The organism is Paenibacillus sp. FSL R7-0163 (genome assembly GCF_037969975.1).
Lineage (GTDB): Bacteria > Bacillota > Bacilli > Paenibacillales > Paenibacillaceae > Paenibacillus_AQ > Paenibacillus_AQ odorifer.
In genome coordinates, this window is record NZ_CP150224.1 from 3,979,328 (window position 1) to 4,036,998 (window position 57,671).

Genomic DNA, 57,671 nt, shown 5'->3' on the forward strand with positions numbered 1-57,671 from the left:
CATACCGACTTCACAATACCTGCATTGGTGTTCACGAGATCATCGCGACTCATTCCAGGTTTACGGGCAATCCCTGCAGTGATGATTACAATATCTGAATCCGCAGCATCTTCATAGCTTGAGGTTCCTGTAATTTGACTGTCAAATTTCTGTACAGGACCTGCTTCCAGCATATCTAGTGCCTTCCCCTTGGTAGTGTTCTCCATTTGTGGGATATCAAGCAGCACAACGTCACCAAGCTCCTTTTGAGCAAGCATAAGAGCTGTAGTAGAACCAGTAAAACCGGCACCTACAACTGTAATTTTATAACGTTTGATTGCCAAGGATTCTCCTCCTAGAACGGTGTCGGTATAGCTTGTATTAGCTAAACTTCAATATATTCAGTTGGTTGAGCCAGTCTCTTAGAGGTGATTAATAATCTCGTCGGCAAATGCAGAGCATTTCAGTTCAGTTGCGCCTTCCATCAGGCGGGCAAAGTCATAAGTCACGGTCTTGTTATTAATAGCTGTTTCCATACCTTTATAAATCAGATCTGCTGCTTCCTGCCAGCCCAGATGCTCCAGCAACATTACACCGGACAGAATCACGGAACCAGGGTTCACAACATCTTTGTCTGCATATTTAGGTGCGGTGCCATGAGTGGCTTCAAAAATCGCATGTCCAGAAATATAGTTAATGTTCGCTCCAGGAGCGATACCGATACCGCCGATTTGCGCAGCAAGCGCGTCAGACAGGTAGTCCCCGTTCAGGTTCAAGGTAGCAATAACATCAAAATCAGTCGGACGAGTCAGAACTTGTTGCAATGCGATATCCGCAATGGCATCCTTGATGATGATTTTGCCTGCAGCTTCAGCATCCTTCTGAGCAGCATTGGCAGCAGCTTCACCTTCACGTTCTTTAATCACATCATATTGATTCCAAGTGAAGACCTTATCTCCGAACTCTTGCTCAGCAACTTCATAACCCCAGTTTTTGAAGGCACCTTCAGTGAACTTCATGATGTTTCCTTTGTGCACAAGCGTTACGCTCTTGCGTCCGTGTTTGATCGCATATTCAATCGCAGCGCGCACCAAACGTTTCGAACCTTCGGAGGATACTGGTTTGATACCAATACCAGAAGTTTCAGGGAAACGGATTTTGTTAACTCCCATCTCTTTTTGCAGGAATTCGATGACTTTCTTCACTTCAGCAGAACCTTCTTGATATTCAATCCCTGCATAAATATCCTCCGTATTCTCACGGAAAATAACCATATCCACCAGCTCAGGACGTTTAACAGGAGAAGGAACCCCTTCGAAATAACGAACTGGACGCAGACATACGTACAAATCCAACTCTTGACGCAAAGCTACGTTCAATGAACGAATACCGCCTCCGATTGGAGTCGTAAGCGGACCTTTAATAGCTACAAAATATTCACGGATTGCCTCCAATGTATCATTTGGCAGCCATTCGCCATATGTATTGAAGGCTTTTTCGCCAGCAAAAACTTCGTACCAAGCGATTTGCTTTGTGCCGCCATAAGCTTTAGTTACTGCTGCATCAAGTACGCGTTTGGAAGCCTTCCAAATATCACGGCCTGTGCCGTCACCCTCGATAAAAGGAATGATTGGATGATTAGGAACCTGCAGTTTACCATCTTTAATTGTGATTTGTTCGCCTTCTGTTGGCAGATCGAATTTTTCTAGTTTCAACATTTGAGTGTATTCCTCCTAAAGTTTTGTGGGATTTAATTTCTCATGGACAAGCCTCGAACAAAACTCTCTACGTATGAATATGCATTATTGCATATATTCTAGGGTTCATTCTACTAAACTTTAGGAGCAGCCTGCAAGGCTGCCCTTCTATCTTTCGTCTACTGGAACGTATTTCTGTTCAATCATACCTGTGTATTCTGCACGTGGCCGGATAATACGGTTATCTGTATATTGCTCCAGAATATGCGCAGTCCAGCCTGAAGTCCGGCTAATTGCAAAGATAGGAGTGAACAGCTCACGTTCAATACCCAGCTGTGTATAAACTGATGCCGAATAGAAATCAACATTTGGTTTAAGTCCCTTTTGTCCGGTAATCAATTCCTCGATATTTACGGACATATCATACAGCGTAGTATCATTCTTCATTGTGCCAAGTTCAAGTGACATTTTCATCAGATGTTTAGCACGTGGATCACCATTCTTGTATACTCTATGGCCGAAGCCCATGATCTTCTCACGGTTATCCAGCTTCTTACGAATATAAGGTTCAACCGCTTCCAAACTTCCGATCTCTTCAAGCATCTTCATAACGGCTTCATTCGCCCCACCGTGAAGTGGACCCTTGAGTGCACCGATAGCAGAGGTTACGCCTGAATAAATATCGGACAAGGTTGCAACCGTAACCCGGCCTGCAAAGGTTGAAGCATTCAGCTCATGGTCCGCATGAAGCACAAGTGCGGTATCAAGCGCTTTAACAGATACACTGTCAGGCTCTTTTCCCCATAGCATATACAGGAAGTTCTCGGCAATCGAGACGCCTTCTTTAGGAGCCACAGGTTCCAGACCTTTGCGAATACGCGATAGGGCTGCCACAACCGTCGGGAGCTGTGCCTGTAGTTTTACTGCTTTAATCTCGTTAGCTTCTCTACTCATATCGTCAGCCGCTTCATCATAGAGAGCAAGGCTTGATACAGCAGTCCGCAATGCTGCCATGGTGTTGGTGTCTTTTGGATAGAGCTTCATTTGCTCGATGACTGGCTCAGGAATCCGTGCGAAAGCACTGAAATCCCGTTTGAGCGCTTCCAGCTCTGGTGTTGTTGGTAGACTGCCAAACCACAATAAATAAGCGGTTTCTTCGAAGGTAGCATTTTCTGCGAGATCATCAATATCATAACCACGGTAAGTGAGTACCCCATCCACAATAGAGCTAATGGATGAAGTTGTTGCAACGATACCTTCCAAGCCTTTGGTAGCTGTCATAGCATATCTCTCCTTTGCCAACAAGGTATAAAAAGCATTCTCGGTTTCATGAAAACATTTCCAATTTAAAGCATTGAAAAATCTAATGAGTGCAGTTCAAGGACATATCCGGCGAGGATGTTGTCTGACTTTCGTAATCGAATCTTTATTCATCATACTGGATTTTGTCGGTTATGTGAACAATGTGGAAGCTTTGCAGCGCATCAAATGATTTTATCACAGAGATAGAAAAAAACTTCTAAACCCTTGATTCACAGTTGAGATTTTAGTTTATAGCATCCGGTTCAGCCCAATATTTATCCCGTTTCCTAGTCTTTAAATACGTTCTATGAATATATATGAAGACGAGCTTTTATTCCCCTGCATCAGCAGGAATGAAGGAGGTGTAGATCTTCGTATGGACCGATTAGCATTAAAAAGACTGCTGCGCGGCCTGTGGGTCGTTCTGGCTACCTCTATCCTCCTGCTGGCAATCTATGTATTGCTTCCGCTGTTATACCCCCTCCTGCTCGCTTGGTTGCTCGCTTATATCATGCATCCACTAGTGTTGATTCTTAAAGGTCTTAAGCTCCCAGCGTGGCTCGCAGTGTCGCTCTCGCTGCTATTTTACATAGGCGGAACCGCACTAGTACTGACCGCGATGATTACAAGGCTAGTGAAAGAATTGATCGTATTGCTGCAGACCTTTAATCTTCATACGGACCAATGGAGAGAGCTTCTGCTGTCTTTGAGCCAGAATGCAAGCATACAGAATATCATTAACCAGATAAATCAGTTCTACCGCGACAATCCTGACTATCATGCCACCATTGACAGCAATATCAGCAGAACAACGGAAACAGTTGGTTACGCAGTTACGCAAGTGGTGACCGGATTTTTTAATGTGATCTTAAAGCTGATCTCTGCTCTACCCAGTATGGGTACAATTCTTATCGTGGTCGTTCTCGCTGCCTTTTTTATTAGTACTAGCTGGGAAAGACATAATGCCAAACTCACAAGCTGGTTGCCAGCACCGTTCTTAAAGCCTGTATCGGATATCTGGCGGGATCTGCGAAAAGCTCTCTTCGGCTATCTCCGGGCTCAGCTAATCCTCATCTCGATTACAGCGGTCATTGTCGTGATCGGGTTGCTGCTCTTGGGTGTAAAATCTGCTTTCGCTATTGGCTTAATGATTGGTTTTGTGGATCTGCTGCCTTATTTAGGGGTTGGAATCGTAATGATTCCCTGGGCTTTATACTCTTACATGACAGACAATCTGGCACTGGGGATCGGACTTACTATCCTATATGCCGTTATCCTTATAACCCGCCAAGTGCTTGAGCCGAAAGTGCTCGCCAGCAGCATTGGGCTTGATCCCCTTGCTATGCTGGTCGGTATGTTTGCAGGTTTGCAGCTGTTCGGCATGCTTGGGCTGATCATCGGTCCCGTTATTCTAGTTATCCTTGTAGCCTTTAACCGAGCAGGTGTATTTCACGCGTTACACAGCTATATTGTCAGCGGAAGACTAAGATAATAAACAATACCCTACAATTCCTAGAATAGCAAAACAGAGCGGATCCCTATCAATGACTGGGATCCGCTCTGTTTTTATTTTGATTATAACTAGCGGCGGTAAAAAGTGAAGGTGCCGTTTTTCATCTTTTTCTCAATCCACTTCAGCAAAAATATACGATACAAAGGCCGAGTCAACGGAAACACCAAGGAGAAACCTACAATATCCGTTACGAAACCAGGTAAGATCAGCAGTAAGCCCCCGAAAAAAATGCATAGGCCATCCAGCATCGTCCGGCCAGGAACGCGTCCCTCCTGCATATGTGTTCTGCTGTCTTGCAGCACCTTATTCCCTTCGAAACGCATCATCAATAAACCGATAACCGAGGTGGTCAACATAAGCAGCAGCGTTTTGAATGCTCCAAGCTGATCTGCTACAAAGATAAAGCCGAATAATTCCACGGCAGGAATGATAAATAATGCAGCCCACAACCATTTGCTTCTAATCATACAGAACCCCTTTCTTCCCGCAGCGCTCCTTTAATCGCGTGAAACAGCTCCGGAAGGGCTCTATCCAGCCTGGCAGGCTTCCATTCTCGATTCACCCAAACATGATTTGTCGAGCCGGTAACCAGCAGTTCCCCGGGGAGGTCCATCGACCGCAATTGTCCCAAAGTAGCCGCTGAACCCTCTAAATTCCTACCTTCTGCTTCCGAGAGCCTCCGCACCTGATACTCAAATGCGACTCTTAACGCCGAAAAGGTAGTCATTCGCGCATACACGGAGATAAGATCATCATATCGCGCCGGACTTTTAAATTGCAAATCGGCTGAGGTAACAGGAAGCAGCACTCCCTGATTCTCAAGCTCACGATAAGTAAAGCCAAGCTGACGTAACAACTCCGTACGGCCAGACTCAAACCAGTTCAAATAATTCGCATGATACACAACGCCCATCTGATCACTTTCCTGGTATCGAACACGCAGGGTCGATTCATACCACCGGCTTCGCAAACCGTCTTGCTGTAATTCCATTTATAAATACTCCTTTCGGCATAGGCAGCAGGGAGAGCTTTATGCCCTGGCCCCGTCTGAAGATAGCTTTGTCGTTGATAGTTTGCTTCGGGAGCTTCTGGCGACATAAAATAGCAGCATCGCTCCTGCGATTGAACTCAACATACAAGACAGGTTCATCACTTCTACACCGCCTTGATTGAGCAAGAATCCATTTAATAAATTGCCAACAACACCGGCAAAACCCGAGAACACCATATTAAAAACACTTTGCCCAGTCGCCTGCATCTCGTTAGAGGTGATCTGAGATACATATTCAACGGCAGCAATATAAAAGAACCCGAATGACAGACCATGCAGTACCTGCACTCCAATCATTACGGATGGATAAGGGAATGCCACCTGAATGCCCCACCGCAAGACATAAATAAGTGCACCAAGGAGCAGCGTCCGCTCGCGACCCAGCTTTTTGATTACCTTGGAAGCAAACAGCATGGAGGGCACGTTCGTTACAGATGCGAGAAAAAGCGCAATTCCTGCATAACGAGTTGAACCTCCAACCGACTGAAACGCGATAACGAAGTAGGTTCCAAAAGCAGTCATCGTCTGGTTCACAAGAAAACTGCCACCCAAAAACGCTAGGAACACCCGATTCCCCAGCAGCTTTTTAACCCCCTGAGAAAACGATTGCCGCATCATATGATTCTCTTCTGCCTGCTTCGGCAGCGTCAATGCAATAAGAACCGCTATTAGATTAAACATAAGAAAGGGCAGCCATATCGTGGATACAGAGAAGGACGATACATACAATCCGCCTAAATAGGCTCCCACAGCCGCTCCAATGCTCATCATAAGCCTTATACTACCATAAGTAGCCCCAGCCCTCTTCGCCGCTGAAATCGCGTAAGAATCGGCTATAGGCGCCTGTGTTGAGGAAAAGATTGTTGAGAGGGTATACACCAGCAGTAACACTATAAAATATTCCGAACGGTAAAAGACCGCTAATAAAGCCGGTATCGCCACACTTAGGATTAGTACCAAACGTGTCTGATTATACCGATCCGAGACAATTCCCCATATTGGCTGAATCGTGATCGCAATTAGCGTGCCTGTTGCCATTAGTATACCTATTTGCCCGCTATCAAGTCCATTGTGTACAAGCAGCAGCGTTAGATATGAGCCAAATGAACCACCGGCCAATCCTAAAAACAGATAAAAGCCACGCAGCTTCGATAATTTTTCCATTTTAAGCTACAAATCCTCTCCAGCTTCTTAATCAAGCATTGCACTCTCTTATATTTTAGCAGAACACCCGTACTTCCTATGTAATCACCGCATTTAATATAGCAGTACTATAAAGGCGGTGGACAAGTTGAATGATAAACAAAATTCTATTCGGGTCAATCATCCATGTCTAAAAGACAAATCTAATGCGAACAAATTTCAAAGCTCCGGCTTCGGCTGGTCTTCAACAAACTGGAGCGGGTATACAATCACTGGAAAAAAGGGGACCTTTAACCGCATTGCCGGCGAATGGATCGTTCCCTCCGTAAAACCAACCTCTAAACCTTCCTATTCCTCTGCTTGGATTGGAATCGACGGTTTCAAGAACAGCAGCCTGATCCAAACGGGAACAGGCCATGAATTCGTAAATGGTCGTGCCCGGTATTACGCTTGGTGGGAAATCCTACCTGATGTTGAAACGGTAATTCCCCTTCCAGTGAGCCCTGGAGACCATATAAAAGCTAACATCACGAAGGTAGGCCGCAACAAATGGACGATTACGCTCCGCAATTTGAGCCGAAATTGGATTTTTCGAACATTGCAGCGATACAACGGACCACAAACCTCTGGTGAATGGATTATGGAGGCTCCCGAGGTAGACGGCTCGATCGCAAAGCTGGCGCGCGTCTCCCCTACTTGCTTCTATTGCTGTCGAATTAATGGCAAAAGTCCGAGGCTTACCCTAAATATGGGAGGAATCATGGTGCAAAATAACGCTACTATCGCCGTTCCTTCTTGTCCAAACCATCGTGGGGATTCTTTTACTGTCAAACGAACATACCCCAAATAAAAATTCTCGAACCTGTCATTCAAGATTTGTTACTAACAGCATAAATGGATTTAACATAATCTTCAATCGAATATGTTGATAAACACGAAAAAAGGGCTGCCTCGCTTGTAGATTTACACTACAGTTGAGACAACCCTTTAATTAAGCTCTATGGAACCTGTTAAACAGGTGAAGCCAGTCGAAAACTACTCGATTGTGCTTACTTTTACCAAGTTAGTGGAACCAGAACGTCCAAGTGGAATTCCTGCAGTAATCACAACTAGGTCACCAGTTTGAACCAGACCGGAATCCTTACCACCTTTGATTGCTGTTTCCAGCAGCTCATCTGTGGAAGATGCAACTTGTCCGAACACTGGCGTTACGCCCCAAACGAGGGACAATTGACGCATAGTTCTTTCTTGTGTTGTAACGGCAATGATTGGTGCTTTAGGACGGTATTTGGAAACAACGCGTGCAGTATGACCTGTTACAGTCGAAGAAATGATAGCCTTAGCGTTCAGATCCAAAGCAGAAATTGCAACGGATTGGCTGATTGCTTCTGTAACTGTAGTTTCTTGTGCAGTTTGTTGTTTCATGAAGATTTCATGGTGGTTCAGAGCGGATTCCGCTTTCTCAGCAATGCGGGACATTGTAAGTACGGATTCTACTGGATATTTACCAGCAGCAGTTTCTCCGGAAAGCATGATTGCATCTGTTCCATCTAAAATAGCGTTTGCTACGTCACTTGCTTCAGCGCGAGTAGGACGTGGGTTGCGTTGCATGGAATCCAACATTTGTGTAGCTGTGATAACTGGTTTACCAGCAACGTTACATTTTTGAATCATCAATTTTTGAGCCAAAGGTACATCTTCAGCTGGGATTTCAACACCAAGGTCACCACGAGCAACCATCAGGCCGTCAGAAGCTTCTAAAATTTCATCAAGGTTGTCAACACCTTGTTGGTTTTCGATTTTGGAAATGATTTGGATGTGAGAAGCGTTGTTTTTCTCAAGCAGCTCACGAATTTCCTGAACGTCGCTAGCTTTGCGAACGAAGGAAGCGGCGATAAAATCGATGTCCTGTTCGATACCAAAAAGAATATCGTTGGTGTCTTTTTCCGTAATACCCGGCAAGGAGATGTTTACTCCTGGTACGTTAACGCCCTTCTTGCTCTTAATCGTACCACCGTTTACAATACGGGTCTTGATTTCTGTACCTTGAATGTCGACAACTGTCAAACCAATCAGACCGTCATCAATAAGGATTGTGGATCCTACTTGAACATCGTTAGGAAGTTCGCTGTACGTGATGGAAATACGATCTTGATTACCAAGGATCTCTTCCGTAGTCAGTGTCAGGTACTCGTCCTGAACAAGTTCAATCGGTTCTACTTCCAGCTTGCCTGTGCGAATCTCCGGTCCTTTAGTATCGAGCAGGATAGCAACTGTTTTGTTCAGTTCCTTAGATGCTTGACGGATCGTATTGATCCGAGCACCGTGCTCTTCGAAATCGCCGTGGGAGAAATTCAGACGGGCCACATTCATACCAGCCAAAATCAATTTTTTGATATTCTCCAACGATTCACTCGCAGGTCCGATCGTACATACAATTTTACTTTTCCGCATTAGGTTTTCCTCCGTTTTTTCGTTCTCTCTGTCTCACTTTTTCCAACTACAAAATCTACTACAAGGCTAACTAATAAAATAGGAACTTTGTCACATGTGCCTTTAAGTACGCCCTTATGAATATTACTGCAAACCAGACACAAAATCAATGTTGTAGGCACTTTTGGGTGTAACTTTAAGTCGAATTTTCTGTAAACATAAAAAAAATTAAAATAATCCCGTTAGTGGATCGAGATTATTTTAATTCCAATAAATTGTATATTTTACACTATATCCAAAAGACCCACTAAGTATAGCTATATGTCTTAAAGTGCAAATGATTTTGCACTTTTACACTTCTGACTTCACTTCTTCTTCAATGAAAATTTGTTCCTGCTGAGCCTCTGCAAACTCACCAATTTTACGGAATTTACGGTATCGATCATCCTTCAATTCCACTGAGTTCATCTGGGTTAGCTCCTGCAGATGCCGCCATAATGCATCCTTAATCGCCGCTGCCGTTGCTTCGTAATCCCGATGAGCGCCGCCTTTAGGCTCTGGTACGATCTCTTCTATAACTTCCATCTCAAGCAGATCAGCAGCCGTTATCTTCATGGCTTCTGCCGCTTGATCAGCCTTCGAAGCATCCTTCCACAGAATAGAGGCCGCTCCGTTTGGAGATATCGCCGAATAAATGGCATGTTCCAGCATGAGCACTCTATTTCCAACCGCCAATGCCAGGGCGCCACCGCTTCCGCCTTCACCGATGACCACACAGATTACAGGGACACCAAACTGAGACATCTCGCGTAAATTACGGGCAATCGCTTCGGATTGACCTCTTTCCTCGGCTGTGTTGCCTGGGTATGCACCTTTCGTATCCACGAAGGTAATAATGGGACGTTTGAACTTGTCCGCTTGCTGCATCAGACGCAGCGCTTTACGGAAGCCCTCAGGGTGTGCACTGCCGAAGAATCGTAAAATATTCTCTTTGGTGTCTTTACCGCGCTGCTGGCCAATAACTGTAACCGGCAACCCATTTAGTTTACCGATGCCGCCTACAATAGCAAGATCATCCCCAAACATCCGATCACCGTGGAGCTCAATAAAATCTGTGAAGATCTGCCCCATAAGATCAAGGGAAGTCGGACGTCCTTGATGTCTAGCCAAATGCATTTTTTGCGAAGGAGAGATATTAGAATATATTTCTTCCTCCAGCACACGGTATCGCTCTTCCAGCCTAGCTACCTCGTCCGTAAAATCAATACCCTTCTCTTCGCCAAACTGTTTCAGTTCAGCAATCTTCTTGCGCATTTCTACCAGAGGCATTTCAAAAGGCAACTCTCCTGCCAACCTAAAATCCCCCTTTCACGTCATGCAGCTCCAAAATTTTAGTCAATGTAGCGCGCATTTCTTTGCGATGCACGACCATATCAAGCAACCCATGCTGAAGATTAAATTCAGCGGTCTGGAAATCATCCGGAAGCTTCTGGCGAATGGTCTGCTCAATGACTATACGTCCTGCGAAACCAAATACCGCTCCAGGCTCTGCAATAATTATATCACCAAGGCTGGCAAAACTCGCAGATACTCCACCGGTAGTAGGATCCGTAATTATCGAGATGTAAAGACCTCCAACCTCGTTAAAACGAGCCAGCGCAGCGCTGGTCTTCGCCATTTGCATTAGACTAAGAATACTCTCCTGCATTCTCGCTCCACCTGAAGTAGAGAAAATAAGGAGTGGAAGCTGTTGCTCCGTGGCCTCTTCTATCGCACGGGTGATCTTCTCACCTACTACAGAGCCCATACTGCCTGAGAAAAATTCAAAATTCATCACAGCTACGATGACTGGATGGCCACCAATGGAACCCTGACCCGTAATTACGGCTTCAGTTTGTCCAGATTTCAGCTGCTGTTGCTCCACTTTGGAAGCGTAACCCGGAAATTTCAGCGGGTCGATAGAATACATTTCACTGTCAAACTCAATAAAGCCCTCAGGGTCTAATGTCATTGCAATGCGCTCCACAGCATTTAGGCGCAAGTGGTGACCACAAGTAGGACATACCTTTAGGTTCTTCTCTAATTCCTTACTATACTGGATCGTTCCGCATTTATTACATTTGCTCATTAATCCTTCAGGGATTTCACGTTTGGGGCGTTCGCCTTCCGCAGGCCCGCCGCTCCGCTCCAGACGTTCTGAAGGAATAGTCGCGTACTTCCGTTTCTTCTGAAATAAATCTTTGAACACACCCGCACCTCTTCAGCCGTTTATTTGCGTTATGCAGCTTGCCGCTGTCATGACTTTTGTCTTGTAAGAAACTCAGGGATGCAGAATAAGATTAAGGACTTCCTGTACTTCCTCCAGTTCACCTGAAGGAACCAATATCTCAAACTGCTGCTTGGACATATTGATTGGACGGCATTCTACCAAAAAACCTTCTTCTGTTAGCTTACTCTTAATCATATCCGCCACTCTGGCGGTCGGCGCGATATATATTACCGTCCACATGCCCTGCAAGGCCTCCCCAATCTTAATTCCCAGCCGTATCCCGTATAATGGAATTATGATAACACAGTTTTCTTTTTTCCCGCAACAGGAGTAGGGCATAGGAAGCAAGACTGAGGAACTTGTTCAAACGAAATAAAGGGGCTCAATTATTCCTTGTCCGTGCCTAAAGGATATACTTTTGCCCCTTCATGCCGATGAGCAATTCTGGCGGAAGCGGCGGCAGCAATGCCGGCAACAAGGTCATCCAAGAATACATGAATCCTACCTTTATCATCGTTCAGTTCACCAATGATTCCAAGCTTTATTTTGTCCAAATACCCAAAACCTGTCAGTCCGATCATCCCATATACCCCTGTTATACCAAGTGCCAGAGTCTCGTCCGCTCCGTAGAGGGATTCATCAGCCTCCATTACCGCCTGCAGCGGCTGCGGAAGCAGTTTTTTCTCGGCTAATTCATCAAGAGCAACACCTGTCATTAAAGTATACTGCACTTCTCTTTTGCCCAAAACAGACTTGACGCTGGACAGACATTCATCCTTGGTTAAACCAGGATAATAAACCGATTGTAAAATATATACGATTTCAGCAATGGAGGAAAGTGATACACCTCTGCGTTCCAACAGATCTACTGCCATTTGATAGGACATGCTGCGACTCCCCTTTCCGTACAGGGATGTGCCCTGTGGTTTCCTAATGTATGCGGAAAAGGGGAGAATTGTTCTTATTTTATTCTTACCGTACCTGCACCCAGCATAACCTCGATCGCCGCGAAAAGTTCCTCGGACGGCTTAATACGATAATTATCGCTAAGAGCTAGGAGCTTCTGATCCTGTTCATAGAACAGAAGCGTCGCAGCTGGACCGGGATGATTCTGCAGCAGCTCTTTCAGGCGCGACAGCAACGCTGCATTCTCTGAGGCCGGCGTGATCTTGATAAAGACACGCTGGCCTGAGGTCGCCGCTGTTGTTGGCGCGGCCTGTGCAGTTGTTGCAGGCGGCGTTGTGCCGCCTGCTGGCCTGGCAGCCGGACCAGTGGCGGCACCGCTGGTCCGGGAAGCAGGAGCTGCGCCGCGTGGCGGCGCTCCTGCCGAGGCCGAGCGTCCCGCGCTGTACGAGCGGGACGCGGCGGCACTACGGCGCTGCAATAGCCCGCGGAGAGCCTCCGCAGACAGCAGCGCCACTTCCTCGGCCAGCAGCTTGAAGCCTTCGTCTTCCTGCTGCACCTTGGCGCGCAAGGCCAGCAGCGCGCCCTTGGCAATCAAGCTGCGGCTTCGCTTCCACACCTCAGGGAAGAGCACGACCTCGCAGCGCTCGATCTGATCTTCCCATTCGACGAAGGCCATCGATTTTCCTTGCTTCGTCGTAATTTCCTTAACGGATACTACCATTCCGGCCGTAACCGTCTGGCTCTCATCCGCGGCTTCACCAAGATCCATCAGCCGCTGCATACCGGGCTCCTCAAGCAGCTCCGCGCTATCATCAAGCGGATGGCCCGAAAGATATAACCCCAGCAGCTCACGTTCCATCTCCAGCTGCTGGCCAATGGTGAACTTAGGGATATCCGGATAGCGGATTTCCCAGTTCGGTGTCTCCACCAAATCGTCGAACAGCTGGATTTGCAGCTCATCCCGCTCCTTGCGCCATTTCAGCGCAGCGTCAACCGTCTCGTCCAGCATAGCCAGCAGCTGGGCGCGGTGACCCGGCAGACAGTCAAAAGCTCCCGCCTGCAGCAATGATTCCACTACCCGCTTATTGCAGACCCGCAGGTCCACACGTCGACAGAAATCTAGCAGACTGTCGAACGGACGCTCCTTGCGGACCGCCATAATGTTCTCCACTGCCAGCGTGCCGACGTTCTTAATGGCTGCGAGTCCAAAGCGGATATGCCCGGTTCCGGTTCCTTCGCCTGGAACCGGAGTAAACAATACGCCGCTCTCGTTCACATCCGGCGGCAACACGCCGATGCCCGTGCGGCGGCAGTCCAGCACATACTCCGCTACCTTGCGGTGAGTGCCCATTACAGCGGTCAACATAGACGCCATAAACTGCACCGGATAATGTGCCTTGAGATAAGCTGTCTGGAAAGCCAACACTCCGTAAGCCGCGGCATGAGCACGCGGGAAGCCGTAATCGGCAAAGCGCACGATCATATCATAAACAGCATTCGCATCCGTTTCATTATACCCCTGCTGCAAGCTGCCTTGAACAAAATGGCTCCGTTCCTTATCCAGAGTCTCACGTTTTTTCTTAGAGACCGCTCGACGGAGCAGATCCGCTTCTCCTAACGAGAAGCCCGCCATCAGAGAAGCAATCTGCATGATCTGTTCCTGATACACAATGATCCCATAGGTGTCCGCTAAAATAGCCTTCAAATCAGAATGTGGATACTCTACTTCAATCTCACCGTGTTTGCCTGCTATATATTTCGGGATAAATTCCATCGGACCCGGACGATACAGCGCTAGAACCGATACAATATCTTCAAAGCCGTTAGGCTTCAGATCTTTAAGTACTCGTCTAACGCCCGCCGACTCCAGCTGGAAGACCCCTGTTGTCTCACCAGCCCCAAGCATTTCATACGTAGCTGGATCATGATCTGGGATGACACGGAAATCCGGAACACTTCCGCTCATTTCTTTAATCGAATTCATACAGCGTTCGATAATCGACAACGTGCGCAAACCCAGAAAATCCATTTTCAACAGCCCGACGCTCTCCAAATGCTCCATAGAGTATTGGGTTAACGCCGTACTTTCATTACCTTCCTGAAGTGGGACTGCATCGGTCAACGGACCCTTCGAGATAACAACCCCAGCAGCATGTGTCGAAGCATGGCGGGGCATGCCCTCCACCTTCATTGCCATATCCAGCAACCCTTTAATCTTTGGATTGCTATCATACAGTGCTTTAAGATCTGGTGTACTCTCCAGCGCCCTGGCAAGGCTGATCCCTAGTTGACCAGGTATAAGCTTGGCAGCTTTGTCTACCTCGTTATAAGGCAAGTTCAGCACCCTGCCTACATCACGAACGGCAGCCCGTGCAGCCATAGTTCCGAAAGTAATAATTTGCGCCACATGTTCTTTGCCGTATTTCTCCACTACATAACCAATAACCTCATCACGCCGTTCATCGCTAAAATCGATATCAATATCCGGCATGGTGATCCGTTCTGGATTTAGAAAACGTTCAAAGAGCAAGTTATATTTCAAGGGGTCCACGTCAGTTATTCGCAAAGCGTATGCGGTGAGACTACCCGCGGAAGATCCCCGTCCGGGTCCCGTAGCAATTCCCTGACGATGACAATAAGCAATAAAATCCCACACAATTAGAAAATAATCGCTGAAGCCCATACTCTCGATAACGCCCAGCTCATAGGTGAGACGCTTCTCAGCCGTCTCTCTTTGCTCAGGTGTAGCCCATTGCGGTGTATCTATATATCGTTTCTCCATCCCCTTCCAGCACAGCTCACGCAAATAAGCAGCGGAATCCATGCCTTCAGGGAGCGGAGAATAGGCAGGCAGAATATGATTGCCGAAGGTAAGCTCCAAATTACATTTTTCTGCGATCAATAAGGTATTGGCGATAGCCTGCGGCACATGCGGAAACAATGCCGCCATTTGCTCGCTGCTTTTTAGAAACAGCTGATCTGTTCCGATCTTGAGACGTTCCTCATCATCCACCGTTTTGCCTGTTCCGATGCAGATCAGCACATCCTGAACCTCAGCATCTTCCTTCGCCAAATAATGGACATCATTCGTCACCACAAGTGGAATTTCACATTCCCCGGCAAGGGCGATCAGCTTGGGATTCACTCTCTTTTGCTCGGAGATCCCGTGGTCTTGGAGCTCCAGATAGAAATCTTCGCCAAAAATCGCCTTATATCGCAGCGCAGCCTTTCGCGCCTCCTCATCACGACCATGCAGCAGATGCTGCGGCACTTCTCCGCCCAGACAAGCACTAAGGCAGATAATCCCCTCTGAATGAGCTGCCAACACTTCCATATCGATCCGGGGTTTATAATGATGGCCTTCCAGATGGCCGATAGAGATCAGCTTCATCAGGTTCTTGTAGCCGGTTTCATTCTTGACGAGCAGAATCAAGTGGTAGATCGGTTGATCTTTTCGACTGCCCCGCTCACGGCGTGAACCCGCGGTTAAATAAGCTTCACAGCCAATAATCGGCTTGATTCCATTCTCTTTACACGCTTTATAAAAGGGGATGGCCCCGTACATCACTCCATGATCCGTAAGCGCCAGCGACTTCATGCCGTATTCGCCGGCCCGGCGCACGAGATCGGTAATGCGCGCCGCCCCGTCCAGTAAACTGTATTCGCTGTGCACATGCAAATGCACGAAAGGGCTCATAACCCCACTTCCTCTCTACTGCAAAAATCAAACATAAGATGAAACTATTTTATCATATTAAAGGGGGACCCGCCCATACAATGGATTAAGAGCATAAGGACAGGCAAAGCTTGTAAATGCCTCGTCCGGGAAGGGGCCTGTATGAGCATTTTTATGAGCAAAGCTATCCTCGACTTCTTTATCGCCTTCGGCATCGTGCTTGGCGGAGCTATGCTCGGCGGAATCGGCGCCGTTGTATCCCTGCAACCGCCGACGCAAACGATGCTGGATGTGGCAGATCGGATTAAAATATGGGCACTAGCAGCCGCTGTAGGAGGTACTATGGACCCCTTACGGGTCATTGAAAGCAACATGATTGGAGGCAACCTCTCCCCCGCCATCAAACAAATCATGTATCTTGCCTTCGCTTTTCTAGGAGCCCATATGGGCAGTGAGCTAGTAAAATGGGTGTGCGGCAGGGGGTAACGCCAGTGAGAGTTCCACCATTCAGTCGTTTTCGCAGATTCACCCAGATCTCCGCTATATTCATGCTAGGGATCGTCGTAGGAGCTGTCATATACAATGCTATTTACCATGTAGGATATAACGTATTATGGCTGCATAATCAAGATCTGCGTGTACAGATCGAGCAATATCAAAAAGATATTCAGACACTCAAAAAATACAATAATACCTCAACCGTAATCAGAGAAATCAAAATTCGATCGGAGGAAAGCAAATCCAAAGAAGATACCCCACTTGACCCCGTAACTGTAAAATTAATCATAAGCCAAATGGGCTCAGATCTGGAACCGATGCGCGGCCGCAGCATGTTCGATATTGATACAGACAGTAAACTGGTTAGACTGCTGTTGGATGGAAAGCTATACATTGTGCGTGACAAGGAATACTCTGTCAAAATCCGAACCATGCTCGTCATGGAAGGCGTCCTGCAAATCTGGGTAGAAATCAGTCCTTTTAAGCGCAGCTGACAGCCATCGTGTGATACAATAATGGACAGACGTGGAAATTACTTCTTGGCTACTGCAAGACACGATAAAGGAGCTGGCTGTCCATGGTTTTATTTATCAAGTATTTATTGTTTATCCTGCTGGTGATCTTTGTAATCGGTGCCGCTGTGTTCAGCATATCCTCCCGCCGTGCCTTAAATCCCCAAGATAAAGGGCTGAAACGCTCCGTCATGAATGTGATGCTCGGTGCTATGCTCGTAACGCTATCCTTGATATCCATGTTTTTGTTTCGCGGCTCTACCGTTAATATTATTGTTGAAGCTGCCTTTCTGCTGATTGGTGCGTTCAACATCTTCTCGGGTCTACGCAGCTATAGTTTTTACAGCCGTAGCCGCAGCCAGGAACAACACCAGTCAAAAGCCTAGCTGCTGCTCTGACGGAATAGGAAAAGAATAAAATAGACTCCCCTCTCAATCAATGATGAGGGCAGTCTATTTAGCATGTATACGATCCTATTTACCGGATGCTATCCAGCTAGCAAACCATTCTTTAGCCATGATCAATGGATTGCAGCATCAGAACAGCTTTGGCTACCAGAGTATCCGAGTGGCTGATCTCAATCTCAAGCTTACAGGTACGGCGGCTGATTTCGAGCAGTCTCGGCATTACAATGATCGCGTGTTCGATCTGTACCGGTCGGATAAAATAAGTGGACATATTATCTAGTACATAATCATTTCCTGTGATATCCTTAGCTGCTTTAAATGCCGAAAGCGTCATAAGCGTAGACAATATTCCTTCAGAAATCGTCCCAAGATCCGTGGCCATCTGCGGCGTAATAAAGCCATGGAAGAACAATCGTCCCTCTTCGTCCCGCTCATCCGCAAAACCATTCCAAATGAGATGATCAAAAGTCTCTCCCAACTGAGGTTGGTTCCGAACATCGCGTAAGCTTTGCAGCACTTCTTTACGGGTTAGGGAGCCTACCAGTTTGCGGTTACGGTCCACTATGGGCAGAAAATCCACGCCTTCCCACATCATGATCTGGGCCGCGGAGGCTAGTGAGGTTTGCAGTGCAGCCGTAACCGGACTGCGAATCATCGCTTTTTCAATGATCTGCCCTTCCGTCAATTCCTCTACATCACGGCGACCGATAATGCCAATGACTCGGTTCCATTCATCCGTAACGGGAAAGCGCTGCTCTCCAGTTTCCTCAGAAACCTGTCGTAGCTCGCCGACGGTGCTAGAGATTTTTAACGTATTCAGGCGCGGTTTGCTGTCGATAATATCCTCTACCAGCATAATTTTTTTCTTTATCAATCTATCAAAAATAGCACGGTTAATCATTGAAGCGACGGTAAACGTGTCATGTCTCGAAGAAATAATGGGAAGATCCAGCTCGTCTGCCAATGCCTTCACTTCACGGCTCGTCCCGAAGCCCCCTGTCACCAGAACCCCTGCACCCTGCTCCAGCGCCAGAGAGTGAACATCATCACGGTTACCCACAATCAACAGACTGTCAGCGTCTATATAACGGATCATCGCATCGACCTTCATCGCCCCGATCACGTATTTATGCAGATGTTTATTTAGTCCACTTGCCCCGCCAAGCACATGCCCTTCAACAATATCAACTACATCGCCAAACGTCAGCTGCTCTGAAATGTTCCGAGGTTTCTTTTCTACACGAACTGTACCAATCCGTTCCTTCGTGATGACTATCCCGAGATTCTCAGCTTCCTTCACTGCACGGTAAGCAGTCCCTTCGCTGACTAACATTTCTTTGGCGAGCTTGCGAACAGATATTTTGGTACCTACCTTAAGACTTTCAATATGCTGCAGCAGTTGCTCGTGTTTAGTAATCGCATCGCCTTGACCTTCCAACTGTTACACCCCCATGCTCCGATCTGTACTATACTGTACCTATTATACAACGATAGAATGGCTCAGTACAACCGATTCATAAGCTTCGGATTCGAATTTCACTCTCCTTACACAATCTACGATTAAGGTAGGTATTGCCACATAGCAAGTTTGAAAACCACCTTAAAATCGAATTTTTTGAAACTGAATATCTCTGATGCGTTTTAAGCTGACCTTAAAAATTCGCTGCCTTTATTTAGCAACCTTTTCCTCTTTTTTATAGTCTGAGAATTAATGAATGTGTAAAGGAGCATTGAAGATATGAACAAGACCGCTTTATTACTACTTACCCTTACTTTGCTTTTCATAGGACTGGTCAGCTGTGGAAATACGGGAAACGAAATAAAACAAGCAGACCAGATAGAGCTGGATGCAAATAATATAGTTTCTATCAACTTAATTGAAAGAAAACAGCCAACGACGACTATTTCTGATACATCCTCCTTTGAACGTTTCGTTCAAGCCATAACTACTGCTGAATATGATAGAGGACAACTAGATATTGCTCCCAGCGATTACAGAACCACTGTGAACATGAAGGATGGCATAAGTTATGAATTCTCTTTTTGGATCGTCGGAAGTAACAATGGGTTACTCATTAAATCAGGACAAATGGGCCACTATCGCCTGTCAGATACCAGCAAAAAGGATCTATTGGACTTGTTTCAATCAACTTTTAATGAAGATAAGAATTCATCAGAAGACACTGTTAACCCACAGCCCCCAAGCGTTCAAGTTACTGTTGGCGGTGAACAGTTCGAGGCTATTCAAGGCTCTTATTGCTGGAACGACAATGGCAAAGGCGTATGTGTGGATATAGCTTCTAACGTTGAGCTGGTTTCCATACAGAAGGTACATCCCAAAGCCATCAGCGGTGATCAGGTAGAACTCGAATTCTCATATGCACCCAAGGAGATGGAGGTTATGGCTTCATTTCCTGGTGAGGAACGACCGGACGAAGCCCTTTCCGTGGACAAAAACAGTTTTCAACTCGCAGCAGGTAGCGGCAGACACCTATATATCATCCATGCAAGATGGCCTCAGGGAAGCGCCAGTTATGTATTTGAAGTTCAATGCTCGGTCAGTAAAAAGTAATCGGATTGTTTTTGCTTAACACGTGGATGGGATGGTCGGATGATGGTAGGATGATGGTAGGATGGTAGGATGGTAGGATGGTAGGATGGTAGGATGGTAGGATTATGTCCATCCTCTCTACGATCAGGAAAAAAGTTTATACTATCGACGTGAAAGGAGCTGAGCTTATGCAATTTCTTTTTATACTCGCGGTCCTCGTTCCTGCAGTGTGGTATTACGCGGCTCTTGGTAAACGGATATCTGCCGAAGAAAAGAAGGCTGGAAGAGATCTCACCAATGAGAAAATAACATTTAACCCCCTGCAAGCAATACAGGGGGCATATTAAAGCCCACTGGCTTAGGCTAGTGGGCTTTTTCGTATGAGTGTGTCTTTTTTGTATGCCTCTTTGTGTGACTTTTACGCTTTGCGCGGCATTCTACGGTATTTATACCTCTCTTTTGGCTACTTTTACGATTTGCGCGGCATTCTACGGTATTTATACCTCTCTTTTGGCTACTTTTACGATTTGCCCGGCATTCTACGGTATTTATACTTCTCTTTTGGCTACTTTTGCGTTTTGCCCGGCATTCTACGGTATTTATACCTTTCTTTTGGCTACTTTGGTATTTTGCGCGGCATTCTACGGTATTTATACCTTTCTTTTGGCTACTTTGGTGTTTTGCCCGGCATTCTACGGTATTTATACCTTTCTTTTGGCTACTTTGGTGTTTTGCCCGGCATTCTACGGTATTTATACCTTTCTTTTGGCTACTTTGGTGTTTTGCCCGGCATTCTACGGTATTTATACCTTTCTTTTGGCTACTTTGGTGTTTTGCCCGGCATTCTACGGTATTTATACTTCTCTTTTCACGACTTTTGCGTTTTGCCCGGCATTCTACGGTATTTATACCTTTCTTTTGGCTACTTTGGTGTTTTGCGCGGCATTCTAAGGCATTTATACTTCTCTTTTAGCTACTTCTACGCTTTCCGCGGCATTCTACGGTATTTATACTTCTCTTTTGGCTACTTTTACGATTTGCGCGGCATTCTAAGGCACTTATGCCTCTCTTTGCACGACTGCCGTGCTTTTCGAGAGACCTGAAGCTAATCTAGCTTTTTTAGTAATCGACCCCAACTCTATTATCTTTGCGAAACTCTAGTTTCTTCATTCCACTTTGTCTGCCATTGCTCCAGCTTTGCTTTTCGCACAGCTTCCAAACGTTTGGTCTTTTCCTCATCAACCCCGATAATAAAATGCAGATGTGCCGCAATGACCATAAACGCAAAAAGTGACCAGACGACTCCAAAACCAAACACCCAACTCGGTCCATTCGCAAGCGAAAGCTTCGGCAGTGCATACAAAAGCATGGCCAACGCCAGCAAGAGATAGACACCGTGTTTGAACTTGTTTCTTTTTCTCATTAATAACAGCTCCTTCGTAGACAGGATATTCGATTGAATCTATATCTCTACTCTATGAACATGAGGCCCGTAATATGAGACAAGTCCATTAAAAAATATAACCTTTTCAAAATTATGTATAAAAGGTTAGCATTTATATAGCAAGAGACGCTTATATATGAGATGATGATTTCATTTAGGGGAGGCGTTTTTGAATTGAATGCAGCTTATAATCATACCGAATACATAATTCGCAAAAAAGTATTTTCGATCATGGGTGCGAAACTTCATATTTTTGACAGCTCTGAGCAGCTTGTGCTCTATTCACAAATGAAAGCGTTCAAGCTTAAAGAAGACATTGCACTTTATACGGATGAATCTATGCAGAAGGAGCTTCTGCGCATAAAAGCCCGTAGCGTCGTCGATTTTAGCGCTACTTATGATGTACACGATACAGAGTCCGGTGAGCATATTGGTGCTTTTCGCCGTAAGGGTCTCAAATCTATTTTGAAGGATGAATGGATTATTCTTGACCGTCATGATCAGGAAATCGGAAAAATCAAGGAAGACAGCACCGCGATGGCTTTACTGCGCCGCTTCATCGCTATTATTCCGCAGAAATATAATATCGAGATGGATGATACTACGATCCCTGCCTTCAAGCAAAATTTCAATCCATTTGTCACCAAAATTATGGCTGACTTCTCGGAGGATCGAAAAGGCAAGCTTGATCGCCGCTTAGGTTTGGCAGCTGGTATTCTTCTCTGCGCAGTCGAAGGTAAACAAGATTAGTTGAGGTTGAGGTTGAGGTTGAGGTCGAGCTTGAGCTTAGGCTAGCCATATAGTCACAGCCACAAGAAAGAGGGTGCTTCCAGAGCCATCGGCTTCGGGAACACCCTCTTTTGATTTTCATTGCTGAAATTTATTCACCGTACAATTGGGACAAACTCTCGGTGATAATTTTATTTACATCCTCGATTACAACGCTCAGACGGCGTTCCGCATCGAACAGACGACGAATGCCAAGATTCAAATTAAGCACCTCGAACAGCTTCTCCATCTTTTCCATTTCTTCTTGTGGAGGCATTTCTCCGCTCATCATCCGTTGTTGCAGCTCCATCTGACCTTGGCGGAAATTGTCCAGCATCGCTTTCGCTTCAGGATCCGTTTCTACGACCTTCATGGCATTTCTGATGTCCGATACCTCGCTGCTCTCTTTAATGGCTTTCGCCAGTTCATGTGCTTTGTCGTGAATGCTCATTATGATTCCTCCTAAAAGTTTTGTTAGCGTACACTCCTCAGATCGTCTTCGTGCAAAACTCACTTCGGAAGCTTACGCTTAGGTTTTGTAACAGCTGCTTCCTGAATCTACTCTGCTCTAAAAACTCACTCCGAAAACATACGCTTAAGTTTTGTTAGCAGCCGCTTCCTGAATCCACGCTGCTTTAGTTTCCAATATTCGCTCATTCCATACTTGTTTCGCTTCTTGGGCCGAGCTTATGAAATGACTGGGCAAGGTTTTTAGCGATTAGGTCAATCACCAAGGGTCATCTGTCTCCATATGATGAATGATATGTAACCCTTAGCTACCAAATTGCCGGCATCATGCTGCCTACCGGAAGGAGATCCACGATGTCCCAATTCAAGATCCCGGTCCATACGGTCAACTCGGGCATCCTGCAGGAAAACGCTATAATGCTTGGCGAAAAATCCATGAAAAGACTCAAAATCCCGTCTCACGGAACACTCCAGCTGGCATTCGGCTCTTTCCGGCAGGAGGTTACCATTATCTCGGCTCCCAAATCCGACATCCTGCGTGTAAGCGAAGGACTGGCGCGGCGGACCGGATGGAAACACCGACAAACCCTCAACGTTTCTTACAGCTCTGTAAGCCGCACCTTGCGGCTTGGACCGTTGATCGGCGTGCTCGTCAGTCGTGACCATCCAGATAATCTCGACAGGTTGTTTGGACCCATTACCATGTTCTGCCGGGAATTGACAAATGCCTGCCACACACAAGGCGCCTATGTATATTTCTTTACCCCGGAAGCGCTGGAAACACGCAGTTCTTCCATTCAGGGCTGGGTATACAACGAGGGTTGGAGAAAAATGAGTCTGCCCATTGCCGATGTAATCAACAATCGGTTAACGACGCGAAAGGTGGAGAATAAACCTAGCGTACAGCATTTTTTGGCGGATGTAAAATCGCGATATGGAACGCATTTCTTCAACGAAAAATTTCTTGACAAGACAGAGGTATTTGAAGCTTTAGCGCAAGACCCTTCCCTGCAGCGGTATTTACCTGAATCGCATGCGTTGAACGGCTTTGCCGTAATGAAGAAGATGTGCAGCCATTACCCAAGTGTATTTTTGAAACCTGTACGAGGCAGTCTCGGCAAAGGCATACTTCGTATCTCTAAAGAAGAAGGCGGAGGTTACCGTCTATTGTCTACTACCTCCATAGGTACACGCAAGCAAAGCTACACCACTCTCGCTAAATTGTACCAGTCCATCGCTCCCAAAATGAAGACCACTCGATACCAGATTCAGCAGGGATTGCCTTTGATGGAGCTAGGAAGGCGACCTGTAGATTTCCGGGCACTTGTTCAGAAGAATGGCAGCGGAAAATGGGGAGTTACCTCCATTGTCGCCCGCACCGCCGGAAGCAATCACTTCGTGTCTAATTTAGCTAGAGGTGGCAGTCTCAGCACAGTGAAAGAAGCGATTAGCAAGAGCAGTCTTCCTCCGGGCGCAAAAGAAAACGTTCAGCTTCAGCTGCCCAGAGCAGCACTTGCCATTGCAAGAGGGGTCGAAACCTTTATCCCCGCTCATTTCGGAGAGCTCGGAATCGATCTGGCACTGGATCAATCAGGACGAATATGGCTCTTAGAGGTTAACTCCAAGCCCTCCAAGAACGATAATACACCGTTAAACGATCAAAAAATAAGACCGTCCGTCAAGCAAATGATTTTATATTGCCGCTACTTGGCCGGTTTATAAGGAGGACACGATGACTGAAAAAGAAGTGGGGTTCCTCGGCATTATGACAGGCCGCCGCAACGGGAATCCACCGATCGCCGAGCCAGAGTTTTGCAGTCATTTATGCCGGGCAGCTCCTCTATACAGCCTAAAAGTCCTCGTATTTCATCCAGACGGAGTAGCGGCAGACGGTTCCTCCATTACCGGCTATACCTGGAAAGATGGAAGCTGGCAGAATACCACTTCTTCACCGCCAGATATTGTCTATAATCGCTGTTTTCACGAAGGTCCGAAAGAAAGAAAAGAAGCTTCCGCTGCACTTTCTTCTCTTCATCGTTCTCTACCTTGGTCTCGAGGTTTGCCAGATAAATGGGGTGTACATGAGATATTGAAGCGCGACCGGAGAGCAGCGGCAATACTGCCGGAAACTGTACTCTATACCGGTACCCGCAGGTTAAGTACAATGCTTGCTGAAAGAGAATATGGAGTTTTTCTAAAGCCCAAGGCCGGCACCCATGGCAAACGTACATTACATTCCATACTGCAGAACAGAGGCATGAGAGTACGAGGGCGTGACGGAACAAATACACCATTTCAATATGTTTTCGACTCACAGGCTGAAGGACTGAACTGGATTCATGAATTTATCGGCTCACGCCGCTATATTATACAGCCTTTCCTGCACCTAACTAATAGTAAGGGGCAACCGTTCGATGTGCGTGTATTGATGCAAAAGAATGGCCTTGGCCGCTGGACTCTTACCGGCATGGCCGTACGGCTGGGTAACCAAGGTTCGCTGACTTCGAACCTGCATGGCGGCGGAACAGCTGTTTCTCCCCTGCCTTTTTTGCTTGCAGAATATGGTCAGGGTGGAAAAGACATCATGCGTGAGCTTGCTGCAGAAGCTGCATACTTGCCTCCACTACTGGAGGCTGCATGCGGCAGGCTTGGAGAACTCGGCCTTGATTTCGGTATTGATTCGAGCGGTCGGATTCATTTACTAGAAGCAAATTCCAAGCCAGGGCGCACGGTATTCCGGCTGACGGGCGACCGCCGGGCTGCTAAGCTCGCCGCCGAGAATCCACTGTCTTATGCGCGCCATCTACTGCTCACACAACGACGGATACCATCCCTATCTACGGACAGCTCCGTTACAAACGGGAGAATGATAACAATGGTTCCTAAGGAGGATTCATAAATGAGTCTCACTTTTTGCAATGTGCATTTCACTAAGCAGCCCCAAAGAGTTGTATATGTATCAGGTGCACTGATGAAAAGCTTGAAGTTAACCGGGAAAAAAAATATACGCTTAAGGCTCGGTAAAGATGCCACCCCGACCATGATCAAGCCCATCAAGCGCGCCGGAAATCACCTATATCTCGCCTCAGGCGTAAAAAGCGCTATCAAGGTTCCGAAATCAGGCGGTGTCTATTTACGCAATCTACAGAATGACGAGGTGCAGCTAGGACCTTTAGTTGGCATATTGTCCGATGGTCCTGCTTCCTCGTCTCAGCCTTTCGGTTCTCGCACAGGGTTCATCAAGCAATTACTGCGGGAAGGCAGCAACAAATGTTATATATTTGCCTTTATGCCGCGTGACATCAACTGGCAACAGGAACAGGTCTATGGATATTTTTTGACTTCAAGCGGTAAGTTTGAACGAAAAATGGTCCCTCTGCCTGATGTTGTCTATAATCGATTGCCCAGTCGGAGAGCTGAGACCTCACCCTATATCAACCAACTTCGCGAACGATTTATGCGGAAAAGAATTCCATACTTTAACTGGAGCTTTTTCAATAAATCCGATATCTATAAGCTTTTAGAAAATGATGGGGCGGCAAATCGTTACGTACCTGAAACCCACAGCAATCCGTCCACGGAAAAAATGAGAGAAATGCTGGATCACCATCATTTTGTATACTATAAACCTTCTGCGGGAAGTCTGGGTCACGGAATTTATCGGCTTACCTATCTCCCGAAAAAGGGGTATTTTGCCCGCTACCGCCGCGGTGGAAAAAACGTTCTTTTACGCTTTACCACCTTTGAAGCCCTTATGCGTATGCTTCGTTCGCGTCACGGTCAAAATCTGCAAAATTATATAGTTCAGCAGGGAATACGCCTCATTGAAATAGATGGCTGCCCGATTGATTTCCGGTTCCATATGCATAAAAACGGCAGTAATCAGTGGATTGTAGTCGGCATAGGCGCTAAAAAAGCCGGCCGTGGCAGTGTCACCACTCACCTTAAAAATGGAGGAGCATTGCTTACACCTCAGCAAGCACTCGGACGTGTATTCGGCGCAAGAGCTGACGAAGTACTGCAGCGTGCAAAGACTACAGCCATCAAGCTGGCAGAATCACTAGAAGTCCAGCATCGTCATTTGCTCGGTGAAATTGGCTTTGATCTCGGAATTGATCAGGATGAAGACATCTGGATGTTCGAGGCCAACGCCAAACCAGGTCGTTCCATCTTCCGTCACCCTTCCCTGCGCGCTGAGGGCAAAGCTTCCATCGAGCACATTCTGGAGCATTGTCTATACCTCAGCAAATTCCGCAGGAGGGATGAGATGTGAGCACCCATAATCCGGAAGATACAAAACCTGTTATTGCCATACTGACCACCAGCGATAAAGTACGGCAATTTAATGGCAACCGCAGCAACTTCCGGGACATTATTCGCACAGGCAAAGAAATGGGATTTCTTGTCTACGTCGTCACTGTCCGTGACCTCAAGCTTGAGGAACGGATGGTGAACGGATATGTCCCATCGTCCAGCGGTAAAATCTGGTACAGCATTCCTGTACCTCTTCCACAAATCATTTATAACCGAATTCCCACCCGTGAGGATGAGGAAAAACCTGCTGTGGTACGTAAAATAGCTCAATGCCTGGAACATCCAGGCATTAAGCTATATAATCCATATTTTTTCAATAAATGGAGTCTATTCGAATGGTTAAGGGGTTCGCACTCCACCTCAAAGCATGTTCCAAAAACGAGACGATTACGCAGTGCAAACACCCTTACTGCCATGCTGAACCAGCATACCAGCCTCTACCTTAAACCAGAGAACGGCAAAGCAGGAAAAGGAATTATGCGCCTGAAATATCGTGCAGATACCGCTTTGCCTTACCGGCTTCAAATTCAAAGCGGCAAAAAAAATGTGACGTACAAAGCAGCTTCCATGGACCGGCTCTGGGCAAGAATCGGAAAAGAAAAAGGAATCTCTCGTTATATTGTGCAGCAGGCTATTGAACTGGCGACTCATCGGGGAAGACCGTTTGATCTGCGGGTGCTGCTGCAAAAAAACAGCAGAGGCGGCTGGGGAGTGACCGGCATAGGCGCACGCCTCGCCGGTGCCCGAAGTATAACGACACATGTACCACGCGGCGGTAGTATTGAAGAGCCTGCCAGCATGCTGGAAAGTACATTTGGAACCGAAAGAGCAGCCATGATCCTGAAGAGCGTGCCTACAACCGCCCTTCTTATCGCTAGACAAATCGAAAGAGCTTCTGACTCTATGCTCGGAGAGATGTCGATGGATCTGGGTGTAGATGAGAACGGGGGACTCTGGTTCTTTGAGGCCAACTCCCGGCCGATGAAATTTGATGAACCCGCGATCCGCAAGCTGTCCCTAGAGCGAATCTTTCACTACGGCCAGCACTTAGCGCGCCAGTTTAAATAGAAATCATTAAAAGGATGTGACACAGCATGCAGATATCCTCCATCTATGACACAAATGCCAAACAGTGGAAATCACGGCTGGCTGGACTGCTTGAGTTTATAAGAGCGCATGGGGAGAAGCGAATCACAAACCAAGCTTGCAAAGTACTGGCCCGTTTAACACCGGATCAGTTGTCAGAGCCGGGTATCTCGCTGCTTGTCGCCACCGTACGCGGTCAGAATGGGCGCCAGCTCGCAGGAGTCAGCTTCGTATCCGGTTTCGGTGCAGAAGCCTGTCTTGTCGCTGTGCACCCCTTCTACCGGAATAGACACACCGGCACTGCCTTAATGGCTGCCCAGCTGAAACGCCTCGGGCATCTGCAATGCAGTGTTGCCTGTGACAATACAGCTAGCCTAAAGATGTGCTTCAATATCGGCCTTGCTGCCGACACACTTACCACTGGTCCTACCGGCAAGCCAACATTACTGCTCCGGTCACCCCATCATACCGGCAGCACTACTAATTCTCCACAAGAAGGTGAACTCCTGTGCCAGAGCCCGTCTTAGGCATTCTTACTTTATATATTAACGAAGCCAAGCAGCTTGAAGAAAAGGCCGTGTACCGGAGAATGATCGTCGAGGGCAAACGAATTGGCTTGGATGTCTTTGTTTTCACCCCCATGGATGTTCATCCCAGTAAAGAGCAGATCCATGCCCTTGTCTTTGATCCCAAGAGCGGAAAATGGTCACGCAAATGGCGTTCTTTTCCGAACATGATTTATGACCGTTGCCGTATTCAGCGCAGCTCACGCTTTCAGCAACTGCTTCGTTTCCGAGAACGCTACAATCATCTGTTATTTCTGAATCGTCCACTGCGCAACAAATGGACCATTCACCAAACATTCTCACAAAAAAGCCGTTTCCGGCAACATATGCCAGAAACTTTACTCTATCAGTCCTCTGCCGACCTGCGCCGGATGCTGAAAACCAATTCAGTAGTCTATATCAAGCCGGCAAACGGCACAGGTGGACGTGGCATCCTCAGAATTGAGAGAATGAAGAATGGGCGTGGGGTATATGATATTCAAGGCCGTCGCCAGGATCGCCGAATCATTCCCACACGTAAAGTCTCTTCTACTCGGCTGGATTCCATCGTACGGCAATGGTGCATCGGCGGACGTTTCCTTATCCAACAAGGGATTCCATTACGTCTGCCGGGCGGACGTTTCCATGATTACCGGATGCTCGTTCAAAAGAATGGGCAAGGTGTCTGGGAACTCACAGGTATGGCAGCACGGGTCGGTGCAGCGCGGAGTGTAACCTCCAATCTTCATGGCGGTGGTCATGCCGTTCGAGCGGAAACACTGCTGAAGGAATGGCTGGGTAGTCAGGATAAAACCGATAAGGTCATGAAGACTGCCGAGAGGTTAGGCCTTGATGCCGCAGCCTTCCTGGAAGAAAGTTACGGAGCCTTATGTGAGCTTGCATTGGACCTCGCCATTGATCGCGAAGGGAAAATTTACGTGCTGGAGGTTAATCCAAAGCCCGCCCGTGAAGTGTTCGCAAGATCAGGTGACGGAACCACATACCGCAAAGCCCTTATTCGCCCTCTGGAATACGCGCTGTGGCTCTACAATAACAAAGGAACCCCCAGCACAGCTAAAACGACTGAGGAATAAAAATTATCTTAATAGTCATCAAAAAAAGACGCCCCTAGCTCGTATTAATACGAAGCCGAAGGGGCGTCTTTTCGATTTATTTGGCCAATGATCCCTGCAGGGAACCTGCATCGAAGTCCGGCTGTGCTTCGATATCGGTGTCACCTGCGGCTTTGGCTTTTTCAAGTGCCGCATTATAGCGAGTATTCAAGTCCTGAAGCTCTTTATCTAAATCTCCACCACCAAAAATGTATCTATTGAAGACATCAACCTTCTTTAGTCCTTCCAGACGTCCCTCACTAATGACCATCGGAGTCGCTGGATAAATCCCGTCTAACTTTGTAGGCAGAAAATCTTCAATCCCTGCAATGTCTGGTGCCTTGGCAACAGTAGCAACCGATGGAATAACCGAAACCCCGTACCCTGCTTCCTGATAAGCAATCTGCACATCATCACTGTACATCCATTCAATAAACTTCCAAGCTTCTTCCTTATGCTTAGAATCCTTGCTCATAGCCAAATAACTTCCTGCAATAACTTGGCTGACACCCTTCTGCTCCCCGTCAATAGTTGGAGGAATCGCAGCTGCCCAGCGAATTTCAGTTGGGAATTGGGTTTTGTAGACCGTCGGCTCAACGGAATGGTTGAAATACATACCGATCTTGCCTTGAGCAAATTGCGCACGCAGCGGGTCGATATCAAGCGATTCCGATCCTGGCATCATGCTTCCATCCACCTTAATCTGCCGCAGCGCCTCAGCAACCTCTTTATACACGCTAAAATCAAATTGCCCGGTCTGGAAGTCGAAGCCCTCTGTGCCCTTAGTCTTGCTAAGTGTTGTTATTGGATAAGCGATACGCTCAAATCCGCTGGTACTTTTGAAATTACCCGCGAAGCCGTAAGCGCCTATATCTTTTCCCGCTGCCGTAATTTTCTTGGCATCCTCGACCATCTCTGCGAGTGTGGTAGGCGGCTCTGTAATGCCAGCCTTCTCGAACAAATCTACGTTATAGATGAGGCGCCAGAACTGACCAATATTGGGAAGGCTATATATTTTGCCGTCAACGGTATTTTTCTCGTTGATAAGTACGTTCTCGAACCGGCTCTTCATCTCTGGTGAAATGTAGCTATCAAAAGATTCCAGATACCCTCTTTTGACCCAGGTTGGCACGTTATAAGTATCCACCCGGAGAATATCAGGCGCCTGCATGCTGGAGAAGGCAATATCCACCGACTGGGTATAGTTCTCTGCCATAACCTTCATTTCAATCTCAATATTGGGATTAAGACCTTCATACTCACTGATTTTTTGTTCAATAAAGTCAGAATCGTGACGATCAATGGTCCAGTAGACCAATTTTGTTTTTTCGGAGTTTGTATTGCTGCTGCTTACCTCCGTATTAGATTCGGATGATGAACAGGCGGCCAACGAGCCAGCCAGCATCAGCGAAACTCCAGCTAATATCCATTTGTTTCTTTTCATCTAAAATGCCTCCCTTTTCTTTTGAAATCGCATTCATTTCTTAAGAAAATTATAATTCCACTGCCCTTTTATCAGTGAAGGAGAAAACAACTGTCAATGGGAGACGAAATCACTGTTTCCCTCCACTTTGGGTAAGGTATATTTTGCACGAAAGTCAGTCGGCGTCATTCCGGTATATTTTTTGAACTGCTCTGTAAAATAGGGACGATCCTCATAGCCCAAAGAGATGGCAATATCCTGAACCTGTATGCCTTCCAGCACTAGCTCCTTGGCTTTGTCCATTCGTCTCCCGATAATATATTGGGCGAGTGTCATCCCCGTCTCCTTTTTAAAAAGATTGGAGAAGTAGCTAGGACTAAGATGCACCTCCCGTGCACAGTCGGCGACGGATAGATTTCGATGCAGATTGCCATTGATATGAGTGATGGCCCGATCCACAAGCATACGCGCGTCGCTGCATTGGCGTTGTTGCAAATACGTACAGCCCAAACGGCAAAATTCCCGAATCTGGCGGCTAAGATCTTCAAATGAAACTGCACTGCTCATGTCTGCAAGTTTGTTTTCCAGAGTTTTAACTTCCGAATCTGTTGCTTTTTCCGAAAAAATCCGATGGATAGAATGAGCCAGTTCAAGACAGAGTGTCTTAACGATGGACGGGTTAGGCGTTGCCGGTGCAGTAATCCAATCATGCCAAATGTTATCCAGCTGCTCCTCTGCTTTGGACAAATTTGCCGAACGCAGACAATAAAGCAATTCTTTCTCCTTGTCATATGAGTATCTGGGTAGCGCGGCATTCACGACTGCATCTTCAACATAGGTGTACACGCTGTTCCCACCATTTAGAAAGGTGTTCGCAAGTGCAGACAGTGCCTGCGCATAAGAAGCAGAAAGCTGCCCTACCTCTTCTACCTCTCCACCCAGTCCAATGGACACCGTCTGGTACGTATACCGATGTACATTTTCCCGGCATTTCTCTGCAAGTTGCTCCATATTCGGCTCCGCCAGAGGGTTCATCACAATAACGAATTGATTCACATTTTCCCGGAACACAATGCCCCGAGTGTATTCAGATATTGTATTTTCCAAAATATTCTGTACGGCAAAGCGGATTAACTCCACCTCGGAAACCGTAAGTTCTGATGTACGTTCCACAAAAAAATCCACTTCCGCTACCATCACGCAAAAGTTATGGTTATTCATCTCGATATTGTAAAAATCCCACTGCTGGCTCAAATGCTGCTGTCTAGTTCCGTAACGGATGAGCAGACGCATATATTCCTGACGCAAATAGGGTAAGCTCTCGCGCAGCTTTTGTTCCATGCCCATCATCTGCTCAGCTTGACTGCGTTCCCGTTCCAACACTTCCTTGGCCTTCAACACGGATTCAAGCACTTGAACCTTGGTGTACGGTTTTACAATCAGATCAAAGGCACCCAGCTTAACAGCTTCCTGGGCATAAGTGAAATCAGAATAACCCGTCAAAAAAATCAGTTTGATGCCTGGCTGCTCCGCTTGAAGGCTTCGCATCATCTCTAAACCATCCTTAAAAGGCATTCGGATATCCGTCAATACGATGTCAGGACGATGCTTGCGGATCTGCTCCAGACCTTCTTCCCCGTCTGCCGCGGTGGCCGCGATCACAATCCCATGTTCCTCCCAAGGAATCCGCTGCGACAATCCGCGGACCACTGCAGGAATATCATCAACAATACATATTTTAATTGAATGGGCGCTCAGGATTTATTCCCCCTTCCACAGGAATGGATAGAACAGCTTCGGTTTCAACACGCGGACTGCTTCGAAAGACCAATCCGGCTTCTTTGCCGTAGTACAGCTGCAGTCGGCTACATATATTAGACAGAGCGTACCCTCCACTGCCGTTCGGCTCCTTCAGCCAGGCATTGAGTTTCTCCGCATTCATGCCGGTTCCGTTATCGGTAACCCGGATGAGCAGTGTGTTTTTGGCTACTTCTACAGAGATCCGGATCACTCCCCCTCCCCTTAATTCCTTAAGACCGTGCAGGATAGAGTTCTCTACCAAGGGCTGAATAATAATTTTCAACACAGGAAGCTCCAGCAGTTCCACTCCGGCATCAATTGTATAGTCAAACAACCCTTCATAACATTGCTGCTGAAGGTTTAGATACTGGCGGACATGTTCCAGTTCCTTGCCTAAGGTCGTAATTTCATACCCGTTGTTCAGTCCCAGCTGAAACAGCGCAGACAGCGAAATGACCATCTGTTTCACGTCCTCATATTCATCCATCTCACATTTCCAGAAAATCGTGTTTAATGTGTTATATAAAAAATGAGGCTCGATCTGCGCCTGAAGCGCCTTGATCTCCGCTTTTCTCTTTTCTTTTTCTGTATCCTTGACTTCAACAATCAACTCGCCGATCCGGTCTAACATCTGGTTAAATTTGCGTCCTGCCTCCCCAATCTCATCCTGGAAAGGACTCTGGAAGCGAGCACTGAGATCCTCCTGCTCTACACGAGACATCGTCCGTTGCAGTTTCAGCAGCGGTCCCAGTAGCAAAGCGGACAGATACCTTGCAAGAAAAAGCGCGATGACGATACATGCCGCCATGATCATCAACACCAGCCATTGAATACTCCGAACAGGTTGCAGCAGTTCCTTTTTGGACAGGTAGCTGACCAACACCCAGTCTTTTGCATACCCTGAACTGGCATAGCTGAGCAGCATTGTCCCGTCACCAGCGGAATATTCAAAATTACCCCGGTCCGCCTCCCTCAGTTTGTCTAAAAACACAGAGTCCCGAGACCATTCCGGGCGTTCCCCGTCTCCGAAGACGCTTGTTCCCTCTTTATTGATCAGTAAAAAACGCGCGGAGCCAAGGCTCCCGCCTCCACTTACAGTATCTTCAAGAATGTCCTCTTTTACATTAACGATCAAAAATAGATCAGGGACATAATTGTCTGTAAGCGGCTGCAAGACTAGGGAAATAACATGATGTTTCCCGGCAAATAGCTCGTCCCGATGGCTCTCCACCCAATTGGATTCAGGTTTCTCCTTAACCCGTTGGTACAGCGAAGATTCTAGAAATGGGGTCAAGGTTCTGCGCTGATTGCTGGTAGAGTAGAAATCCCCGTCCGGCGTACTGATCAAGATAGATTCAATAGAGTTTTCCGTCAACTCTACCTGCGTGAAGGGCGCTTGCAGCATAGAAAAATTGGCAAAAAAACGTTCCATATTATGAGCTTTAATATCCCGGATGGTCTGCTGATAAGCTTCGCTCAACATCATCGTGGAGGAAGCCACAATGATTTGCTTTAACTTCTGGTCTAGGACATTGATTGACTGATTCAGCACATTTTGATTTAACTCGACAGAGTTACGCTCCATCGCCCGAGAAGCAATGGAGTAAGCCAATAAACCAGTGACAGAAATACAGAATACCGTCAGTGCGGTAAAAGACAGCCATATTCTTTTCTTCAAAGAGGTACGATAAACCCAGGCCTTCAGCATGTATTCACATCCTTCTTGAATAGCTGTCCGAAGCCCGCCCCGAATCTAGCCCTTTACAGAGCCAGCTGTCATCTGCATGAACGATTTATTAGCGAAGATATAGACAACAATCATTGGCAACATGGACAGACATGCACCCGCGAGCATCAATTGAGGTTGCGCCGCATCGCCGATACCATATTTTAGCCCCGCCAATCCTACGGTGAGTGTCTGTAATTTGGGCTGAGTCATGGTAAAAACCAGCGGCAGAATATATTCGTTCCATGCTCCGCGGAAGGTCCAGAGCGCCGTGACTCCAAGGGCGGGCGTCAGAAGCGGTAAGATAACTCGAAAGTATACGCTATAGAAATTACAGCCGTCAATAAAAGCAGCCTCATCCAGATCCTTCGGAATCGCTCGTACAAAACCAATCAACATAAAAAATGCCGTAGCATGCGCACTAATCAGAATAATAATGACTCCCCATAACGATTTCTGTAGATTAAGCGCTACCATAAGGTCAAATTGCGGCCGAAGCACCACAGCACCGATCGAGATGAATAGCGTGCAGGACTGAATTACAACATATATACGTTTCCCGTAAAAATCGACTCTCGCTACCGCATATGCGGCCATCGTTCCAATTAATAGAGTGCCTAAGGTGGTAAAGATACTGATAAACACACTGTTCCATGTAAAGCGGGCAAAGTTAGCCGAATTCCAAGCCTGCGCGTAGTTTCCAATCTGCCATGACTTAGGCAGCAAGGTGGTTCCCGTCGTCAACTCCAGATTGGTCTTAAGGGATCCGAAAAAAGCCAGAATAATCGGAAACAACGCAAAAGCCGCCACTATAAGTAGAAAAATCCACAGCAAGGTCCGGGACAGCACCGCTCGGGTCTTGAAGGATCGGACAGGCTGGACCGAAGTATTCTTCGTCTCCGCATGTAATGTACTCACTGTTCATTCTCCTCTCTTTTAATAGATATCATTTAGCTTTTTAGATACATAAAAGTAGACTAAGGTAATCAGACCTACAATAACTGCTGTGGCAAAACCAACCGCACTACCGTAGCCAAATTGCTGAATGCTTGTACCTCCACTGGATACAGGGAAGAACAGCTTATACAGGTACAGGTACATAACTTCCGTCTTGCCATAAGGACCGCCTTCGGTAAGCACCATAATACTCTCATAGCCTTTTAGGGAGGCGGTAATAGCGAGCATAATGATCATTTGCAATACAGGTCCGAGCATGGGAACGGTGATGTTCCACATTTTTCTGAAGGGTCCAGCTCCATCTATAGATGCCGCCTCATAGAGATCCTCAGGAATGTTCTGTAAACCAGCGATAAAGAGCAGCATATAGTTACCGATAGCCCCCCATATCGCAATCATAATAGCTGTTAGTAAGGCATATTTCGGCCCTAGCCAATCTATCGGAGCGGAAATAATTCCAGAGCCGACCAATAGCTGGTTAACCATCCCATTGTATGAATTAAAGATAACGTAGAATACGATGGCCATAACCGAAGCACTGATTACGGTCGGCATAAAGTAAATCGCTCTTAGCAGCTGCCGCCCTTTCAAAGCACGGTTAAGGACAACCGCCAGTAAAAATGATAATGGCAAGGTGATGAGCAGCTTGCCTCCAGCGTAGATAAAGGTGTTGACCACTGACTTCCAGAATTCCTGATCCCTTAATAAGCGCTCGAAATTCTCCAGTCCGATAAACAGGGGTTCGCCGAAGCCCTGGTAATCATAGAACATGTACTTCAGAGCCCAAAAGATCGGATATACTCCAAAAACCAGCGTCAGAATCAAACTGGGAGCAACGAAGGTCCAGGCGTTAATTTGACGTTTTGATAAATTCATTTATTGTTCCTCCTGTCCATTGGACTAAGCTTATGTCCTTAATGATAATTCTATCCGTTCGTAACGGTTAGGGAGAAAGCGACTGCGCTTGGGGGAGAATTTCACTTTTTCAGTTGCTTTGTCCCCTTTCCTTCATTTGTTTATCTATCCCGCCCTTCGTAAAGCCACGTTTATACTAATTAAGAGAAAGCTCACCCACGAAATATGACAACTTTACAAGGAGGTTAGAACTACCGATGATTTCAGCATATGGTGGCGGTACACGCCCCTTCGGGTGTTATACGGAAGGAGAGCTGGAGGGCATACGCCTTAGAATCGAACAGCTTCCCAAGGTCCGGCAAGAGTACGAAAGACAACGGCAGCTATCTGAACAATTTGCCAGCCGAGAAGCTGCTGCGCCACTCCATAAACTCGGCGTGTTCCGGGTAGAACCCTTTGTTTTTAAAACCCCTCCCAGTACGGCCTTCCTGAAGCTTTCTGTACAGATTCGGGGAAAGGGCACGGCACGCATCGGGGGCTTGCGTCTGACTCATTCGCAGCTTGGCTTGCCGGTTGAACTAGCGAATGGCGGTCTAGAATCTGGGATGCTGGGGTGGAGTCAGGACCGAGAAAACGGAAGCAAAGTATATCTAGAGAAATTGGCCAGCTGGCAGCAGGGTCTTCAGCCATCTGGTGTGACTCCATCTGGCGCCACTCTGGCAGACGATTTGCAATGTATCTGCATCAGTAATGAGGAAGTGAAGGGATTGACAATCCTTCATTATGGAGAGACCATACCTGTATACGAAGGTGATCATTACAGCATGCAGACAGCACTCAGTCTGGAAGCTCCTCTAGACGAAGGAATCTGCATCGGGGTCCATTTTCTAAATGCTGCGGGGCAGCCGTTGGGAACCGAGCAGCTCTCCCCGCTTTTTAATCGGCCGACGCTTACCAATTGGGCCTACCTGCTGGAGGCTACGGGAACGGACGCCAATATGTATATGATCACGGGTGAAAGTGAATTTGCGGTTCGAGCCAAGCAAAAGCTCCAGTACATGCTTGCCGATATGCGGGTAGGCATGGATATTTTCCGTAGAGACGGCTGGCATGACGATGATACTTACGGCGCGGTGCATATCGGGAGGGGGCTCGCTGCTGCTTCGGTAATCTACGATCAGATTGCTGGCAGCAGTGTATTCCTCACTGGAGAAGAAACCGAACTTCTCGCTCATTTCCGGTATATCGCAGACATGATGATGGATACCCACTACTACCGGTTTGATCTGGAGACCTTCCCAGATGAAAAGGGAGGAAAACGCAGTAATTGGAATGCCGACCGGGCAACCGGACTGGGTGTATATGCCCTCCTCTTTCCCAATGAAAAACAAAGTGAGGCATATCTTGATCATGCCCTCTCTGTCATCAACTGGCAGCTGGCAGAAGTGGTGGATTCAGACGGCGCATGGCCAGAAAATATTCGCTACCATGGCGCAGTATTGCATCGCTATTTTCTCTTCTTCGTCCTATTAAAGCGTTTGAAGGGCATTGATTATTTCAAGCATGAAAAGGTTAAGGGCATGTACCGTTTCCTAATCGGCACAGTGACTGTACCCGATATTATTCAAGGAGGCTCTTCTGGCTCCCCCATCCTGCTTACACCAGCGGTCGGCGATGCCAATGTGCAGGAACAATGGTTTCGCCTGCTTGGATACGCTGCCCCATTCTATATGGACGAAGACCCCCAGCTTGCCGGGGAAATGCTCTGGACGTGGAAGCACGGCGGAGAACCGATTGAGGATAGTGGCGCATTTCCTCTGCCTCTGGTCGCGCTGTTATATCCACAGCCCGATTTAGCAGAACAAAGGCCTGCACTCGACTCCGTACATTATCCCGATATCGGTTATGTCATCTTCCGCAACGGAGAACAGAACCTTCAGCATTATGCAATCTACGAGGCTTCACCGCTGACTTATCACGCTCATCACGATGAAGGGCACTTCTCCATCTGGGCAGATGGTGTTCCAGTAACCCTTGATTCTGGAACGGGAGGTTATTATAACGGGGATCGGCATTGGTATGTATCCAGCGCAGCTCATAATGTTGTCCAATTTACCGATTCATTCGGAAATTTTGCCAATGGCCCACTGCAAAGCACTTGCAAGGAAGTACGCTTCTCAGAAGAGTTAGATCATGCCAGCAGTCTTATTCCAGATGCTAACGCCAGGGAATATGAGCGGAATTTCTTATTCATTAAAGCAGGCTTTAACGTCTACTTGATATGGGATCGAATCGAGGGAGCATCGAACAGCGTCTGGAATCTGCATACACTCAGTACTGATGCAAGTATCATGGAGCAATCCATTGATGCAGCTTGCCTGAACGGCAAGCACCTAAGCGCTTATATCGCCGAGCCAGAACTTCCAGTGATTACAATGGGAGAAGGCGCTGTAGCCGGGAATTATCCGCTGGCAGAGCAGCAACATTTCCGTGTTTATGGTGGTACAAGCGACTACGTCATTCTGCTTCATCCCCGGACAGAAGATGCTCCTTCACTACAGCTTGAACAGCTTGATTATGAAGAGGCTGTCGAAGGAGTACGCTTGTACAGGATATCCCGTACGGATGGAAAATGGTTTATCGCCGCCATCAACGGCACCAAGGAGGAACGCCTTGTTACTATTCCGGGTCTCGGACCGCTTAGGCTTCTCGGAGAACCTGAGTCAACGTCCGGGCAACCTGAACCAACCCAATTAAGAATTGAGGCAGGCAAAATTCATATCGCCATGCCCCGATAACTATATAGAAGGAGGAAGATTAGAACATGAGCAATCTTGGAGTATGGGAACCAGCAGAACCGGGAGTTAAACGCTGTATCTTGAATGCTGCAGCCAGTCTGATGATGATGGAGGTTCATTTCGAAAAGGGAGCCGAGGGCTATGAGCATAGCCATCCTCACGAGCAGATGAGCTACTGTCTGCGTGGAAGCTTTGAATTTCGTATTGACGGCGAGAAGCATAAGGTAACCGCGGGGCAAAGTATTGCCATACCGCCAGATGCAAAGCACGGTGTAACCGCATTGGAAGCAGACTCCGCGCTGCTCGATGTCTTTACACCAATCCGCGAGGATCTGCTGAAACGCTAATAAATATATATCTGGCAGCAAAAAAAGGCCCAATCATTCCATTTCTTAGGGAATGATTGGGCTTCTGTTATTTTTCAGCTTGGTACCGTTCCACTTCAAGTGATGCTAATAACAATGGAGCGACGCCCATAGGCACATCCGACAGTACGTCCTCAGAGATATAGTAATCGTATGAGCCATTACGGTCTTTGCTCAGACCCGCTCCATGACAAATCTGGTGCAAGTGAACACCTTGTTCATCCTCTTCAGTCAAATGCGTCAGAATGCCTTCATATCCTTGCAACATCGCCTCTATAAAAGAGGGTTCCAGATAACCTAATCTTAGTCCCTTAGCCATCGCATAAACAAACATGCACGAGCCGGAAGCTTCAAGATAATTGCCTTTTCTCCCCGCTTGATCTAACACCTGGTACCAGAGGCCAGTCTCCTTGTCTTGAACCTCCAGAAGCGCGCCGCACATCCGCTGGAAAATGCCAATGATCGTCCCCCGCTGCGGATGAGTGAGCGGAAAATGCTCCAGGCAATCAACCACAGCCATCGCATACCAACCCATCGCCCGGCTCCAGAAATGAGAGGACAATCCGGTAGACGAGTCAGCCCATTCTTGCTCTTTGGACTCATCCCAGCCATGATAGAGCAGGCCGGTCCGTGGATCGCGGGTCCGTCGCTCGACCAGCAGCAGCTGATGCGCCGCTTCGTCAATCAGTTCAGGTCGTTGAAAGACCTTGCCGTATTCCGCTAGGAATGGCGATGCCATGTACAGCCCGTCCAGCCACATCTGGAAAGGGTATACCTTCTTATGCCAGAATCCCCCTTCGGAGGTGCGGGGATGTCCAATAAGCTGTGCGGCCAGCAAATGGGCTGCTTCAGCATACCGTTTTTCTCCGGTTTTCTGGTATAGCAGGAACAGGTTTTTCCCCTCGTTAATCTGGTCCAGATTATATTCTTCCAGCCTGTAGGTACGGATGGAACCATCTTCTCCAATAAATGTGTCCATATGCCGCTCCATAAAGGAGATATACTCAGGCTGGTCGAGCTGAACACCCGCCCGGGCCATTGCCATCAGCAACATGCCCGGAACATACGCCCATCTTTCCAGCACATATTCATGCTCTCCCTGCTTGTTGCACCCTCCAAGAATCGTATTCGCAATTTTACTGGACAAGCGAACGGTTGTTGCTTCAGTTATAGACATCCTTATTCCTCCTTCGTTTGTCATCCATATGAAGTCTAATCTTATGCTCAGGTGAGCTGCTTGCGCAGCCAGGCAAAGGCTGGTTCACCATGAATCTCATGACCTCCGGTGAAGAAGTCCGCTTCTACCTGTCCGATATGATTCGCCGACCTGTAAATCGTCTGCAACTGGGTTAAAGCAGATTTTGTTCCGCGCGGGCCAAACAGATGATCGGCATCTCCCGATTCGAGGAACAGGCCACGTGGGGCAATGAGGCCCAGTAGATCAGGCATCTCCGCTTCCAGCAAAATCCCTGGAATATAATTGTCAAGGCAATGATTGCGTGTCAGAATACTGTCCACGAAAGTATTGGCATACCCGCTTACGACCGCACAAGCGATTCGTTCGTCAAGTGCAGCTGTGAAGCCAGCTACCAGTCCTCCACCGGAAATACCCATAATTCCAATCCGTTCGCTCTCAACCTCTTTTCTTGTCTGCAAATAATCCAGTGCCCGCATGGTTTCGTAGATACGGTAGCCGGCCATCGTCTTCCCAACCATCAACAATGCTGATGACAGGCGGAAGCAGGAATTACGTCCAGGCTCCCCGCTTGTTAGGTCTTCTTCCAGTCGTCTGTCGCCAAAGCCGAACAGCTCCGGAGCCGCCACTACAAAACCCTGTTTTACCAGTGAAACAGCGAAGTCCTTGTGCAGCCCGGGATCTCCCTGCCGATCCGATCCGTCCGGATTCAAGCCTACGATCTCCCGGCTTCCATAGCCATGTCCATGAATGGCAAGAACGGCAGGGGCAGGGGTAGAGAACGGCTGATCCGGGATCAAAAGATACAGCGGCATGCGCAACCCTTCATAGGTAGTTATCTCTATACGTTCACGGGTATACCCGGAGCAGACTGTACGTTCCAGCAGAACCGGTTGCAGCTCCTCAGCTATTTCTGGAAAGCCACCTAATCGCTCCGTAAATGCTGCGGTAAGCTCATCGCGCCATTGCTGAAAGGGTATATCTTTGCTGAAAGCCGAGTTGCGTTGAGCTGAACCAGATAGTTCTTTCATGTATTGTTCCAGAGGCTCCATCCGAAGTGCTCCTTCCCTTAATATCCTTCAGGATGCCAGCCATCAAGCACGGACAGCACCCTATACTCCGCAGCTTCCTGTGGAATCAGCTGCCGCGACCATGCAGCTCTGGCTTCGGGATTAGCTCCCGGTCCACTGCTGCCATATTCTTCATAGCGGCTAGTTTCCTCCCTGTCCGGCTGCCCCCAATTATGCCAGCCTTCGCCGATAATCGAACTGTCCATGACCGTGCGGATAAAAGCAACATGTGCATAAGGGCGCCAAGGTCTGCCAAGATACACTTCACTTACACCTTGACCGCCAGTAATTTCACAATCGAGGAATACATAACCAAACGATGCGTCTTCAGGCGTTGATGCGGCTGTAATATATCCTCTGGAACGTTTGTTATGCAGCCGGCAACGTTCAAACAAAGCCGTAGCCGCGCCAAAAATATAATCCACATCGCCTTCAATGTAGCATTCGTTATAATATTGCTTCCCTTGCCCTGTATACAAAGTATCCTGATCACCCAGCAGGCGTACACGCCGGAATACAGCATGACCAGCATCAACAAAAGCAGCCACCGCCTGGCCAGTGCCGGGACCTGATGCATTTCGAATGGTCAGATTTTCAGCCGTGAAATGCTCAGCGAATACATTCAAGGTGCCGGATTTGAACGTGCCAAGCGGCTCTCCGTCCGGACCTAAAGTATGGGCGTTGTCTGACCAGGTAATGATGGTGGAATTCGTGTCTTCCCCCAATAGCAGAACCGGAGGCGTTCCCTGTTTCACTGTAATTTTTTCCTCGTAAATGCCGGGTTTGATACGAATCGTCACTTCTTCCTTGTGTTCCTGTGGAATTGAATCCAACGCTGCCTGTAGACTACTGAATCCTTCGTCGACACTCTTAGAGACTGTAATTAACATCTGCGGCTCCTTTCCTATCAACCTGAGTTTATTCTATAATAACCGTAACGCTTCGTAAGAGAAGAGGAGAATTATGACTAGCCTGACTAGCCCCAATCACAAATATCATATTGAAGAAGACCGCTACAGCATCCAACATATGAAACGTAAAGGCATCACTGCTATGCCACGTCCCCACAGCCATAACTTAGCCGAGCTGTACTATCTGATACAAGGGGAGCGGGTATACTTTGTGGACGACCGAGTCATTACGGTTCATAAGGGTGAGCTTATTCTTATCTCCGGCCGGGAGCTTCATTCCACAGCAAGCTCGGAAGTAGCCGAGTTCGAGCGGATTCTGATCAACTATGATCCTGCTCTTCTACCGCCTTCCCTGCAGAGTGAAGCCATCTGGTTTCATGACCGCGGGTACCGCTTGTTCAAGCTGACCCTGCGCGAGCAGGACGAAGCGGAAATCCTAATGAACCGGATGCTGGAAGAATGCCGGTTGCAGCGGCCGTATTACGAAACCAGCGTAATCGCTTTATTCTCCGAGCTGATGATTCTCCTTCAGCGTTCAGAGAGTATCTCACAAGCTGGAGGGACGAAACATCCGCTCCATCATCTAGTAACTGATGTAGCCACCTATATCCGCGATCACTACCGTGAGGCCCTTACTCTGGAAGAGACTGCAAGTAATTTTTACATTAGTCCTTCATACTTGAGCCGGGTATTTCACCGATTGACGGGTTTTCACTTTCGGGAATACATCGTTCATGTCCGCGTAAGGGAAGCCGAACGCCTGCTTGTCGGATCTACAGGCAAAATCCAGGAGATCGCCTCCGCTGTCGGATTTGAACATCTTTCCCATTTCAATAAAACATTCAAAAAATCAACCGGTCTGACCCCGCTCCAATACCGAAAAGAAGCAAGGTCACACCCACGGAAGTTCAAGACGGATTTCCATCATCCATAGAATTTTTTATCTCTCTGTGATCGTCAAATCTTCGGAATTAGTGAGCGTGACGTGGCTGCATCTATGCGCTGTTATCTTCGGCATTTCCGAAGTCTGCAACCGGATACGATCCAGCTTAAGCCCCGTAGCATGCCGCAGCACAATTCCCCGGTCACTCACTGCGTGGAATTTTTCAATGGTTAGATCAGCAAGCGGCATCTCCGGCAGCCCGTTAACCAGTAGAGCGGTTGCCGCACCATGGCACACAATGTTCTTCAGGGTAATCTTCCGAAATTGCGGAGTTTCCTCTGTAACCGAAAATAACTGCTCGTCATACCCTTCCGATCCTTCAACCCCTGCATAGAACATATGAAAGGATACAGCCTCGTGGATGATGCCGGTCATGTTGATATTCTCCATTACAATATCCTCCACCACACCGCCTCTTCCCCGGGTGCTTTTGAACCGCAGGCCGATGTCCGTGCCGATGAACAGGCAGTCACTAACTCGAACTGCATGTACACCTCCGGACATCTCGCTGCCGATCACAACGCCTCCATGTCCATGATATACCGTGCAATTCCGGATGGTAATATACTGGCAGGGCATTCCCCACTTACGGCCTTCCTCATCCTTGCCTGACTTGAGACAGATGGCGTCATCACCCACATCAAAGCTGCTGTGCTCAACTAGAGCATGCGTGCAGGATTCCAAATCAAGGCCATCCCCGTTCTGCGAATACCAAGGATTACGTACCTGAACATTTCGTACGGTAATCTGTTCGCAACCAATGGGATGAAGACACCAAGCAGGTGAATTCTGGAAGGTCGGCCCTTCCAGCAGCACCCGCCGGCAGTTGCGCAGGCTAAGTAACGTCGGACGCAGATACGTACGAGCAGGCAGATAAGCCTCCATACTAGTTTCTCCCTTGTCCCACAGCTTCCGGCAGAAGTCCTCACCTTCCATGGCTTCCCGGGAAGGCCACCATACTTCGCCCTGGGGATCAAGTACTCCTCCAGATTCGATCAAACGCTCCCATTGCTTCTCGGTCATCTTAAACCGCTTCACTGGACGCCAGCCTTCACCGCTGCCGTCGAATATTCCCTCACCGGTTATTGCCACATCGCTTAAGCCTTCTCCATCGAGCGGAGCCTGACAGCGCCAGCCGGCATTCCCCTCATAATGGGAAGAAAGTAGCGGATACAAGGTATGATCAGGATCAAACTGCACCAATGCTCCCTTGTCTACATACAGATTAATTCGACTATGCAAAGTAAGAGGTCCTGTGCGCCAGATACCAGCGGGAATAACAACCTTTCCGCCTCCCGCTGCAGCGCAGGCGTCCAGTGCAGCCTGAATAGCAGAGGTACATAGCGTTAATCCACCCTCTTCCGCCCCATAATCCGTGATTGTAAAAGTCCGCTCGGGAATCTGGGGAAGCTCGGGAATCGGATACGTATTGGTTACAAGATTGCTGCTCATTGAATTTCACCTCCTCCTATTACTCAAGTCCTTCATAGCTAAACCAGTCGAAATCAGCATAGCTTTCGCTCTTTGCACCTTGAGAGCTTGTGTACATCCCGAGGTATGCTCCTGTGAACCCTCCGGCCAGATCGGTGCTGAGCACTCTGCCATCCGTCCGTTCGCAGAAGGCTGTCCACTTGGCGGCTTCAGAAGGTCTGTAATAGAAGCTGTACTCTTGTCCTCTGGCTTCCACCTTAAGCTGTACCTGATCCTGTGGATATGGCACTGACGCCAGCAGCTGCTCGCTGCCCCCCATCCGATGAATCAGCTGTAATACACGTTCGCCTGCCTCCAGCCCCAGTTCATAACGGAAGTGGTGATCCGCATTTTGGAGGAGAACAAGACCAGCCACTTCCCCTTCTGCAGCGGGACTAAACGTCATATCAGTCGCCGCCCTGAAGCTCAAATGCTGCTGGCGTCTACCGATATAAGATGGATTGGCAATCTCCGAGAGCCGTTCTGGCTTCAGGCGAAGCCGCAGAACTCCGGGCTTGTCGGTGAGACTCCAGAATTCACCCCGCGGTGTCCGCAGGAAATTCCAGATCGGTGCCAGCTCATAACCTATAAACTCATCGCGCGCAGGCAATTCCGGCCATTTTGTCTCCGGCAAATCCGGAGCCTCCGTCTCAAATTCCAGCACCCCTTTGCCGGGATTGACCACAGGCCATTCGTTCTCCCAGATTACCGGTGTCAGGAAGGTTTCACGTCCCAGATTGCGGTAATAACCACCGCTGGTTCGTGAAGCCAAGCAGAACATCCACCAGTCACCATGCTGAGTCTCCACTAGCTCTCCATGACCCACATTAACAATAGGATACGCTCTGCCAAGATGGCGATGCGTCAGAATCGGATTGGCTTTATGGCCCTCATAAGGACCTGTCACACTCTTGCTTCTGGCAATCGTAATCGCATGAGTATGCCCGGTTCCGCCCTCGGCAATCAGCACGTAATACCAAGCGCCGATCTTATAAATATGCGGTCCCTCTTGCGCATGAGCTACCTTGAGTGCGCCTTGCCAAATACTATGCTTCGGACCGATTAGCTTCCCTTGGCTGAGATCAATCTCCTGCAGCCAGATATCCATATGCTTCGGATAATCCTGCCCTTCCGGCGGAACACGGTTGCCGGTATAATACACCTTGCCGTCTTCATCGAAGAACAAAGAGGAGTCAATACCGGGTGCATCCTCCAGCCATACAGGGTCAGACCAGTCTCCGGCCGGATCGGTTGTTGTTACATAGAAATTATGCTGGTTCTTGTCATTGTCAATAAAAGTAGTAATCATATAGAAAACTCCCTCATGATAGCGGAGCGTCGGTGCCCAAATGCCCATGGAGGGAATCGAGTGATCCAGATTGAGCTGGGACGGGCGGTCCAGTACATGGCCAAGCTGGCGCCAATTGACCAGATCCTTGCTGTGGAAGATAGGAACGCCTGGGAAAAATTCAAAGCTTGAAGTCACAAGATAATAATCTTCACCAACACGGATAGCGGAAGGGTCAGGATAAAATCCCGGCAGCACTGGATTGCGGAATGTTCTCATTAAAAGTAATCCTCCTCAAAACAATTCAAATGTAAGCACCACCAATTATAGTTCGTATAAGTTTAACTTTCTTGTATTTTCTATGTTCTATTTCTTCATTTTTATACTTTCATGCTATATTGCCCATATTTCACTCCTTGTCAGCGAATAGCCTTTCCCTCTAGAATGGGTGTAATAGGATTTACCTGAAGGGGTGAGCAGCTTGGGAAAAAGAAAGAAATTGTACTCCCGCTTTTTTATGAGCCTAACCGCGATTTCAGTTTGCTGTATTCTAGTACTGGCTGTAGTGATCTTTTATTGGTACCGGAATATTACGATAGATAATGTCAACAAGGCGAACCAAAATGTACTGGTGAATACTGAAACCGTTTTTACAAACTATGAAGAGATCGTCCAGAATTACGCTATGGACTTCTATAGGAATCCAAACATCAACGCGCTCATGATGAATGGCGATACCAGCTGGAGCGATCAGTTGTACAGTGCCCTAAGCCAAATCCGCGGAGCATTGGTTGTGAACCAATATATGGAGAATGCCTACATCATGGGAGTGGATGAGCCTGTTGCCATGTTCGAAAACCTTCCGCTAAGCCCTGAATCCAAGCTGGAGCTGTTCTCGAGAATGCGGGATAACATTATTGTTGAATCACCGTTTCTGTGGGAGGCAACCTTGAATAACGGTGCCCCCATTACCCTGCTCACCGTGTTCTATAATGACCGGGCATTTGCGGATAGCGAATATAATGGTGCGGTAGCGCTGACCGTCAATTTGGGAAAGCTGCAGAATAATCTGTTTACGCAAAAAGAAGGCGAAGCCACCCGTTACGCTGTGCTTGACGGAAAAGCATCGGTGCTCATGCACAGTGCATTATCTGACATCTCTCTGGAAGAGGGCATGTTAAAGCAGGTGGTGTCCTCCACCTCTGAGAGAGGCTCTTTTGTCTATAGGGGAGGTGAAGAGCCGCAGCTGATTACTTATGTATATTCTGCAGCGGACAAGCTGTGGTTTGTGTCGGAGACTTCCTACAAGGATAGCATCCGTGATATCTCCAATGCCCGCAATCTGATGACTGGCCTATGCTTGGCCTTGATTGCCGCCGCATCTATAACCGCCAACCTGATCTCGCGGCGGATGTATAAGCCAATCGGCCGGCTGTTCGGCAATATCGCTCATCTATCTGGCAATGAAGAAGCGCTGAAAACCGGTGGCGATTTCGATACCGTAAGCCAGGAGCTCGAACAGATTGGCGTTAAGCTGGAGCAGCTAAAAAAAGAAAGCGATGATAGCGCCTTGATGCGGTGGCTGCTTTCCCCGCAGAGAACACCGGAGAACAGCAGGACACCCCTGATGAGTATAGCCGCTGCTGGGGGAGCATATTGTGTATGCGTGCTGGCCGCTCTGGAGCCCGAACAACCTGAAGACTCCGACTTCCGGCATACCTTTGAGGAAAACATACAGCAGATTGAACATGCCTTCTGTGAACTTGCAGCCATTCAATCCTTCCGCCCGCATCAGGGCACTGCTGTGCTGATTCTGAGCGAGCTTCACAGCGGCAGCTTCGGCGATTACGCTTTGTACCGCGGCAAATGGGAAGAAGTCGCCGCTCAGCTGCAGCTTTCCGGAGCCTGCTGCGCCTTCGGAATCAGCGGGCTGACGGATGATTTAAACCTACTGAGGGCTAAATACAATGAAGCTGCGGACTGTCTGCAATATAATAAATTTCATGTGCAGCAGAACATCATCTTTGCCGATGATACGATCCATCTGAACAGCAGCCCAATGCCCGACAGTGCCCTTGAACCGGTACTGCAAGCCGTTAAGCAGACGGAACTCTCTAACCATATTCCGCAGGCAGTGGAGAGATTGCTGGCAGTAGCCTGCAGTTACCGTGTCGAGCCTGCCACCATCGCTTTATCGAGACTGGTCTTTGAGCTCAGTCGCACGGCTGAGCTTAATGCAGACGTCCAGCATTCCGGCTTTCTAGATAATTACCAGCATATCTGGCAGATCCAAAGCTATGACAAGCTATGGAATTGGATTGTAGACAGCTGTTATACCGCCCACGAGCGCATTGCCAGCATGAGTGCTGTACAGACCAAGAGCATTGCTGGTGAAGCCATTTGTTATATCAGAGATCATTATGATGACTCCAGGCTCTCCCTTAATGCCCTTGCCGACAAGCTATCGCTAAGTCCCGCTTATCTCAGTAGACTTATTGCCGACGAAGTAAACTGCAGCTTTCCCGATTTCGTTAACCTGCTGCGTCTGGAGCAGGCGCAGATGTTATTAGTCACAGAGCTTGGCTTGGATATCCGGGAAATTGCCGAGAAAGTGGGCTACAACAGCAGCACCTATTTTACAACCCAGTTCAAAAAGCGTTATGGGGTTACACCTTCCAAATGGAGAATGAATCATATTCTGCAAAAACAGAATCTTCCTGATTGACCCGCTAAAAGTAAGGAACAAAGGGGATGTCCCGGCAGCATTTTCATAGCCGGAGACATTCCCTTTTTGACTTTCTATGAATAATCCCTCGCGTCGCATATACTATGAGATTTCCCTTTAAATCAGGCTTTTTAGCACCTAAAAAACAAAAAAGTTCTGTTTTTTTCGTTTTTTTAAGCCGTCCTTTTCCGCTTTTTTTAACTTTTTTCCGTTTATTATGATAGCGTTTACATTCCGGGTGGATTTATGATTTTCATGTAAAGCGTTCTCCTAAAACAAGGGACGGAAATGACAACGCTAGTATAAAGGAGTGGACTGTTAATGATGCAAGAGGCTACATCGGAGACACAAGGAATGCCAAGTCCGGGAATCAGGACGGCCAAAGCCAAGAGCTTCCGTAAATCCCTAAGGAAGGACAGCTCGCTTTATTTGCTCGCTCTTCCGGGAATCGTCATTCTAATTCTTTTTGCTTATCTGCCGATGAGTGGTCTGATTCTCGTCTTTAAAAATTACAACTTCAACGACGGAATCTTCGGCAGCCCGTGGGCCGGCTTCTCTAATTTCGAGTTTTTCTTCTCTAGTATGGAAGATTCTCTTAGGGCTACACGCAACACGGTGATGTTAAATGCGCTGTATATGCTAACCGGCACGTTTTTTTCAGTGGCCATCGCCATTATTCTAAATGAGCTGCGCAGCAAATGGTTTATCAAAATCACGCAGAGCGTCATGTTTTTCCCGTATTTTATTTCCTGGATTATTATCGGAGCCATTCTGTTCTCCCTGCTGGATTACGACAAAGGCATTATGAACCAGTTGCTCCAGACATTCGGCTTCTCTCAGGTTGACTGGTATTCCAGCCCTTGGCTGTTCGTAATCATTCTCGTGCTAGCGAATATCTGGAAAAGCGCTGGTTACGGCGCCATCATCTATTATGCGGTGCTGCAAGGCATCGACACTTCCTATTATGAAGCTGCAAGAATCGATGGTGCCTCCAGATGGCAGATTATCACCAAAATTACGGTGCCAATGCTGATTCCGTCGATCATTCTGATGACGCTGCTGGGCATCGGGGGCATGCTGAAAGGCGATCTCAGTATGATTATGGGGGTAACGTTCCTGAATCCGTTGCTTCTGCCGACTACCGACATTATCGATGTGTATGTATACCGCACAGCCATCCGTTCCGGTGAATTCGGCTTTGCTTCAGCCATTACGCTCTATCAATCCGTCTTTGGTTTCATTCTGGTGCTGGTGGCCAACAAATTAGCCGGCTGGTATGACAAAGACAGCAAACTATTTTAGGAGACTGATAAGATGCAAACTACCGAAAACAAAGGCCTGCTCATTTTCTTTTACATCTGTATTGCCGTATTTTCAGTAATCTGTCTAGCGCCGTTTATTCTGGCAGTATCCGGCTCATTATCTACCGAATCCAGAATCGCCGCGGAAGGATATTCGTTCTGGCCCAGAGGCTTCACCTTTGAAACCTATGAATTCCTGTTTGGCTCCAAGGCGCAGCAGATTCTGCGGGCGTATTCCATGTCGGTGATCGTTACGGTGCTGGGTACCGTGTCGGCCGTATTGGTGACCACCGCTTATGCTTATGTCATATCCGTTAAAGGCTTCCGGCTCAAAAATTTCTTCGCCTTTTTCGCCTATTTTACAATGCTGTTCAGCGGAGGAACGCTGCCATGGTATCTGCTTAGCACCAAATATTATCATTTGGGCGATACGCTCATCGGCCTGTTCATCCCTTATGTGCTAAGCGTCTTTCTGATGTTTCTCATGGCTAACTATTTCCGCAGCATCCCGCATGAAATTGTGGAATCTGCGCAAATCGATGGTGCCGGACATCTGCGTATCTTCTTCAGCATTATGATTCCGCTGGGCCGCGTCGGACTGGTCACCATCTCGCTCTTTTACGCACTGCAATTCTGGAATGACTTCTATTTGCCACTAATGCTGGTATCCGATCAGGATCTCTATACGATTCAATATTTGATGTACAACATGATGGCGAACATTCAGTTCCTGGCTTCCGGCAACGCTGCTCAAATTGGTGGAGCTATCATCGCACCGCCACTGGAGACAGCCAAAATGGCAATGACCTGTCTGACCGTTTTGCCAATCGCCATATTATATCCTTTTCTCCAGCGCTTTTTTGTCAAAGGCATTATCGTAGGTTCAGTCAAAGGCTAATTTCCAGCAAAGATACCAAATTATGTTCGGTTGCACCGGGTTTATGCTCCCCTACTTCTTGATGTACAATGGGACTTAAGGGAGCTCGACCTTTGCAATAGATGCCTCAAACATTATGATTCTATTTCAGGAGGGTTCATCATGAAAAAGAAAAAAGGTTGGTTAAGTTTGCTCCTAGCTGCGGTGTTCTTGGTAAGTGGCTGTGCTCAGGGCAACAATGAAAGCGCTCCCCCTAGTTCTGGGACTGGAAATGAAGGTACCTCTTCCTCTACGGATAGCGGTAGTAATGACGGCAGCGCCTTGACTCCTGCCAAATTGAAAATTGTGCTGTACGGGGATGAGTCCAACCGGATGAAGGAACTAGCGAAGACATCGTTCTACGACACTATTAAGAAAGAAATCAATGCTGAGGTTGAATTTCAGTTTCTTCCTTGGACCGAATATGGCGGCGGCAAAACTGACTTAATGCTGTCTACGGGAGAAGACTTCGCAACCTATACAGATGCCAATTACATGGTAAAATCTGTGGCAAAGGGGCTTTATGCCGACCTCACTCCGTATGCCGATGCAGCAGCTGATTTGAGTAAAAATGTGGACGAGGCCTCCTTCAAAGCCTTTCAGCTGGAAGGCAAGCAGTATGCGATCCCCGTCGGCAACAAACCGAATTCTGCGGAATTCTACAGTGCGCTAGTTAGACAGGATTTGCTTGAAGAAGCCGGCATGACACAGGTCACTTCACTGGGGGAACTAGAGCAGTTCTATGATAAGGTCCATGCCATTCATCCCGAACTGATCGGGTACGCCAACACCGATGCACGCAGACTCCTACAATATGATTACACGGACAAAAACCTCTATTGGCAAAATGATTTTATTGCCCTGGATGAGTCTGTGAAGGATGATAAAATTATTAGCTGGTTTGAAACCGAAGAGTTTAAGAGTTATGCGAGCCTAATGCACGGCTGGTATGAAAAAGGAATCATTCCGAAATATGCCGCCACCAATGTTCCGCAGCTGCAGTCTGACTGGAACTCCGGTAAAGCGATGTTCTGGGCCGGCACAGCGGCACGCCCATTCGAAGGTGCGGCAACCATCTCACAAGCAGTGCCTGATGCCAAACTGGTCAACTATTTCCTCGGCAGCGGCCGTCCAAAAATCAGCCGCGGCACTTACAGCACCGCCTTTTTCGTCTCCACCGCAGCTAAAGACCCTGAACGTTACGTCATGTTCTTCAATCTGCTGCAAAAAAACCAGGAGCTGTACGACTTGTTCGCCTACGGGATAGAAGGAACAGACTATACGCTGGATGAAAACGGGCGTTTGACTAAAATAACCACTGATTCGCTGATCCCCGACTGGCTGCTGATGAACAAAAACTTCATGCGTTTCGATAACACGGTACCGGACGAATTCATTGCAGAATATAAAGCTTGGGACGATGGAGCTATCATTTCCAAAGGTGCCGGCTTCAACTTTGACAATACACCCGTCAAGAATGAAGAAACGAAGCTGAACGGCGTATTCACTGAATACCTCGCTCCGATCGGCAGCGGCTTCAGCGATTATGACACCGCCTTCCCCAAAGCGCTGGACAGACTAAAAGCAGCGGGAATAGACAAATATATCGCTGAATACCAGAAACAATTTTCCGAATGGTACGCTAAGCAGCAGTAAGCACCGCCGCGGCAATTATCATACCGGTCAATCGAGTAGGAGGGGGCGGCTAGCCCCCGACCTCTCACACCACCGTACGTACCGTTCGATATACGGCGGTTCATGAAATATTCCGTAAGGAGTTGTATCTGTCCAATACACTCTTTAATCCATTGGCTTCCCAATATTGGTTATTCAATGCATGTTGTAGAATTGGACTCCCTGCAATTCGCCAATACCCTTTTCGGGTATTTCCCCACTCATAGGCTTTATCCTTAGGTACCCCTAAGGATATAAGTCTTTTGACTTTGGTTCTAGGGGTCTTCCACTGCTTCCAGAGGCACATTCGTAGCCTTCTTCGTATCCATTTATCCATATCTCGAAAGGTACTTGGGGTATCCGCCAGCGAGAAATAACCGCACCATCCCATGAGGTAGTGGTTTAGTTCCTTGATTCGCTCTTCCATCTTCATCGATCTCTTTCGAGAGGATATCTCCTGTATTCGAACCTTGACTCTCTGTAAGGACTGCTTCGCAATTCTCACCTTTGGTTCTTTGTCCACACTAAAACTAAATCCTAGAAACTTTCGTTTCCAGGGACGGTCTACCGCGCTCTTTACTTGGTTCACCTTCAGCTTTAGCCTCGTCTCGATGAATCGGGTGACCGTTGTCTTGACTCTCTCTCCTGCTCTTAGCGTTTTCACGTAAATATTGCAATCATCCGCATAACGAACGAAGCGGTGCCCACGTTTCTCGAGTTCTTTGTCGAGCTCATCTAGGACAATGTTAGATAATAACGGACTCAGTGGACCGCCTTGCGGGGCACCTTCCGTTGTCGGGGTTACTAACCCGTTCTCCATCACACCTGACTGAAGATATTTGCGGATAAGCAGGAGAACTTTCTTGTCCTCCACTTTCTCCGAAATCTTCATCATCAGTCGGTCATGGTTGACGCGATCAAAGAATTTCTCCAAGTCTAGGTCGACTACGAATCGATATCCTTCTTTCATAAAGGTTCGAGCTTTCCTCACCGCATCATGCCCTCGTCTTTTCGGACGGAATCCATAGCTATGGTCGGAAAACTCTGGATCAAACAATGGAGTTAACACCTGCGCGATTGCTTGTTGAATCATTCGATCTGTCACGGTAGGTATTCCTAGTAACCTAACACCTCCGCCACCGGGTTTCGGGATTTCGACTCGGCGCACGGGGCTCGGTTCATAGGTTCCTTCTTCTATGGCATGCCGCAAGGTCTGCCAGTTTTGTACGATGTGTTCTCGTAAGGATTTTACGGACATCCCATCTACGCCATGACTTCCTTTATTCGCTTCAACACGCTTTAAGGCTTGCAGAAGATTTTCCCGTGATAGCAGTTGCTCCAACATTTTTTTTTTAACCTCTCTTTACGTGATTTATACCTTCCATTTGTGCCAAAGATGAACTCCGCCCTGCTGAAGTCCCCCACGGGATTCACCGTTTCCTTCTTCAGTCAGGTCCTTTCGGATTTTTTTTCTGCATTCATCGCTCATCTTGAACGCCTGGATGTATAAATCCTATTCCATGTTCAGCCCTTCCGCAGCTGTTGCAACAGCTTGCGTACTATGGCGTCTGCTGACTTCTGTGCACTCAGCCTACTCTCACAAGTAGGGTTACGAAGTATACTCGCCTATCACACAGATCTCCCCAGGTAAGAACGCTATCTTCCTCTCCATCTATCTGCTTCATTTACTCTCGTACGCCTTTGGCAGTATGGACTTTGGTTTGTTGTGCAACCTCATCCAGCCTACGTTAGCCTTGTATGAAGTTCGTATTCCTCAGACCGGAGATTTGCCGCTGGCTTCCTTCAGATTCCACCTCGCGGTGGACACCCTTGCCTTAAGCTAATGGCTACTACTGCCTTCGCCATTCGGGACTTCAACCCTATAGATAGCGCCCATGCTGGGCGCACACAAAGAAGCGTGCTCCTTAATGGAGACACGCTTCTTTTGGCGTCACCGAACGACGTAGCTAACAGGCAGAAAAGCGTAATAGCATGTCCGATATTATGGTACAATTTGTAATACTAAGGCGGGGTGAAAAACTTTGAGGAATATTGTTAATGATACTCAGTTTCTCAGTGAAAGAGCTACGATGATGTACTATTTTCAAGATGAATTTTACAATCCTGAGAAAACTGAAATTTTTTATTCACCATCAGGGAAGTTTAAACTTGAAATCCATCACTATAACCATGTAGAAGGTATTATTAGATATAATTATACAAAAGGAATTATTACGGATAGTGAGCATAAAACCATCGACATAATATATAGAAACTTCGGCACATTTCTATTCAGTTGGTTAGAGATAAATGGCATAGAATATCTTTTAGGTGGGTTAGATTATCAAGGGTATTCAATTGTTAATTTATCAAATAAACAAACCAAACATTATGTTCCTGAAGAGGCATATAAAGGTCATGGATTTTGCTGGGGGGAAATAATATATTTTCAACAAAAAAAATTAATAGTGATTGATGGATGCTATTGGGCATGTCCTTATGAACTTGTTTTTTATGATTTTTCTAATCCGATGAATATGCCATATAATGAATTATTTCGCGTGGAAGTTGACAGTATAACAAATTGGGATAATTGGAAAGATTACTGTAGGGTTAGATATCTTGATGGAGAAAACAACGAGAAAGAATTTGTATTTTAGAGACTACACTAACGGAAAACGATAGTGGGGGAGCTTCCTATAAGGTAGCTCTTCTTTTCTATTAAACTAACCGGTAACAACTAAGGGAATATTGGAGGAATACTTTTATTGTAATTAATGATCGAGTGTTGCCCGTTATAGGTAAATACTATAAATATTATTCCTATTATATATTAGACCAATAAACGCCTATAGCGCTATTATGTTATTTATAATAATAACGTGGAGGGATGATCTGATGTCTATTTATGATTTTCAAGCAAAGTCAATTCATGGTGAGCCTGTTGAATTGTCCATTTATCGTGGAAAAGTTCTGCTTATTCTGAACACTGCCAGTAGGTGCAGCTATTCTCGCCAATTACCTGATCTTCAAAAACTTTACGAAATTCACCATGAGCAAGGGTTTGAAATACTTGGTTTTCCTTGTAACCAATTCAACGAGAAGGAGCCAGAAAGCAACTCGGAAGTACATGAATATTGTGAGAGCAACTTTGGAGTTAAGTTTCCTTTATTTGAGAAAGTTGAGGTTAGGGGACCGTCTGCCCATCCTTTATTTCAATATCTAACACAGCAAGCACCATTTCAAGGATTCGATACTGAGACATCAGGCGGTAAATGGATGCAGGATTTTCTGCAGGAAAAGTATCCGGACATATATGCCGGAGATGGGTTTAAGTGGAATTTTTCGAAGTTTTTAATCGATAGAAACGGTCATGTATACGGTAGATACGAAACAATGACTGAACCCTTTGACATAGAGCCATTTATTGAATCACTTCTTTTAAAGTAAATGAATCCGATTGGTAATTTAACCAACAGAGAACGATAGTTTAACATAAAGGGTTTACATATTAGGCATGCAAAACATATATAGACCCTCTCCATTTTTTATCGGATTACTTCCTTTATTTATGTATATATCTTTACTGCCTGACGACGATACCGATTTCTTTCAACTGAAGCACCATCTTTTTGACTTCAATAAAAAGACAACCTTCTTCAAGAAGGTTGTCTTTTATGTGATCAAGCGCTTGCTTGTAAGCTAAGCAAACTCCCCATCGTAAGTTCTTATTCACTAATCGTTGCGTTATCGTATAAGTCAACCAATTCGTCGAAGGAGGTAATAATGACATCAGAGCCCTTCAGCTCATCCTGACGTCCGAAGCCTGCATAGGCGCAGCCGATTACGGTCTGGCCATTTCCTTTACCTGCCTGAACATCAGAAGAACGGTCCCCAACCATCCAGGCACTGCTGATCCCATGATTATCCAAAAGAATGCGTAGCAACTCGGTCTTAGTCGCAGTGCCTTGACCTCCCGCACTATACAATCCTTCGAACAACGCCTTAAGCTCATGTACCACAACGATGCTGTGAATGTAATCCTCCAGCCCGTTGCTAGCCACAAACAGCTTCACTCCGCGCTCTTTAAGCGCTGTCAGTGTCTCAACCACCTGTGGATACAGTAGTGTGCCTCCGGCTTCAAGCCCTTCAATCTCCAGCTGCAGGAGCAATTCATCCGCCCGGCGGTGCACGGCTTCATCTGCTTCAGGCATAACATTCTTCCAAATGTCTGCCAGCAACATCCCCAAGCAGCCTAGAATACGTTCTTCTGGTGGTGTAGGTCCTACGTATAGTCCCTCTTCCCGCAAAATATCGAACATTTTATGATATGCAGGCAATAAAAGACTTTCAGTCTGGAACAATGTTCCATCCATATCAAATACAATCGCTTCTGGCTTGTTCAGTTTCGCATGAACCACGTTTTGTTCCGTTCCTTGTACTTCGTTACTCATCTGTTGTTCCTCCCCATTCTGTTCTACTTCAGGTAAGACATTCATCTGTGCGATATTTCCAGTACAAGCCCTATGATATATGAAATCGCTTTGTAATGTCCATGCTCTTAACTTTTTCTGTTGCAG

At 47.2% G+C, this 57,671-nt stretch carries 51 protein-coding genes (1 of these 51 cut by a window edge); 24 read left to right on the forward strand and 27 right to left on the reverse strand.

The window, feature by feature from the left end; translation table 11 throughout:
- From mdh to citZ, 3 genes are all read right to left on the reverse strand, one after another.
- A protein-coding gene (mdh, locus tag NST45_RS17765) for a malate dehydrogenase (protein ID WP_076140878.1) crosses the window boundary here: on the reverse strand, nt 1-323 show its beginning. Its footprint begins 619 nt before the window's first position; only the first 323 of its 942 coding nucleotides appear in the window; its start codon is at nt 321-323; the stop codon falls past the left edge of the window.
- A 78-nt stretch (nt 324-401) separates the two neighbouring features.
- Entirely contained in the window at nt 402-1,697 is a 1,296-nt protein-coding gene (gene icd / locus NST45_RS17770) for an NADP-dependent isocitrate dehydrogenase (protein ID WP_036678918.1), read from the reverse strand.
- Between the two features lie 147 nt (nt 1,698-1,844).
- Nucleotides 1,845-2,957 (reverse strand): citrate synthase, encoded by a 1,113-nt coding sequence (gene citZ / locus NST45_RS17775; RefSeq protein ID WP_036678915.1) that lies wholly within the window; start codon nt 2,955-2,957, stop codon nt 1,845-1,847.
- A gap of 397 nt (nt 2,958-3,354) precedes the next feature.
- On the opposite strand from citZ, the gene ytvI reads away from it, so the two are divergent.
- On the forward strand, nt 3,355-4,470 hold the full coding sequence (gene ytvI, locus NST45_RS17780) for a sporulation integral membrane protein YtvI (RefSeq protein ID WP_326046412.1): 1,116 nt from the start codon (nt 3,355-3,357) through the stop codon (nt 4,468-4,470).
- 89 nt (nt 4,471-4,559) lie between these two features.
- Here ytvI and NST45_RS17785 read toward each other — a convergent pair whose 3' ends face one another.
- From NST45_RS17785 to NST45_RS17795, 3 genes are read right to left on the reverse strand one after another with little or no spacing between them, the layout of a single operon-like run.
- A complete protein-coding gene (locus NST45_RS17785) occupies nt 4,560-4,958 on the reverse strand; it encodes an FxsA family protein (RefSeq protein WP_036678910.1) in 399 nt (132 codons plus the stop codon).
- On the reverse strand, nt 4,955-5,482 hold the full coding sequence (locus tag NST45_RS17790; protein ID WP_038569667.1) for a thioesterase family protein: 528 nt from the start codon (nt 5,480-5,482) through the stop codon (nt 4,955-4,957). The genes NST45_RS17785 and NST45_RS17790 overlap by 4 nt, the downstream gene beginning before the upstream one ends.
- Before the next feature lie 39 nt (nt 5,483-5,521).
- Nucleotides 5,522-6,706, reverse strand: a complete 1,185-nt coding sequence (locus NST45_RS17795; protein WP_036678905.1) for an MFS transporter — start codon at nt 6,704-6,706, stop codon at nt 5,522-5,524.
- Nucleotides 6,707-6,833: 127 nt separating this feature from the next.
- Between NST45_RS17795 and NST45_RS17800 the strand changes: the two genes are divergently transcribed.
- On the forward strand, nt 6,834-7,535 hold the full coding sequence (locus tag NST45_RS17800; RefSeq protein ID WP_244886450.1) for a G1 family glutamic endopeptidase: 702 nt from the start codon (nt 6,834-6,836) through the stop codon (nt 7,533-7,535).
- A gap of 185 nt (nt 7,536-7,720) precedes the next feature.
- On the opposite strand, the gene pyk is transcribed toward NST45_RS17800, so the two are convergent.
- From pyk to NST45_RS17830, 6 genes are all read right to left on the reverse strand, one after another.
- Nucleotides 7,721-9,139: a pyruvate kinase gene (pyk, locus tag NST45_RS17805; RefSeq protein WP_038569666.1), complete on the reverse strand. Its 1,419-nt coding sequence runs from the start codon at nt 9,137-9,139 to the stop codon at nt 7,721-7,723.
- Nucleotides 9,140-9,469: 330 nt separating this feature from the next.
- Entirely contained in the window at nt 9,470-10,471 is a 1,002-nt protein-coding gene (locus NST45_RS17810) for an acetyl-CoA carboxylase carboxyltransferase subunit alpha (protein WP_036678900.1), read from the reverse strand.
- Nucleotide 10,472: 1 nt separating this feature from the next.
- Entirely contained in the window at nt 10,473-11,366 is an 894-nt protein-coding gene (gene accD / locus NST45_RS17815; protein WP_076272458.1) for an acetyl-CoA carboxylase, carboxyltransferase subunit beta, read from the reverse strand.
- 72 nt (nt 11,367-11,438) lie between these two features.
- Nucleotides 11,439-11,627: a hypothetical protein gene (locus tag NST45_RS17820; protein WP_036678895.1), complete on the reverse strand. Its 189-nt coding sequence runs from the start codon at nt 11,625-11,627 to the stop codon at nt 11,439-11,441.
- A 146-nt stretch (nt 11,628-11,773) separates the two neighbouring features.
- Nucleotides 11,774-12,274, reverse strand: a complete 501-nt coding sequence (locus NST45_RS17825; protein ID WP_036678892.1) for a phosphatidylglycerophosphatase A — start codon at nt 12,272-12,274, stop codon at nt 11,774-11,776.
- Between the two features lie 74 nt (nt 12,275-12,348).
- Nucleotides 12,349-15,990, reverse strand: a complete 3,642-nt coding sequence (locus NST45_RS17830; RefSeq protein ID WP_076146188.1) for a DNA polymerase III subunit alpha — start codon at nt 15,988-15,990, stop codon at nt 12,349-12,351.
- Nucleotides 15,991-16,131: 141 nt separating this feature from the next.
- Between NST45_RS17830 and NST45_RS17835 the strand changes: the two genes are divergently transcribed.
- From NST45_RS17835 to NST45_RS17845, 3 genes are all read left to right on the forward strand, one after another.
- Nucleotides 16,132-16,455: a YtrH family sporulation protein gene (locus NST45_RS17835; RefSeq protein WP_036678886.1), complete on the forward strand. Its 324-nt coding sequence runs from the start codon at nt 16,132-16,134 to the stop codon at nt 16,453-16,455.
- A 5-nt stretch (nt 16,456-16,460) separates the two neighbouring features.
- Nucleotides 16,461-16,961, forward strand: coding sequence for a DUF4044 domain-containing protein (locus tag NST45_RS17840; protein WP_038569663.1), 501 nt, complete (start codon nt 16,461-16,463; stop codon nt 16,959-16,961).
- Between the two features lie 83 nt (nt 16,962-17,044).
- On the forward strand, nt 17,045-17,365 hold the full coding sequence (locus tag NST45_RS17845) for a YtpI family protein (RefSeq protein ID WP_036678880.1): 321 nt from the start codon (nt 17,045-17,047) through the stop codon (nt 17,363-17,365).
- A gap of 124 nt (nt 17,366-17,489) precedes the next feature.
- Here the strand turns inward: NST45_RS17845 and NST45_RS17850 are convergent, their stop codons facing one another.
- Nucleotides 17,490-18,824, reverse strand: coding sequence for a DRTGG domain-containing protein (locus tag NST45_RS17850; RefSeq protein WP_036678878.1), 1,335 nt, complete (start codon nt 18,822-18,824; stop codon nt 17,490-17,492).
- Nucleotides 18,825-19,124: 300 nt separating this feature from the next.
- Between NST45_RS17850 and NST45_RS17855 the strand changes: the two genes are divergently transcribed.
- From NST45_RS17855 to NST45_RS17865, 3 genes are all read left to right on the forward strand, one after another.
- The gene (locus tag NST45_RS17855) at nt 19,125-19,958 is read left to right on the forward strand and encodes a hypothetical protein (RefSeq protein ID WP_076224778.1); all 834 of its coding nucleotides are present in this window, start codon (nt 19,125-19,127) and stop codon (nt 19,956-19,958) included.
- A 104-nt stretch (nt 19,959-20,062) separates the two neighbouring features.
- Nucleotides 20,063-20,284 carry a hypothetical protein gene (locus NST45_RS17860; RefSeq protein ID WP_076140868.1) on the forward strand — a complete coding sequence of 74 codons (222 nt, stop codon included), beginning with the start codon at nt 20,063-20,065 and terminating at the stop codon, nt 20,282-20,284.
- Between the two features lie 64 nt (nt 20,285-20,348).
- Nucleotides 20,349-20,888, forward strand: coding sequence for a hypothetical protein (locus tag NST45_RS17865; RefSeq protein WP_339823372.1), 540 nt, complete (start codon nt 20,349-20,351; stop codon nt 20,886-20,888).
- A 190-nt stretch (nt 20,889-21,078) separates the two neighbouring features.
- Here NST45_RS17865 and NST45_RS17870 read toward each other — a convergent pair whose 3' ends face one another.
- Complete coding sequence (locus NST45_RS17870) at nt 21,079-21,360, reverse strand: hypothetical protein (protein ID WP_036683968.1); 282 nt, start codon at nt 21,358-21,360, stop codon at nt 21,079-21,081.
- Between the two features lie 195 nt (nt 21,361-21,555).
- On the opposite strand from NST45_RS17870, the gene NST45_RS17875 reads away from it, so the two are divergent.
- Nucleotides 21,556-22,131: a hypothetical protein gene (locus tag NST45_RS17875; RefSeq protein ID WP_036683971.1), complete on the forward strand. Its 576-nt coding sequence runs from the start codon at nt 21,556-21,558 to the stop codon at nt 22,129-22,131.
- Nucleotides 22,132-22,261: 130 nt separating this feature from the next.
- Here NST45_RS17875 and NST45_RS17880 read toward each other — a convergent pair whose 3' ends face one another.
- Entirely contained in the window at nt 22,262-22,600 is a 339-nt protein-coding gene (locus tag NST45_RS17880) for a YlbF family regulator (protein ID WP_036683973.1), read from the reverse strand.
- A 371-nt stretch (nt 22,601-22,971) separates the two neighbouring features.
- Between NST45_RS17880 and NST45_RS17885 the strand changes: the two genes are divergently transcribed.
- From NST45_RS17885 to NST45_RS17910, 6 genes are read left to right on the forward strand one after another with little or no spacing between them, the layout of a single operon-like run.
- Nucleotides 22,972-24,339, forward strand: coding sequence for a YheC/YheD family protein (locus tag NST45_RS17885; RefSeq protein WP_038569658.1), 1,368 nt, complete (start codon nt 22,972-22,974; stop codon nt 24,337-24,339).
- A 10-nt stretch (nt 24,340-24,349) separates the two neighbouring features.
- Nucleotides 24,350-25,516: a YheC/YheD family protein gene (locus NST45_RS17890; RefSeq protein WP_052096916.1), complete on the forward strand. Its 1,167-nt coding sequence runs from the start codon at nt 24,350-24,352 to the stop codon at nt 25,514-25,516.
- Nucleotides 25,517-26,890, forward strand: coding sequence for a YheC/YheD family protein (locus NST45_RS17895; RefSeq protein WP_036683976.1), 1,374 nt, complete (start codon nt 25,517-25,519; stop codon nt 26,888-26,890).
- Nucleotides 26,887-27,999, forward strand: coding sequence for a YheC/YheD family protein (locus NST45_RS17900; protein ID WP_036683979.1), 1,113 nt, complete (start codon nt 26,887-26,889; stop codon nt 27,997-27,999). The genes NST45_RS17895 and NST45_RS17900 overlap by 4 nt, the downstream gene beginning before the upstream one ends.
- A 26-nt stretch (nt 28,000-28,025) precedes the next feature.
- A complete protein-coding gene (locus NST45_RS17905) occupies nt 28,026-28,544 on the forward strand; it encodes a GNAT family N-acetyltransferase (RefSeq protein ID WP_036683981.1) in 519 nt (172 codons plus the stop codon).
- Nucleotides 28,526-29,656, forward strand: a complete 1,131-nt coding sequence (locus NST45_RS17910) for a YheC/YheD family protein (protein WP_036683982.1) — start codon at nt 28,526-28,528, stop codon at nt 29,654-29,656. The genes NST45_RS17905 and NST45_RS17910 overlap by 19 nt, the downstream gene beginning before the upstream one ends.
- 76 nt (nt 29,657-29,732) lie before the next feature.
- Here NST45_RS17910 and NST45_RS17915 read toward each other — a convergent pair whose 3' ends face one another.
- From NST45_RS17915 to NST45_RS17935, 5 genes are all read right to left on the reverse strand, one after another.
- Nucleotides 29,733-31,118, reverse strand: coding sequence for a sugar ABC transporter substrate-binding protein (locus NST45_RS17915; protein WP_038569657.1), 1,386 nt, complete (start codon nt 31,116-31,118; stop codon nt 29,733-29,735).
- Between the two features lie 93 nt (nt 31,119-31,211).
- Nucleotides 31,212-32,858 (reverse strand): response regulator, encoded by a 1,647-nt coding sequence (locus NST45_RS17920; protein WP_076140866.1) that lies wholly within the window; start codon nt 32,856-32,858, stop codon nt 31,212-31,214.
- Nucleotides 32,836-34,605 carry a sensor histidine kinase gene (locus NST45_RS17925; protein WP_076140864.1) on the reverse strand — a complete coding sequence of 590 codons (1,770 nt, stop codon included), beginning with the start codon at nt 34,603-34,605 and terminating at the stop codon, nt 32,836-32,838. Before NST45_RS17925 ends, NST45_RS17920 begins: the two co-directional genes overlap by 23 nt.
- A 45-nt stretch (nt 34,606-34,650) precedes the next feature.
- Entirely contained in the window at nt 34,651-35,472 is an 822-nt protein-coding gene (locus NST45_RS17930; RefSeq protein WP_232061512.1) for a carbohydrate ABC transporter permease, read from the reverse strand.
- Nucleotides 35,473-35,559: 87 nt separating this feature from the next.
- On the reverse strand, nt 35,560-36,456 hold the full coding sequence (locus NST45_RS17935; protein WP_038569654.1) for a sugar ABC transporter permease: 897 nt from the start codon (nt 36,454-36,456) through the stop codon (nt 35,560-35,562).
- A gap of 236 nt (nt 36,457-36,692) precedes the next feature.
- Between NST45_RS17935 and NST45_RS17940 the strand changes: the two genes are divergently transcribed.
- Together NST45_RS17940 and NST45_RS17945 are read left to right on the forward strand one after the other, a co-directional pair.
- Entirely contained in the window at nt 36,693-39,233 is a 2,541-nt protein-coding gene (locus NST45_RS17940) for a heparinase II/III family protein (RefSeq protein ID WP_076140862.1), read from the forward strand.
- Between the two features lie 26 nt (nt 39,234-39,259).
- Nucleotides 39,260-39,580 carry a cupin domain-containing protein gene (locus NST45_RS17945; RefSeq protein WP_036683993.1) on the forward strand — a complete coding sequence of 107 codons (321 nt, stop codon included), beginning with the start codon at nt 39,260-39,262 and terminating at the stop codon, nt 39,578-39,580.
- A gap of 67 nt (nt 39,581-39,647) precedes the next feature.
- Here the strand turns inward: NST45_RS17945 and NST45_RS17950 are convergent, their stop codons facing one another.
- The 3 genes from NST45_RS17950 to NST45_RS17960 are packed head-to-tail and all read right to left on the reverse strand — an operon-like array spanning nt 39,648 to nt 42,753.
- Nucleotides 39,648-40,775, reverse strand: coding sequence for a glycoside hydrolase family 88 protein (locus tag NST45_RS17950; RefSeq protein ID WP_036683994.1), 1,128 nt, complete (start codon nt 40,773-40,775; stop codon nt 39,648-39,650).
- A 47-nt stretch (nt 40,776-40,822) separates the two neighbouring features.
- The gene (locus NST45_RS17955) at nt 40,823-41,845 is read right to left on the reverse strand and encodes an alpha/beta hydrolase family protein (protein WP_036683996.1); all 1,023 of its coding nucleotides are present in this window, start codon (nt 41,843-41,845) and stop codon (nt 40,823-40,825) included.
- A gap of 17 nt (nt 41,846-41,862) precedes the next feature.
- On the reverse strand, nt 41,863-42,753 hold the full coding sequence (locus NST45_RS17960; RefSeq protein ID WP_036683998.1) for a pectinesterase family protein: 891 nt from the start codon (nt 42,751-42,753) through the stop codon (nt 41,863-41,865).
- A gap of 73 nt (nt 42,754-42,826) precedes the next feature.
- Between NST45_RS17960 and NST45_RS17965 the strand changes: the two genes are divergently transcribed.
- Entirely contained in the window at nt 42,827-43,708 is an 882-nt protein-coding gene (locus tag NST45_RS17965) for an AraC family transcriptional regulator (protein ID WP_076140860.1), read from the forward strand.
- Nucleotides 43,709-43,714: 6 nt separating this feature from the next.
- Here NST45_RS17965 and NST45_RS17970 read toward each other — a convergent pair whose 3' ends face one another.
- Together NST45_RS17970 and NST45_RS17975 are read right to left on the reverse strand one after the other, a co-directional pair.
- Complete coding sequence (locus NST45_RS17970) at nt 43,715-45,169, reverse strand: glycoside hydrolase family 28 protein (protein WP_038569644.1); 1,455 nt, start codon at nt 45,167-45,169, stop codon at nt 43,715-43,717.
- A gap of 19 nt (nt 45,170-45,188) precedes the next feature.
- On the reverse strand, nt 45,189-46,754 hold the full coding sequence (locus NST45_RS17975) for a glycoside hydrolase family 43 protein (RefSeq protein ID WP_076140858.1): 1,566 nt from the start codon (nt 46,752-46,754) through the stop codon (nt 45,189-45,191).
- Nucleotides 46,755-46,956: 202 nt separating this feature from the next.
- On the opposite strand from NST45_RS17975, the gene NST45_RS17980 reads away from it, so the two are divergent.
- From NST45_RS17980 to NST45_RS17995, 4 genes are all read left to right on the forward strand, one after another.
- A complete protein-coding gene (locus tag NST45_RS17980) occupies nt 46,957-49,200 on the forward strand; it encodes a helix-turn-helix domain-containing protein (RefSeq protein WP_076140857.1) in 2,244 nt (747 codons plus the stop codon).
- 321 nt (nt 49,201-49,521) lie between these two features.
- On the forward strand, nt 49,522-50,502 hold the full coding sequence (locus tag NST45_RS17985) for an ABC transporter permease subunit (protein WP_051491306.1): 981 nt from the start codon (nt 49,522-49,524) through the stop codon (nt 50,500-50,502).
- A 12-nt stretch (nt 50,503-50,514) separates the two neighbouring features.
- Nucleotides 50,515-51,399 (forward strand): carbohydrate ABC transporter permease, encoded by an 885-nt coding sequence (locus NST45_RS17990; protein ID WP_036684008.1) that lies wholly within the window; start codon nt 50,515-50,517, stop codon nt 51,397-51,399.
- 141 nt (nt 51,400-51,540) lie between these two features.
- Entirely contained in the window at nt 51,541-53,073 is a 1,533-nt protein-coding gene (locus tag NST45_RS17995) for a DUF3502 domain-containing protein (RefSeq protein WP_094902490.1), read from the forward strand.
- A gap of 100 nt (nt 53,074-53,173) precedes the next feature.
- On the opposite strand, the gene ltrA is transcribed toward NST45_RS17995, so the two are convergent.
- Nucleotides 53,174-54,436, reverse strand: a complete 1,263-nt coding sequence (gene ltrA / locus NST45_RS18000; protein ID WP_036681916.1) for a group II intron reverse transcriptase/maturase — start codon at nt 54,434-54,436, stop codon at nt 53,174-53,176.
- Between the two features lie 697 nt (nt 54,437-55,133).
- On the opposite strand from ltrA, the gene NST45_RS18005 reads away from it, so the two are divergent.
- Entirely contained in the window at nt 55,134-55,751 is a 618-nt protein-coding gene (locus NST45_RS18005; RefSeq protein WP_094902492.1) for a hypothetical protein, read from the forward strand.
- Nucleotides 55,752-55,989: 238 nt separating this feature from the next.
- Nucleotides 55,990-56,541 (forward strand): glutathione peroxidase, encoded by a 552-nt coding sequence (locus NST45_RS18010; RefSeq protein ID WP_339823378.1) that lies wholly within the window; start codon nt 55,990-55,992, stop codon nt 56,539-56,541.
- Between the two features lie 278 nt (nt 56,542-56,819).
- On the opposite strand, the gene NST45_RS18015 is transcribed toward NST45_RS18010, so the two are convergent.
- Nucleotides 56,820-57,545 (reverse strand): HAD hydrolase-like protein, encoded by a 726-nt coding sequence (locus NST45_RS18015; protein WP_051491308.1) that lies wholly within the window; start codon nt 57,543-57,545, stop codon nt 56,820-56,822.
- Nucleotides 57,546-57,671: the final 126 nt, after the last annotated feature.

Bases quoted from the DNA above. Each gene is read 5' to 3' on its own strand.
- icd (WP_036678918.1), bottom strand. From the start codon at position 1,697: ATGTTGAAACTAGAAAAATTCGATCTGCCAACAGAAGGCGAACAAATC.
- citZ (WP_036678915.1), bottom strand. From the start codon at position 2,957: ATGACAGCTACCAAAGGCTTGGAAGGTATCGTTGCAACAACTTCATCC.
- ytvI (WP_326046412.1), top strand. From the start codon at position 3,355: ATGGACCGATTAGCATTAAAAAGACTGCTGCGCGGCCTGTGGGTCGTT.
- NST45_RS17785 (WP_036678910.1), bottom strand. From the start codon at position 4,958: ATGATTAGAAGCAAATGGTTGTGGGCTGCATTATTTATCATTCCTGCC.
- NST45_RS17790 (WP_038569667.1), bottom strand. From the start codon at position 5,482: ATGGAATTACAGCAAGACGGTTTGCGAAGCCGGTGGTATGAATCGACC.
- NST45_RS17795 (WP_036678905.1), bottom strand. From the start codon at position 6,706: ATGGAAAAATTATCGAAGCTGCGTGGCTTTTATCTGTTTTTAGGATTG.
- pyk (WP_038569666.1), bottom strand. From the start codon at position 9,139: ATGCGGAAAAGTAAAATTGTATGTACGATCGGACCTGCGAGTGAATCG.
- NST45_RS17820 (WP_036678895.1), bottom strand. From the start codon at position 11,627: ATGTGGACGGTAATATATATCGCGCCGACCGCCAGAGTGGCGGATATG.
- NST45_RS17825 (WP_036678892.1), bottom strand. From the start codon at position 12,274: ATGTCCTATCAAATGGCAGTAGATCTGTTGGAACGCAGAGGTGTATCA.
- NST45_RS17830 (WP_076146188.1), bottom strand. From the start codon at position 15,990: ATGAGCCCTTTCGTGCATTTGCATGTGCACAGCGAATACAGTTTACTG.
- NST45_RS17835 (WP_036678886.1), top strand. From the start codon at position 16,132: ATGAGCATTTTTATGAGCAAAGCTATCCTCGACTTCTTTATCGCCTTC.
- NST45_RS17845 (WP_036678880.1), top strand. From the start codon at position 17,045: ATGGTTTTATTTATCAAGTATTTATTGTTTATCCTGCTGGTGATCTTT.
- NST45_RS17855 (WP_076224778.1), top strand. From the start codon at position 19,125: ATGAACAAGACCGCTTTATTACTACTTACCCTTACTTTGCTTTTCATA.
- NST45_RS17860 (WP_076140868.1), top strand. From the start codon at position 20,063: ATGTCCATCCTCTCTACGATCAGGAAAAAAGTTTATACTATCGACGTG.
- NST45_RS17870 (WP_036683968.1), bottom strand. From the start codon at position 21,360: ATGAGAAAAAGAAACAAGTTCAAACACGGTGTCTATCTCTTGCTGGCG.
- NST45_RS17880 (WP_036683973.1), bottom strand. From the start codon at position 22,600: ATGAGCATTCACGACAAAGCACATGAACTGGCGAAAGCCATTAAAGAG.
- NST45_RS17885 (WP_038569658.1), top strand. From the start codon at position 22,972: ATGTCCCAATTCAAGATCCCGGTCCATACGGTCAACTCGGGCATCCTG.
- NST45_RS17890 (WP_052096916.1), top strand. From the start codon at position 24,350: ATGACTGAAAAAGAAGTGGGGTTCCTCGGCATTATGACAGGCCGCCGC.
- NST45_RS17895 (WP_036683976.1), top strand. From the start codon at position 25,517: ATGAGTCTCACTTTTTGCAATGTGCATTTCACTAAGCAGCCCCAAAGA.
- NST45_RS17905 (WP_036683981.1), top strand. From the start codon at position 28,026: ATGCAGATATCCTCCATCTATGACACAAATGCCAAACAGTGGAAATCA.
- NST45_RS17915 (WP_038569657.1), bottom strand. From the start codon at position 31,118: ATGAAAAGAAACAAATGGATATTAGCTGGAGTTTCGCTGATGCTGGCT.
- NST45_RS17925 (WP_076140864.1), bottom strand. From the start codon at position 34,605: ATGCTGAAGGCCTGGGTTTATCGTACCTCTTTGAAGAAAAGAATATGG.
- NST45_RS17935 (WP_038569654.1), bottom strand. From the start codon at position 36,456: ATGAATTTATCAAAACGTCAAATTAACGCCTGGACCTTCGTTGCTCCC.
- NST45_RS17940 (WP_076140862.1), top strand. From the start codon at position 36,693: ATGATTTCAGCATATGGTGGCGGTACACGCCCCTTCGGGTGTTATACG.
- NST45_RS17945 (WP_036683993.1), top strand. From the start codon at position 39,260: ATGAGCAATCTTGGAGTATGGGAACCAGCAGAACCGGGAGTTAAACGC.
- NST45_RS17950 (WP_036683994.1), bottom strand. From the start codon at position 40,775: ATGTCTATAACTGAAGCAACAACCGTTCGCTTGTCCAGTAAAATTGCG.
- NST45_RS17955 (WP_036683996.1), bottom strand. From the start codon at position 41,845: ATGGAGCCTCTGGAACAATACATGAAAGAACTATCTGGTTCAGCTCAA.
- NST45_RS17960 (WP_036683998.1), bottom strand. From the start codon at position 42,753: ATGTTAATTACAGTCTCTAAGAGTGTCGACGAAGGATTCAGTAGTCTA.
- NST45_RS17965 (WP_076140860.1), top strand. From the start codon at position 42,827: ATGACTAGCCTGACTAGCCCCAATCACAAATATCATATTGAAGAAGAC.
- NST45_RS17970 (WP_038569644.1), bottom strand. From the start codon at position 45,169: ATGAGCAGCAATCTTGTAACCAATACGTATCCGATTCCCGAGCTTCCC.
- NST45_RS17975 (WP_076140858.1), bottom strand. From the start codon at position 46,754: ATGAGAACATTCCGCAATCCAGTGCTGCCGGGATTTTATCCTGACCCT.
- NST45_RS17985 (WP_051491306.1), top strand. From the start codon at position 49,522: ATGATGCAAGAGGCTACATCGGAGACACAAGGAATGCCAAGTCCGGGA.
- NST45_RS17990 (WP_036684008.1), top strand. From the start codon at position 50,515: ATGCAAACTACCGAAAACAAAGGCCTGCTCATTTTCTTTTACATCTGT.
- NST45_RS17995 (WP_094902490.1), top strand. From the start codon at position 51,541: ATGAAAAAGAAAAAAGGTTGGTTAAGTTTGCTCCTAGCTGCGGTGTTC.
- ltrA (WP_036681916.1), bottom strand. From the start codon at position 54,436: ATGTTGGAGCAACTGCTATCACGGGAAAATCTTCTGCAAGCCTTAAAG.
- NST45_RS18010 (WP_339823378.1), top strand. From the start codon at position 55,990: ATGTCTATTTATGATTTTCAAGCAAAGTCAATTCATGGTGAGCCTGTT.
- NST45_RS18015 (WP_051491308.1), bottom strand. From the start codon at position 57,545: ATGAGTAACGAAGTACAAGGAACGGAACAAAACGTGGTTCATGCGAAA.